The sequence below is a fragment of the Streptococcus cuniculi genome (assembly GCF_004570575.1).
Classification (GTDB): domain Bacteria; phylum Bacillota; class Bacilli; order Lactobacillales; family Streptococcaceae; genus Streptococcus; species Streptococcus cuniculi_A.
In genome coordinates this window covers 1-56,844 of the sequence record NZ_SPPD01000002.1, presented here as the reverse complement: position 1 = coordinate 56,844, position 56,844 = coordinate 1, and the positions used below count along the sequence as shown (strand labels likewise).

Sequence of the window (56,844 nt, the reverse complement as noted above, 5' to 3'; positions counted from 1 at the left end):
GCGCAGTTCTGTGCCATCAAAGGTCACATTTTTCCCAACGCTTGCCATGGCACGATAGCGTTTTCCAGCGATTGCTACATCAGCGACATAGACACCATCTGCTGGTAAGTGTACGGCATCAAGCGGGGCTAGATTGGCTGTCGGATAGCCGATGGTTCGTCCTCTGGCATCTCCATGTACGACAATTCCTCGGGTCTCAAAAGGGTAGCCCAATAATTGCTTAGCTTCATGAACTCGTCCATCTTGAATGGCCTTGCGAATCCGAGTGGACGATACTTTTTCGCCTTTCAATTGCACTTCACCAACCACTTCAACTTCTCCGTCAAAAAGGTCATTCAAATCCGCAACCGTGGCCCTGCTATTTCCAAAATGATAATCAAACCCAACGACGACGACACTAGCCTTTAAGGCTTTGACATACTGGTTGATAAACTCTTGAGGGGTCGTTGCTGCAAATTCACTCGTAAAATCCATCAAGTAGAGCTGATCTACTCCATACTTTTCAAAGAGTTGATACCGACGTTGGGCACTCGTCAAATGGCGGAGCAAATCTGGACTAAAGCGGGCAAAGGCAAGGCGCGGTGATTCAGGGAAGGTCAAGACCGTCACACTCATGCCACGTTGATTCGCAATCCTACGTGCTCTGTCTAACAACGCCTTGTGTCCCACATGAATCCCGTCAAAATACCCCAATACCAATACGGTTTCTCCTTGGGGCTGAATGTCTTTATAATCGTTTATCGTTATCCGTTTCATCATTATATTATTGTATCATAAAGCGCTCAAAAGACCTAGATAAAAACCTTCCGAGGCTTATAGAAATCTTCTCTTTTTTCTAAAATAGCAATCAGTCTGTCGTCTTTAAAACCTGCAAGCAAATCAACTGCTTCATCTAAGGTTACAAAACGTCCGTGTATCACATCTGCTAGCTGGTCTTCACTAAGCACCACTTTTTTCAAATCACCGATTCCATGCTCAATCGGCTGCAGAAAAGAAACATCTCCTGCTTCAACTAAATCCGCGATTTCTTCAATGGTCAGCGCATCTGCAATCACCAGGCCAGCAGAACTCGTCCGCACGAGCTGAGACATGTGGCTGGCAAAACCCAACTGGGCTCCCAAATCCACCGACAAGGTCCGCACGTAGGTTCCTTTGCCACAGCGCACACGGAAAGAAAAGCGGGCGCATTCGTTCGCAAAAATGAGAGGGCTGGTCCGTTCAAATTGGTAGATGTCCACCTGACGTTCTGGTCGCTCAACCGTCTCACCCGCCCGCGCATATTCGTAGAGCTTGCGCCCATTGACCTTGACTGCTGAATACATGGGAGGAATTTGCGTGATGGGGCCGACAAAACGCTGCATAGCTTGGTCGATTTCTTCCTCCGTTACACTCCTTGGAATCGGAGTACGCTTCACCACCTCACCAAACGCATCTTCTGTTGTCGTGGAGTATCCAAGCGTGATTTCACCCTCGTAGATTTTCCCTTTTTCTTGCATGTATTCAATGAGGCGGGTTGCCTTTCCAACTGCAATGGGCAAGACCCCTGTCACATCGGGGTCAAGGGTGCCACCGTGACCAATCTTCTTGGTCTGCAAGATTTTGCGGAGCTTAAACACCACATCATGCGAGGTCATCCCCGCTTCTTTTTTTACATTGATAATTCCTGAAAGCATAGAACTATTATAGCATAGAAATGGAATTGGACAAGTAGAAGATTCTTACTCTTTTAATAGATAATGGAGGACATGATCAGGGTCTTCCAGCATCATCTTGGTCAGCCTATAGTTTTCTGATTCCCTGTAATGAATCTCTTTGATTTCCTTATCGAAATGATACAACCGTGATTGAGGAAGGGCTGTCAAAATGGGGGAATGGGTTGCAATGATAAATTGAGAGCCTTGCTGGGCTAATCCATAGATCCGCCGCATCATGGCCAGCTGATTCTGCGGAGAAAGTGCCGCTTCCGGTTCATCTAATAGATAGAGACTATTGGGCTTAAAATGATGTAAGAGCAAGCCCATAAAAGCCTGACCATGAGATTTTTGATGAGGAATTCCCCCATAGTGGTCTAAGTGATAGCCAGCTTGAATTTCTTCCTCCCATACTTCTTCCAGATAGCTGGCTACATTGTAAAAACTTTCTGCTCGGAGGAAAAAACCTGATTTTGGTCGCCTAGCACTCTTAGAAAGAATGAGAGAGTCGCAAAGAGACGAGTGGGTATCTTTGATCGTAAAATGGGCTTGGAGACCTCCCCCTTCTGGATTGAAGCCCCAAGAAACAGCAATCGCCTCTAATAAGGTTGATTTGCCACTCCCATTTTCTCCCGTAAAAAAGGTAACGGGCAAAGATAAATCAAGCGTCCTTAGCTCACGGATGGCAGGAATATGGAAATAATACTCTTCTTCTGCCAAGCTCTTTACTTCAAGTTTGGTGATAAAATTCATTGCTTCCTCCTAGTTCTCAATGGATATGCCCCTATCACATCTGGATCAGGGTTATCGTTTTAAGACGTTAGACTATATCCTCGGCCAATTCAGCCAAGCATTCTTCTACAAACTGTGCCATTAAACTAGTAGGAACTAATGCAACGCCAGTCCGATAGGCGCTAAGAACACTCTCCAACATCTGATAGTATCGTTGAGACAAGTGTTCCTGTGCCAATTCCCCACCTTCTTTCTTGGATAAAATTATCTCTTCTCTCACATAAGCCAGTGTCCGACAGAGATTCAAAATAGTAGATACGGGGTCTTTTGTTATCCTTGTAGTACTATCTTCAATATCATCCCAGACACTGTCTAAGTAGTCTTTTCGAGTAGGCGCCTGAAAGACTTTGGGAATCTCCTCACCATATAAGACAATTCCCTTTTGAAAAATGACCATGATATACGCAGTCAAATCCATATCCACTCCCTGCATATTTGCACAATACAAGGAGATATCTTCTTCCGCCGCTGTTCGGTGTTGGATAGAATAATGCAACTGATAGAGCATGGGAAATCGCGGTGGGTTCAAGTCCTTTTCACAAACCACACTCATCTCAAGCCCCTTTTGGGGCCAAATCGCTCTATTTCAAGTAAATAACGAATGAGTTTTTCTTTTTCTACTTGCTACAAGGGGACTTAACAACCACTAAAAAATCAATGTCACTCTGTTCCCAAGAAAAGCAGCCATAGGCAAGAGAGCCATGCACATATATGCCGACTAGATTAGAACCTACTTGAACCACACATTCATGCTTTATGCGATTCAATACTTGGAAGATTTTGCTATCCATTTCTTATTTCTCCTCAAGTTGATACGTAAACCCGATTGATTTTTTCTCAAAGCCATAGTGTTCATAAAAAGCATGGGCTGTCTGTCGTTCTGCTCCCCTGCCGCTGTTTAGAGCCAAAGCCTGACAGCCTGTTTCCTTGCCAATCTGCTTGACCCTATTGAGCAAGGCTGTTGCTATTCCTTGGTTGCGATACTGACTATCGACAACCAGAGCTAAAATCCTCAAGTAGGCACCCTTTCTTTCAAAGAAGTACATCTTGGCATAGCCAATCAAGCCAAGTACCTGCCCATCTTCTTCATAAACCAGCAAGCTATAATCGGAGTGTTCCAACAGCTCTGTGAGCCACCTATTCACCTCCTCAACTGGACTAGGATAGCCTAATTCTTCCAGTAAATGCTGACAAGCTAGGACATCTCCTTCTTGATAGGGACGAATCATTGCTCCTCCTTCAACGCCTCAAACTTGGCCTTCATGGTTGGATTTTTCCGGGTTAACTTTTTAACGGAAACATCTTCTAATTTATTATTGGCAAGACGCAGTTGATTTTCGCTGGTTGTCAGAGCTGCCTTGACCGCTTCCATACGCTTAATGGACTTATCAATCTCATCAATCGCCTTTTGGAAATTGGTACTAGCAGACTGATAGTTCTTGGCAAAGGCATGTTTGAAGGTTTCCAAATCCTCCTCAAAATGAGTAATATCAATATTCTGCTCTTTCACCAAGGCCAGTTCCTGCTTGTATTGCAGGGCATTCATGGCGGCATTACGCAAAATCCCAATCAGTTGAATAAAAAACTGAGGACGGACCACGTACATTTTTTCATATTTATGACTGACATCCACAATCCCTGTGTTGTAGTAGTCATTATCTGCTTCAAGCATGGTGACCAGCACCGCATATTCACAGCCTTTTTCCCTGCGATCCTTGTCCAATTCCTTGAGGAAATCATCGTTCTTATGCTTTTTCACCGTGTCATCTGCTTCATTTTTCATCTCAAACATAATGGAGAGGATTTCAATACCATTTTCATCCATTTCACGGTAGATATAGTCCCCTTTTGAACCGCTCTTAGAAACCAGATTATCCTTTTCAAAATAGGCATTGGGAAAGGCTAGAGGTCGCACCTTGTTAAATTCTGCTTCTGCGTACAATTCAAGGCTTTCTCCAATCGCCTTGGTTGACTGTTGCGCCTTGAAATTCTTGTAAAATTCAACTTGTTCATTAGCAGCTTTTAATTGCAGTTCAAACTCCTGTCTGGTCGTTGCAAGGGCTAACTCCTGCTTTTGTTCCTGTAAGAGCAATTCTGTCTTGACCGTATCACGTTCTTTTTCCATGGAAGAAAGCGCCACTTGTAATTCATGGTCTTTTTCTAGGCGCACTTTCTCAATCTGGGCTTCAAGGGCAAGGATTTCCTGCTCTTTTTGAGATAGGGCAGAACGGATTTCTAGCGCTGTCTGCTTCTCTGACTGCTCCAGCCTAGCCGTTAATTCAACGATTTCTTTGTCTCGCTCTGCCAGCTGTTGCTGCAAATCATTTTTAGCCTTTTCTTCGACCAATTCAGTCTCACGCGCCAAGCGCTCATGCACTTCCTTCTCAAATTCTACCCCACGGACTTGGGACAATAACTGGCTGTACTCTGTTTCATTGACCTGAAAGGCCACCCCGCAGTGCGGGCATGTTAGTGTCTGCATAGCTTCTCCTTATTTCAAATTCTTTTTTCTAACTACTATCTCTAGTATAGCAAAAAACACTTAAAAATTCAGAGAATGAGAAATACGTCTCTAATAGCCCCACTTTTCAATCCCAATTATTTCCAATTTCCCCCTTTTTCCTCTATAATGGTAGGGCTATAGAATATGATAGAAAGGTGGAAATCATGTCCCTCCCTATTTTTTTGGAACTGGTGGAAATAAAAGCCAAGACCGCAAGCATCCTCCCCTTTTTGATTGGGATTTGTTTTAGCTACTATGTCTATGGAGCGATACACCCTCTTGCTGTCGGAGCCTACTTTATCGCCATGCTCCTCTTCAATATGTTTGTCGATGTCTGGGACAATTACAAGGACTATCAGCATGCCGTGGACCTAGACTATCAGACCAAAACCAATATCATCGGGCGGGAAAATCTCTCCCTCCCTACCATTAGGCGTCTGATGCTGGTTCTTTTTACCTTATCCCTTGCCCTTGGACTGATTCTTGCATGGTTTGTGGGCTGGCCCTTACTCCTTATGGGAGGATTTTGCTACGCTGTTGGCATCTTTTATTCATCAGGTCCCAAGCCCTTATCCAGTCTGCCTGTGGGAGAGGTCTGCTCAGGATTCACCATGGGATTTATGATTAGTCTCATCTGTGTCTACCTCAATATCGCCCCGCACTTTGACTGGAATCTCTTGACCCTTGCCCAGATTTTCCTCATCGCACTTCCCAATACCCTCTGGATTGCCAATCTTATGCTGGCTAATAATCTCTGCGACAAGGAAGAAGATGAACGCAATCATCGCTATACCCTGGTTCACTATATCGGAATCAAAGGCGGACTCTACCTGTTTGCTACGGCAAATGGTCTAGCACTGCTGGCTATTGCTTGGCAAGTCTGGATCGGAATCGCTCCGCTGACCTGTCTCCTCAGCCTGCTCCTACTCCCCTTTATCACCAAGCAGACGAGGCGCCTATGGCAAAAACAAGTCAAGTCCGAAACCTTTCCATGTGCTATCAAAATTTTGGCTCTGGGGTCAACCTTTCATGTGCTCACCTATGCCCTTGGCATTGTACTACGGTAGCCCGAATGGCAAGGCAAAATTTCCGCACCATCATCCCCAGGACAAACGCATGAAGAAAATCAATTGTTGAAAAAACAATGAAAATCGCAAATTATTATCCGTGTCACACAGTTCAACTCTTTTTCCTAAGACCAAACTGTAAAAAATCTCTTTTTGATAAAAAGAAACATTCGGAAAGTTATGTTTTCTAGAAAACACAACGAATATTTTCTGTTTTTCAGAACATACTCACTCTTTTCAGAAAAAATAGGGTTACTTTTTTCTTCATGCGTACGTCATGCCATCATCCCTTTAGCTACTACCATTTATTTGATAAACATGTTATGATATAAGGGATAAAGAAATTTTAGGAGAGGAACTGGATAGTCTATTCAGTTCCTGAAACGGAGGATATTATGACCATTGAAACGCTGGCTCGTCTGCAATTCGCGATGACCACTATCTTTCACTTCTTCTTTGTTCCATTTAGTATCGGAACCGCTTTAGTTGTAGCCATTATGGAGACCTGCTATGTGGTAACCAACAAGGAAGAGTATAAAAAATTAACCAAATTCTGGGGCAACATCATGCTCCTTAGTTTTGCTGTCGGTGTGGTAACAGGGATTATCCAAGAATTCCAATTCGGAATGAACTGGTCTGATTACTCCCGCTTTGTTGGAGACATCTTCGGAGCTCCTCTAGCAGTTGAAGCTCTCTTTGCTTTCTTTATGGAATCCACCTTCTTGGGACTTTGGATGTTTACTTGGGAAAACAAAAAAATCAGCAAGAAACTCCACGCTGCCTTTATCTGGCTGGTCGTATTTGGTTCTTTGATGTCTGCTATGTGGATTTTAATTGCCAACAGCTTCATGCAACATCCAGTTGGCTACGAGATCGTCAATGGGCGCGCCCAGATGACCGACTTTGGTGCCTTGATTACCAATCCGCAATTCATCTATGAATACAGCCACGTCATTACCGGTGCTATTACCATGGGTGGGATTTTGATTGCTGGCATGTCTGCCTTCCGTCTCTTGAAAAAAGAGAGTCTGACAGAAACCACCCAAGCCCTCTATAAAAAATCAATCCGTATCGGCCTCATCATCTCCCTAATCGGCTCCATTTCTGTTCTTGGGGCGGGAGACGCGCAAATGCAGGCACTCATCGAGGATCAACCTATGAAATTTGCAGCCATGGAGGGGGACTATGAAGACTCTGGAGACCCGGCTGCCTGGACTGTTGTGGCGTGGGCTGACGAAGCCAAACACAAGCAAGTGTTCGGTATCAAAATTCCTTATATGCTCAGTGTCTTGTCCTATCATAAGCTATCAGGTGCTGTCAAAGGAATGGACACCGCCAACGAAGAATTGATTGCCCAGTACGGGGATCAAAACTACTTCCCAATGGTGAACCTCCTCTTTTACGGCTTCCGTATCATGGCTGGTTTTGGGACCTTGATGCTCCTTGTTTCAGCCCTAGGACTCTTTTGGACTCGCAAGAAAAAACCAGTCCTCTACGATAAAAAATGGATGCTTTGGCTCCTTGCTCTCACGACCTTTGCCCCTTTCTTTGCCAATACCTTCGGTTGGATTATCGCAGAGCAAGGACGTTATCCTTGGACTGTTTATGGTCTCTTTACGATTGAGCAAAGTGTGTCGCCAAACGTATCTGTTGCGTCCTTGACGATTTCAAACATTGTCTACTTTGTCTTATTTACCGCTCTCGCCATTACCATGGTAAAACTCATTATCCGTGAATTACAGCACGGACCTGAGTACCAACATGGAGGACTGAGCTATGCTTCTGTTGACGCATTGAACAAGGAGGTATTCTAACATGAGTAACTTACAACTATTATGGTTCTTTCTCATCGGCCTACTCTTTTCTGGCTTCTTCTTCCTTGAAGGCTTTGACTTCGGAGTAGGAATGGCAGTTCAGTCGCTGGCAAAAAACGAGTTAGAAAAAGATCAGATTGTCGAAACCATTGGTCCTGTTTGGGACGGAAATGAAGTCTGGCTCTTGACCGCAGGAGGTGCCATGTTTGCCTCCTTCCCTTACTGGTACGCTTCTTTATTTAGTGGCTACTATCTTATCTTATTGCTCATCTTGGTCGGTTTGATTATCCGTGGTGTTTCCTTTGAATTCCGCCACAAAGTGCCTAGTCATGAAAAGCAACGCTGGAACTGGACCTTGGCAATCGGATCTTTCATCGTGCCATTCTTCTTCGGAATCATGTTCATCAGCTTGGTGCAGGGCATGCCAATCGATGAACATGGCAATATGTCTGCCCGATTTAGCGACTACTTCAACCTCTTTTCACTGGTTGGTGGGGTAGCCATGGTACTGCTAACCTATCTGCATGGGTTGAACTACATCAGTCTAAAAACAGACGGTATCGTCCGAAAACGTGCCCGTCACTATGCTCAAACCCTCTATCTGATTCTTTATCTGGGCTTGGTAGCTTTTGCAGTTCTACTTTTCTTCAAAACAGACTTCTTTGAACTCCACCTTGTGCCAACCTTGGCCTTGGTGGTCACGATTGTCGTCCTCACAGCTGTCGCTCATCTGTCTGTTATCAAGAAAGCGGAAATGACTGCCTTTCTTGCCAGCGGTCTCTCTTTGGTAGCAGTCGTTGCCCTTCTATTCCAAGGTCTCTTCCCACGCGTGATGATTAGCTCGATTAGCTCTCAATATGACCTGCTCATCGAATCCGCTTCCTCATCCCCTTACACACTTGGTGTCATGTCCATTGTAGCCTTGACCTTAGTACCATTTGTCCTAGCCTACACTGCGTGGACCTACTATATCTTTAGAAAGCGGATTACATTACCAGTCATCGGATCGGAGGAACATCATGCTGGATAAAGCTATCATGCGCTTGTCTGGTGTTCATAAACTACTAGGATTGCTTGCAGGATTAGACGTCCTACAAGCAATCTTTATTATCGGACAGGCCACAGGACTCAGTCAGGCCATTACCGGTGTCTGGGAGGGCAATCCCTTACAGAGTCAACTTCTACCTGCTGCTTGTTTTTTCATCTGCTATCTGGGACGCCATGCTATCAACTATCTCAAAGATCAGCGCCTCGATTGCTTTTCAAGCCAGCAGGCAAGTCTCCTGCGGAAGCAACTCCTGCGCAAACTCTTTGAACTTGGCCCCCATATCGTCCAAAAGGAAGGGTCTGGAAATGTGATTACTATGACTCTTGACGGTATCTCCTTGGTGGAAAATTACCTGCACCTTATCTTGAATAAAATGATGAATATGAGTATCATTCCGTGGATAATTCTCCTCTTTATCTTTTATTTGGACTGGGAATCAGGCTTGGTACTGCTCATCGTCTTTCCCATTATCATCGTCTTTATGATTATCTTGGGCTATGCTGCGCAGGCACGGGCAGACCGCCAATATGCGCAGTATCAACTACTCTCCAATCACTTTTTGGATACATTACGTGGTCTTGATACCTTGAAGTTCTTCGGTCGCAGTAAGTCCTACGCTCAAACGATTTACAAGACCAGCGAACAGTTTCGTAAGGCGACCATGAGTGCCTTACGGATTGGAATTTTATCGACCTTTGCGCTCGACTTCTTTACTACCCTATCGATTGCGGTTGTTGCGGTTCTCTTAGGACTTCGCCTCATCAATGGGCAGCTCTTACTCTTTCCTGCCCTGACCATTCTGATTTTGGCACCTGAGTATTTCCTACCTGTACGTGATTTCTCAAGCGACTATCATGCAACCTTGGACGGTAAAAATGCCCTCCAAAGCATCCAGCGCATCTTGAATACACCTAATATCCGTAAAGAGCAGGTCACCATTGCAACTTGGAATACAGACAGCCGTTTGGAACTAGAAAACATATCCATAGCCTATGAGGAGAAAACACTTTTTGACGGCACCTCACTCACTCTCTCTGGCTACCAAAAGATTGGTATCATCGGAATGAGTGGCTCAGGAAAATCAAGTCTTATCAATCTCTTGGGCGGATTTTTAGAGCCTAGAGAAGGGAAGATTCGGATTGACGATGTGCCAATGTCCAACCTCGATCAAGAGGATTGGCGCAAGCAACTGATCTATATTCCTCAAAATCCCTATGTCTTTGAAATGAGCCTACGGGAGAATATTACCTTTTATACACCAACTGCCAGCGATGAGGAGGTGAGAGAGGCTATCTCAGTGGTGGGACTAGGGGAGCTGGTCGCTAACTTACCAGAGGGGCTTGACACCCGCATTGGCAATGGAGCGCGTCTCCTTAGTGGAGGGCAAGCGCAGCGGATTGCCCTTGCGCGTGCCTTTCTCGATACAGAGCGTCGCATTCTCTTACTAGATGAACCAACTGCTCATCTGGATATTGAAACCGAGTTAGAACTCAAGGAAAAAATGCTCCCCTTAATGGACAACCGCTTGGTTCTTCTTGCCACCCACCGCCTCCACTGGCTCCACCAAATGGACTATATCTTGGTGCTTGATCAAGGGCGAATCGTGGAAATGGGGAGCTACGAAGAACTGTTAGCTCAAAAAGGCAAGCTCTATCACCTAAAAACTGCAATGGGAGGAAACCATGACTAAAATTCCTTTATTTCGTGTCATGAGAGAGGACAACTGGGTCAAACCATTTTTCAAACAATACAAGCTGGCTCTAGCAACTGCCCTCTTTCTTGGAGGTTTAACCTTCTTCAGTGCAGGTGCCTTGATGTTTATTTCAGGTTTTCTAATCAGCAAGTCAGCCTCTCTGCCGACCAACATTCTTTTAGTTTACATTCCTATCGTCCTCACACGGACCTTTGGAATTGCTCGCCCAGTCTTTCGCTATTTGGAACGATTAACCAGTCATAACTGGGTTCTCAAAATGACCTCCAAACTCCGCCTCAAACTCTATCAGACCTTGGAACAAGATGCTATTTTTATCAAGCGTGATTTTCGCTTGGGAGATGTAATCGGGCTCTTGGCAGAGGACATTAACCACCTGCAAAATCTGTATCTGCGAACCATTTTTCCAACCGTTATCGTTTGGACTCTCTATGTCTTTATCGTAGTCGCCCTCGGCTTCTTTTCACGGTGGTTTACCTTGTTTATCCTCCTTTACTTGCTCATTCTCCTCCTTGTCTTTCCCCTCGTATCTGTTCTAGTCAATGGAGCGCGACAGCAAAAAGAAAAGACCTTAAAAAATGGTCTCTATACAGAGTTGACAGACAATGTCTTGGGAATTTCCGATTGGATCTTCAGCCAGAGAGGGCAGGAATATGTCACCCTCCATGAAGCATCTCAAGACCACCTCTTGGCTGTCCAAGCCAAAATGAAGGCCTTTCAGAATAAACGTTCCCTTCTCTTTGAAGTAACTTATGGTTTCTTAATTCTGGTTACCTTTATCTGGGCTAGTGGGCGTTTTACTGGCAATCATGGCGGAGAAGCCAACTGGGTAGCAGCCTTTGTACTCTCGCTTCTGCCCATTGTTGATGCCTTTGCTGGACTCTCAACAGCTAGTCAAGAAACCAATAGCTATGCGGATTCGATTGAACGCCTCAATGCCCTCCCTGACTTACGTTCTGAAATGGTAGCTGAGACACAAGCTCAAGCTCCCTATCATATCGATATTGAAGCTCTCAGCTTTTCCTATCCCAATGAGCAAAAGCTTGTGCTAGACCAGCTAGACTTAACCATTCCTCAGGGGCAAAAACTGGCCATTCTCGGTCGAAGCGGTTCTGGAAAAAGTACCCTCGCGACCTTGTTGCGGGGAGATTTGACACCTAGCGCTGGACGGATTCTCTTAGGAGGTGTGCCAGTAACAGCACTTGGTGAAAGCATTCCAGCTTATATCGGCGTTATCCAACAAGCTCCCTATCTCTTTCGTACCAGCCTGCTCAACAATATCCGCCTCGGAAATGAAACAGCTAGCTTGGACCAAGTCTGGCAGGTTCTGGACCGTGTGGGCTTAAAAGAAATGGTGGAGGCACTACCACAAGGACTTGATACCATGGTAGACGAAGCTGGACTACGTTTTTCAGGAGGAGAACGCCATCGAATAGCCCTTGCCCGTATTCTCTTGAAAGACACTCCTATTGTCATTCTCGATGAGCCGACTGTTGGCTTGGATCCGATTACCGAAAAACAACTCTTAACTACCTTTATGGAAGAGTTAAGAGGGAAAACAGTGATTTGGATCACCCACCATTTAAAAGGAATTGAATACGCCGATCAGGTCATCTTCCTTGAAAATGGTACCCTTGCAATGGCAGGTAGCCCTGCTTTCCTAGCCGAAACCAGCCCCCGCTTCCGCCACCTCAAGGCGGTCGATGACGGGGAAATATAAGAAAAGGAGCAACTAGCTCCTTTTTATAATGTGTCTTCCTTTTTGTAACCAAACATCCATGTGAGAACAAAGGCGGTCACAAATGTCTTCTATCATCAAACCTCTCTCGGATATTGTGATAGATTCTTATAAGCCCCTTGCTTTGTATTTTACATACGTATTTTTCAATCTTGCTAGTACCGTCAGCCATAAATCTCTCGGCAGAGCAACACACAGACGGACAAATCCCTCACCATCTTTCACAAAGTAACTACCAGGGACCATGGTTAAGTTGGCTTCCTTAAAAAAGGCGGTCATTTCTGCTTCATTCTGAAAAAGTTGTCTGACATTAATCCAAGCTAAAAAGGACGATTCTGCTGGCATAATCACTGCTTCTGGAATCTCTTCCAAACACTCATGAAGTAAGCGCATATTTTCCTGAATATAGTCCGTCAGCTGATCCAACCAATCTTCGCACTGGGTATAGGCAGCAATGATAGCTGGTACTGCAAAAACATGTGGCGACGTAATTGAATTTGCTTCTAGCTGTTGATAAAAGCGCTGGCGAATAACGGGGTTCTGAATGACAACATAGGAAGTTTTCAATCCACCAAGATTAAAGGCCTTATTGGGAGACAGACAGAGAATACAATGCTCCATAATGTCAGGATGCGCATTCGCAATGGTCGTAAAAGATGTAGGGTCAAACAGAATATCTCGGTGAATCTCATCGCAGACCAGTAAAACATTGTATCTGATACAGAGTTCTGCCACTTGAGAGAGTTCTTCCTTTGTCCAAACACGTCCGGAAGGATTTTGAGGACTGCATAAGATATATAATTTTACATCTTCTGTCTGGAACTTGCATTCCATATCCTCCAAATCAAAATAATAGCGATTCTCCTTGTTCATCAAAGAACTCATCAGCAATTTTCGACCATTATGGATGATAGCTTCTGCAAAGGGAGCATAGGCTGGCGTATTGATCATGACAGCTTCACCTTCCCTACTAAAAGCCTGTACAAGATAATGAAGCGTTGAGACGGTCCCAAAAGTCAGTTTAATCCAATCCTTTTCAATCATATGTTGAAACCGTCTCTGATTCCAACCAATAACAGCCCTGTAAAATTCATCTGGCACAAAGGTATAACTATAGTCTACAACCATGGCTCGTTCGACCAAGGCCTGACAAATTGGCTCAGCAACAGCAACATCCATATCTGCTAAATCAAGCGGAATGACTCCTTCTCCCAAGCCAAACTTCATGGCAATTTGTTGGGGATTCCATTTCCTAGAATTTCCCAAACGACGATCTATTCGTTTATCAAAGTCATATACCATATCAACCAACTTCTATTAACTCTTTTTTAGAAAGTGTTAGCTGCTTCCCAACTCCTCCTTGAATCATGACTACATCTTCAATTCGAACACCACCGATATCAGGTATATAGATCCCAGGCTCACAGGTCATCACCATTCCTTTTCTGCTTGCACTCGTTGCTCAGCCTCTAACTCTTGTTTTTCCATTACCTTAAAGAATGGCCAATAAAGCGCGACGGTTAATACGAGTTGGATGACATTGGCCACAATTGAGCGCCAATCTCCATTTGTCAAAAATCCTTCCAAAAAGACACCCACATATGGAGGATCAAAAATTGGCTTGTCCACCAATCCCCAATGCATCAAAAACATTGGTAAGGTCCCAATAATAGCTCCTCCAAATACATGCGGTATAAACATGACAGGATTTAAAATAATCGGTGCCCCAAACAAGATTGGCTCGTTAATTCCGAATAAGGCTGGAAAGAGCGATACACGACCAATTTGACGATAACGCTGGCTTTTTGATAGCATACAAGCAATGACACAGCCGATGGAAATACCGCAACCTGTAAACCCAAAAAAGGCACTAGAGGCTCCTGCCGTATAGAAATGAGGCAATGGCTGACCTGCTTGGTAGGCTGCAATATTTTCAGCGATAAACACTACCATAATCGGGCGCGTAATAGGGCTGAATACAGATGAGTGAATACCAAAGAAGAAAATGGTACAAATACAGAAATTCAATGCTAAAACAGACCATGGATTGTCCATTGAACCAACTAAAGGTTGAAGGAAACGGGTTAAAATGGTCGGAGGAAGTTCACCAACGGTTGATAATAACGCAAAACGTGTCAGAATAAAGGTGCCACCAACAATCAGGGTAACTGGAATTAACTCAAAAGATCTAGACACAAAATCAGGAACGCCCTCTGGCATGCGAATAGTCAAATTTCTCTTCTTGCAGAACTGGTAGAGCTCAACAGTTACTATAGAAGCAATCATCGAAGTAAACAACCCCTTCGCTCCTAAATTTGATAGACTAACGCCACCATCTTCTGTAAACTGAATGGTTAAAAAGAGGAAAGCAAAGACAGCCTGAGTGACCGCTCCAGGAATATAGAGCTTGTAGTAATTTGCCAAATTAAAGGAAATGGCCATACTAGAATAGAGCCCGATTAACCCGATTGAAAGCGTAACAGGTAAATCAAACAATTCTGCATTTCCTAGTATAAATTGACTAACAGCGTTTTCTTCTCCTAGCATATTAGGTAAGGCAGGCAATATAGCAAAGAAACTTCCTAGAATAGTAAAGGGAGTCATAGCAACCATTCCTGCCTTAATCGCACTCAAATGCCGCTGGTTATCTACTTTGCGTGCTAGGGGGAGAAAAAAGCGATTCATAAACGCTTCAAATTTTTCAAACATAACGACGGATCCTTTCCCTCTTTTATGACTTCAATGTGTGTTTCCGATGTGTGACAAGTGCCAATTTTAAGACAGTTGCTCCATCCATTTGACCATAGACGTCTTTATCAATGACAGCATAAGGAAGGCCCTTTGGTTCTAGTATAGATTTGATATAATCAATTTTATGGGCAATTTGTGGTCCGACCAAGACAATATCCCAGCCATCAATTTCTTGTTCCAAGGCATCTGCAGGAATGGCCGTAAAGTCAAAGTCCTCATCGTTCAATACCTCACTCTTTTGCACAACTTTTCGCATATTTTGCATCAGCATATTGGTTGAAAAACCGCCTGCACAACATAATAAAATTTTCATCTTCGTACTCCTTTTTATTCGTAAATAGCAATCATTGCTTCAATCAAATCTCTGGCGAGCTGGCTAGTCATGTAATGATCTTGTGCGTGGACCATTAATAACGTCACCTTTGTATCCTCCTCTCCCATTAACGCCTTGCTAATTAGATTTGTTTGAAGATTATGTGCTTCTAAATCTAGTTGCCTAGATTCTTTAATCAACTCTTTTGCCCGTGCAATATCCTTATCTTTAAGGCATTTCAAGGCTTCAAATGCCTTGGCTTTACTATCGCCTGAGATGGCAATCATCTTTACAATATCCATTTCTTCCATTTTCATACTCCTACTTAAACGACTTAAATTGCTCACAAACTGCTGTTGAACAGTTCATCATCATACCCCGATATAAGTCAATCATCTGGCAAATATCTTTGCTGCTTACCAAGGAATACGGACAGTGCCCATGCCGAACAGGAACAATCGTCACTACTGTCGGTTTTCCTTCATGAACAAGATGGGCCTGGCCACCATCTGTGCCCCCAGATGAAAACATATCTAACTGCAAGGGAATCTGATACTGACTCGCAATTTCTTTCACAAATCGAATCATCTGTATATTTGGAGCCAAGGTGCGATCAAAATGTGTTAAAATAGGTCCCTTGCCCACCTGTCGCTGATTCAAATGATTTCTGGTTGTCGAATCACTGTAAGTCGCTACATCGATGACAAAAACACTATCTGGATTGACCAGTTGGGCACTCGTCTTAGCCCCCCTGATTCCAACTTCTTCACTACTAGTAAAGGCAAAATGAATCGTGATTGGTAGGTCCTTGTCTGCAATATCTTTCATCAATTCAGCCATAATATAGCAGGCCAAACGGTTATCCAAGGCTTTTCCCATATACATGGACTGAGGAGCTAGATGCTCAAATGCACTATCAAAACAGACCATATTGCCTACCTCAATACCTAAATCCGCTACTTCTTCATCAGAAGAGGCACCGATATCACATATCAATTCCTCTGTTACACCGTCACGGTAGCCCCCCGAAATAAAACCTACAATCTTTTGGCCATCAAATGTCGTAATCCGTACCTTTTGAAAATGCTGAGCTAAGGGTTTCACACCTCCTACCACCATCAAGGAAATAAGGCCGGTCTCGCTAATGGTTCGTACCATGAAACCTACTTCATCTAAGTGCCCACAAATCATAATACTCTTGCTCGGATCCTGACCTACTTTGGTGAAAATCAGACTTCCTAGACCATCATAGCATTTTAAAAAAGGCAACGAGTCCAACTCCTGACACAACACTTGCCGAACTTCTGTTTCGTTACTAGCAATACCATCTGCATTCGATAAAGCCTCCAACAATTCAATACTCATCTTATTTTCCCTCCAATATATGTTTTAACTGATAACGAAATTCTTGATAATTTTCCGTCTTGAGCAGGGCCTCAATACCCAATGGCTTCTCCATTAACTTACTAAGTACCTGCGAAATGATTTGATGTTTTTCAACTTCTCCTTCTTTCAGTGACACCATAAAGATAATTTTAGGATGAATGCCTTCTGTCTGCACACCACGTGGTAACAAACAAACCGAAATAATATTCTCCTTTCCCCTCATCTCCATAGGATGCGGTATCGCTATTCCGTGAGCATAGATGGTAGATAGATAATCTTCTCTCTCTAAGAGAGAGCGCATATAGCCTGTCTGTTGATTATCGACTTCTAGCTGACTCGCTAAATCAGCTAAAATCTCTCGATACTCCTCTTTTCCTCTTATTGTAAAAAAGGTTGGTGAGAGCCACTCAAGAAACAAATCTTCCATAGAACGAGACCTAGACCCTTGAAAGGAATCAATGTAGCTGGCCATCGACATATCATCTAAATTCTCCTGAATTTCATCTAAGTGAATCACTGGACATGGTAAGGCGCAATCTATATCTGTTATGGAAAAGACCAAATCCGGCTGAAACTGCTGAATTGCTTGTTTTTCAAGTAAAGAGAAAGTCTGAATCATCGCATTTGGAAAAATACGTCTCAGTTTCAAATGAACTAGTTGGGCAATGCCACCGCCCGAAGAGCAAATAACACCTATCCGATACTGCTGCTCCAAACGCTTTTGCCTACTTTTCTGATAAGGGACCAGCATGTGTGTTGCCAGATAGGCAATCTCATCAGATGTAATGGTAATCTGATAGATTTCTTCCAGCCACCTAGAAAATTTCAAAGCCGCATTATAGATAACAGGATAGTTCTTACTAATATGACTGGCGTACGGATTAACACTGACAATTCCCTTCCGCGATCGTTCAATCAACGCTGCAATATGCAAGCACACCACATTTAAAAACTCATCATCGCTTGAACATTCGGTCTGATGGACTGTATCAAAAGTTTGAAAATACTCGCCAATCCTCTTTTTCAAGGACAGGGATCTAGTGTCTTGCTGTTGTCTGGTCCGAATAGATAAACTATTTTCCAAAAATTGACGCTTATCTTTAGAAACCAAGTGCTTAATAGTCTCTAAATCCTTGTCTAAAACCGAGTCCAGCTCTTCTAAGCCGAGGGAGCCTGATACCATCTCCATGCACAATAACAGAGCCAATTCCTGCTCTGCAATATGAATCTCTGCAATATCTGGGATATACGCGCAGGATTGAAACCAATCTGATAACAGACTACTAAGCTGAGATTGTTGGCTGTCTGTGATATACTCTGTGATAAATCCTCGATAGCTGACATGCTGCAATAACCAAGCAATTTTTTCTGCTAAAGATGCCCTGACTCGAATGCCATAATGGGCTTTTCTCTCTAGAACAAGTCCTTGTTCCTTGAATAGCTGCTCTAGTTTTTTTAGATCCTTTTTAATCTGACTGCTACTACTACACAGTTCATTTGCCAAAAATTGAATCGTAATGTAATCTGGATAGACTAGCAGCAAAAAGCCGATTTTATCCAAACGCATCTCCTGACTGTCCACCACATCAAACTGCAGGCTTTCAAAATATGGTTGGAATAGTGCAGAATCCGTAATCGAAAGACGATAGCCTGATTTATACTTTTCAATGATAAATCCAGAATCAAGCTCATTTAATTGCTTAATATCATTTTGGATGGTTCGCCTAGAAACCTTGAGAGATTCGGCAAGGGTCTGCTCAGGAGTATAGTCATTGTCCAATAAAGTAGATAAAACTAAGTCACTTCTCATATCCCTCTCCTTTTAAAACGCTTACATCTTCTATCATTATTATATTCTTATTTTTCCAAATACAAAAGATGTAAATTTTCCTTTTGACCTGGAAAAAAGTAACTGATTCTTATAAAAACAGCGCAAGAAAAGAACTCGCTTTTATTGTTCCATGTCATATCGCTGAAAATATGATTGAAAATTGTATACCTATAGAACATCAAAATCCCAGCTTGCCAAGTAAGACAAGCCGGGATTTTAGGCTATCAATCTGATAAATTAACAGAACTATCTCTAATAGTTCATCCAAATATCAAGAAAAGAGATGGATTAAATCATCAAATGTGGCTCTATTTTTCTTCAAACATCATAAAACACAGACGGACTTTCAACAGGAAATCAAGGTTGACTACGCTGATGAACCTGAATCAGCCCCTCAAAAAGGACTTTATATCAACGAACACTAGCAACACTTAAAAGCTTAAAAATGTCAAGCGCTTTTAGCTCCCTAAGGTAGACAGATTTTCGCTCAACGTAAGATTGATGTGGAACCTGTCTTTGGGCAGATAAAGGCTTGTTTGGGTTACAAGAGACGGAACCTAATAGGCAAAGCGTCAGGTGACAATTGACATGGGATTCGTGCTCTTGGCCAATAATCTCCTAAAATATACTCATTTAGTTCATCTTTTATTACTTCGGGGACCGAGGAAACTTCGTTTCCTTATTTCCAACTTCCAATAGTCTCCCAGACTATTGGAGCGAGTACTAAAAGTAAACTAAACGACTAATACATTAAGAAAACGACTCAACATTAAAAAGCTAGAGTTCCGCCATTGGGAAGCGCTAGCTTTTTGTGGCTGAGAACTCTTTTGGCTCAGACTCCTTATCCTAACAACTTCTTTTGATCAAGCGCTCGGTTATCTCCAGCAAGATTACTTTTGATGGATGGGCAGGTAATTGCTGAATGGCGGCTACAGCTTTCTGGGTGAAGCGAGTGGCTAACTGCCTCGCCTCTTCTAGCCCACCTTCGTTTTTCATCAAGGCCACCACTGCTTGGACATCTGTTGCTGTCATTGCCTGCTTTTTATCAAGATAGGGACGAAAGGCTACAGGATTTTTTTGAAGGGCACAGATGAGTGGTAAATTATAAATCCCTTGCCCAATATCTTCTAAAACAGGCTTATTTAACGTCTCACTATCTTCAGTATAGTCCAACAGGTCATCAATCATTTGAAAAGCCATTCCGATATAAAAGCCTATATGACCTGCCAGTCGAATCGTTTCTGGGTCTGATCCGCCAAAATACGCACCCTCCCGACTAGCTAATTTAAACAAGGCAGCTGTTTTTCCTGCAACAGCCCGTAAATAAGCACGAACTGTCTGGTCTTGTCTGTAATAGGCTGACATCTGGTCCAACTCGCCCATCAAAATCTTCTTCATTGTCTTGGCATTTACATTCATATAAGGAGAGCCAGACATGGACTCTAGGAGCAATTCAAAAAAGATGGTAAACAGTAAATCTCCTGTGTAAACCGCAACATCTTTGCCAAAACGACTTTGAACAGTTACCTGCCCTCGCCGTAGCGGCGAGTCATCAATGACATCATCGTGGATCAAGGTTGCCAAATGCAAGACCTCTAACGAAGCAGCCGCTGTCACCAACTGTTCCTTGTCCAACCTCACCGCATCGCCAAAGGCTTCAAATAAAAAGAAAAAAGCTGGACGCAAATACTTTCCACCTGCACTATTTAAGGCCACAACTGCCTGCTCGATGCTCTTGTTGCGGATATGCATTTTCCGCTCAATTAAGGCCCTTACGCTGTCAAGCTGTTCTCCCAACACTGGATAGCGACTCCAATACGATGCCATTTCAAATCTCCTTGCTTCCTAACTGCTCTCTATTTTACATTATTTAGACTGTAATAGCTAGTGTTGCAGTTTGGATTTTAGTAATAAGCAATGAAAAAGCCAAAAAGTCTAGCGACCAAGATTCAGTTGCTAGAACGTTTCATTATACCTGTTTTTCAGTTTGGAAAGCAGCCAACTGACTGCTACTATAGTCTGTCGAAATATTATCTGAAAGAGGGGCATTATTCACGAAGCAAGGGCGCAAACTAGCCTTTATCGCTCAGCATTCTCAAACGTCAAACTAGAAGCTACCAACAAACTCATTAAAGACATCAAGCGTCAAGCTTTCGGATGCCGAAACTTCAAAAACAAAATTCCCATCGCTTTAAACGTACAAAAAGAGAGAACCAATTGGATTCTCTCTCGTATGGGATAACACATCACCCACTACTGTTGACAAAGTGCCAAAAAAGCCTTGTTTCCAAGGCTTTTCATAATCCTTTTTGTTCCAGAGTTTCTAGGTTTCCACCGTCCTTTGCTTCCTCAAAAGCCTCTAATTTTCGATAATATTCTCTGGTTGTTTCCTCACGGTATTCTTCCAACTCAATTTCTTTGCTATTGAGCATTCTCTCAAATTCTTCTAACGATGAGGTTAAGCTCTGCATAGCTGCTTGTCTTTCGGAAAATGGTGTTTGTTCTTGATGAAATTGCTCTAGCCAAGCAATCCACTTATCTGTTGTATTCCTAGCCTTATAACGCAGTTCCAGCAACTTATCTTCTTTTTGATCAACTTGACGACAAGTCTCCAGATATTCTTCTTCTAATGCCTCGATTTCATTCATCTTACACTCCTTTTATAGGACAATCTAATACTGGCTTTTCGATATTTTCCAAAAATTTTTTCGCAGCATCAGCAGCCTTTCCAGATAATCCATCTGCTAAATCGTCTGCCACCGCAACCGATGCAAACTGCTTCATCTTTTCGGAGAGTTCATCTAATGCCTGGCTCGATAGTGAATACTCTATCAGGATATTCCCTTTCTGAATTTTTATAGCCGAGCGAATGGCGGTACGTTCCTGTTCTTTTTCAAACTCTGCGTAGTATTCGTCCAAGTAAGTTAATGAATACATTACATCTCCTCCTTATTCAAACAATAATACACCTGATTGATCAGTCTCGATAATATGGTCTGCCACCTCATCTAAGCTGGCTGAAAAGCGGTGCAAGGCTTCTCTGTAAGTTTTCGCAGCAGCAAGTGTCTGGCTTTCAATGCCTTCGTCCCAGACTGTCTCCATGGTCAATTCCGCTAAAAATCCTGCTACTTCATACGATGGTAAAACAGAGACTTGGGCATATACCTGATTGGTAAAAGTAGTCACATGATCTTGCACTCTCTCTTTTGTAGCAAGTAATTGCCGCTGAACCTCTTTCTCGTATTCCTCGCTTTGTAGATGGGCGATTTGAGCAGTACTGCGGACAATCTCCTCACGCAAGGATATCGCTTTAGCTCCTGATGCCGTTTTCAAGTCTTTTCTAGCTTTTTTATTTTTCGAACGAACATCATCGATGGCACTCTTGCTGGCAAAAGAACCATACTTATCTTTATATTCTGCCATCAAACGTTTTACTTCCGCATCATCATCCCAATCCCACCACGTATCCTTTGCTTTCTTTTTCGCTACCTGCCGTACTTGGTCTTCTGTCATGCCTGAGCAGAATACTCCATTTTTGACGTAGTAATCTATATCTAGGGCGTTGCCTTTTATCTTAAAAAGATTTACATCATGGTCGGCCAACGGTCCAAGCGTCCCCTCCACTGTATAAACTTGTCCATAGGTTACCCTTCCCTTACCACCATCCATGTAAGTCACATCTTTTCCTGCATCACTGTAGACAATCGCATGTTTGTTTAAATAGCCCAGCTCTTCTTTTGTAAAATCTCCATTTTGAACAGCCCTAACAGAGGCCCATGGCTGAAAATTATAAATCCTAGGTACTTGATGGTTAGCTCCTATTTTAGCAGTCCCCGGTCCTGCTTGGCTGTGCCCCGATATGATTTGAACAGTTACATTAGGATTTTTAGACAAGGTTTGTTGGTAAAAGTCATCAATATCTTTCGTCTGAGCTGTTAGGCCTTTTTGAGCTCCAAAGGCATTGCTAGTAGAGGTCCACCTATCTGACACATTTGGGTTGGAGTCATCCCAAGGCATTTGTGTTCCCGCAATTGTGATAATGGCTTGGTTATACTGGGGGTTTGTCCCTTTAGAATCATCAACTGGAACCACTGCCAACCCCTGTGTCACATCATTTATGTGGTTAATGACTTTGTAATAGCGGATATTACTATTTTGTCCAACTCTAATAACTTGATTGTCAGAGATCCCGTCTTTTAATTGACTCTTGACTATATCTTGTATATTCTTATCAGTTACTGCCATTCGTCATCAACCTCCCCTCTAATGATGTTTAAATTATAGACAATTTCTGCATTAGGGCTACCACCGTCCTGCTTATAGATAGCTGTTAGTTGACCATCAGCTATCAGAGCGTCAATATTGTCATCAATCTCTCTTGATTTTTCAAGCCTTGCAGCTTCAGGCAAAACAGTTGAATTAGATACATCTATTTCTCCACCATCTTTAGAAGCTCCCAGATAAATTATATGTTTACCGCTATAGTTGAACTCAAGAGCATAGAATCCTGTAGGAACACCAAATCCTGAAAAATTAATGTTCTGGCTTCGAATATTTCCACCCAAAATAGCTCGATTGCCCGACTGATCATAAATGACCGGAACCGTTTCAATCGTATCGATACTCCAATCCACATAGATCGGGGAGAACTCTACTTTACTCACTCCGGCATAATGTTCCACGATATAGGTTGCGATTTGTTCCTCCAAGAGCGAGAAACCGTGACGATACAGATCGTCCTCTTTTTTTCTATCCATATAAATTTTTCCTCCTATTAAAAGCACGATGATTAAGAATAAGATTCCAATCATTTTTTTCCACCTTGACTTCTTGGGCATCGTTTTATCGGTTACTGCCATTTGTCATCAACCTCTCCTCGAATAATTTCTAAATTATAGACAATTTCTGCATTAGGGCTACCACCGTCTTGCTTATAGATAGCTGTTAGTTGACCATCAGCTATCAGAGCGTCAATATTATCATCAATGTCTCTTGATTTTTCAATCCTTGCAGCTTCAGGCAAAACAGTTGAATCAGATACATCAATCTCTTCACCATTTTTAGAATTTCCTAGATAAATAATATGATTTCCATCAATAGTAAAATCTATAGCAGTAAGGCCTACATGACTACCGTAAGTAGCAAACATAATATTCTGTTTAGGGACATTACCGCCTAGTACAGCTCGGTTTCCATCCGTATCATAAATTACTGGAACGATATCTAAACTTTCCGTACTCCTATCCACATAAATCGGTGAAAACTCAACTTTGCTCACTCCAGCATAATGTTCCACGATATAGGTTGCGATTTGCTCCTCCAAGAGCGAGAAACCGTGACGATACAGATCGTCCACTTTTTTTCTATCCATATAAATTTTTCCTCCTGTTAAAAGCACTATGATTAAGAATAAGATTCCAATCATTTTTTTCCACCTTGACTTCTTGGGTATAGTTTTATCGGTTACTGCCATTTGTGATTAATCTCCCCTCTAGTACTTTCTAAATTGATAGAATAAATCTTTTCTCTACCTCCCATACTCATACATATTATATCACATTTATCCTAGCTTTCCTATAGGGACTTATAATTATGGTAACCGCGTCATAACCGAGTGTATTGAAAAAGTTCCAAAGTTATTTTGACTCTAGCACCTCCTTTTTAGCGAGCGTCTCCTCGTTCGGTAGATTTTCTAGAAGATAAGCGATATATTTCTCAGTGTTAAGCCCATGTCGCTTGGCCGTTTCCAAAAGACTCAGAATGATATGTGTCGACTTGTTCACGAAGGAGAGCAAGTTCATTGGACATGACTTCAATCATTTTTGTTAAACTTTCAATGAACTTATCTTGTGAATTCATAGCTATCCTCCTGATATTTTCTTTATTATACCTAAAAGAAAGCCATGATTTCAATAGAACTCACGACTTTTTGAAACATTTATTTTTGGAGTAATGGAAAAACCCTTCATGAGCCAGTCTACTTGTTCTGATGTTAAGGCCTTGACTTCATTTTCATCACTTGGCCAAGTCAATTTCCCATTCTCAAAGCGTTTGTAAAGCAACCAAAAACCTTGACCATCCCAATAAAGTGCTTTGAAACGGTCTTTACGACCACCACAGAAGAGAAAGACTTGTTCAGAAAAGGGATCTAATTCAAATTGACATTTCACTAAATAGGCTAGTGAATCAATACCCTGTCTCATATCCGTTTTCCCACAAACCAAATAGACTTGCCCTAAATCATTGAGATGAATGGTTATAGACTAGTACCTCATTCAAGATTGTTTCCAATACCTCTTGGTTGATAGATTGGAAGAATGTGATTTCCACTTTTCCGAGACGAATTTTCATCAGAATATCGTTTCTGCTTTTCTTCTCAAAGCGTCGAGATTGGGGAACAGTCAATGGGACGATGGGGTGTGACATAAAAAATCCTCCAGTTTTGTTTTTTATAACAGTATACTGGAGGAGGGAGTGGTTGGATAGGTACCTTGTTATGGGGCGGTTACGTTACTTCATTTTTCAATAAAATATCAACCACAAAGCCCTCACTAGGAGTTATACACCTAATTGAGGGCTTTGTGCGAGTTTTCATCTTTTTGTGGGTGAGTGCTACGCACTAATACCGGTTTGTCCCAGAGTTTCTAGGCTCCCACCATCCTTTGCTGCCTCAGAAGCCTCTAAAACTATAACTGCGCATATCCTTTAGCTTTATTAATAACTGTTTCTTGGACTTTCGTGGACCACTTTCCTTTCATTGAATCATCTAACTGCTCACTGATAGACATTAATTCTCTTTGCGTTTCTTCTCCCAACTCTCTTACTTTTTGGTGAAAATCTATCTTTATGTTTTCCTGAGACTTCTTCTTAGCTGGAGCCCAAAAATTTCTAATCATTGACTTCTCTAATTTTCTCTGAAGTGCCCAAATTTCAACTGTGCCATCTGTCAAGAAATCCTCAATCATTTCCATCATGCCCATACACTCACTAACCTCCCGACTTTTTCTTTTCTCGATAAGCCTCTGCTATCTTTTCTTCTATCTTATATTTTGTACGCTGATAATCTTCTTCAAGCTTTTCATACTCATAGTCCAATCGTTTTCTCTCTATATAATAGACTTCATCTGAATAATTAAAGTATTGTTGAAACATATCTTTCAGTTTTTGAAACTCTTCTGTCATATCTCTATCGTGAGAATATAAATATCTTCTAACAATATCTTGTCTAGAATCAAGCAACTGCAATAACTGATTTTTCTTAGTGGAAAGTTGACAAATTTGATTTTCAATCCGTACTCGTTCACTCTGAAACGTCAAATATGACTCTTCTAATAGTGTTTCATTATCTCTAATCTTTTTTATCCATTCATATTCTGCCATAACTTAAAATCCTTTGCGAAATCTGCATCTTGTGATAATTTCTCTTGAATTCCATTTTGGATTGAGGCTTCCAGTGTCTCAAATATTGATTTTAAATTAGTAGATTTTCTACTATTTCATCACCATAATCACGTGTATTCTCAACAATTGATAGATGTGTCATACCTGCTTCTATATAAGCTGACTGTACCTCAGCTGGAGTCAGACTAAATCCCCACGGAACTTGTAATGTTTCAGACCAAAGTTTCTCTGAGTCTTGAACACTGATCTGTTTCAAGCTCTGAATACGATCATGTATTTGTTGAACAGTCTCGCCTAAGCCTTTCCCAATAATTGATGCTTGTTCACTATCTAAATACAATTTTTCATTCGCTGACAAACTGCTCGCTTTTGAACCAAACTTAGCCTTTTTCGCGTAATAATTCTGCATGTTCTTAGAGATTTTCTTAAATATAGAAGAAGAGGAAATAGAAAGAAGCTTAATATTACCATATTTATCTAATTGATACCCATATGTCATATGCTGATCGGACATACCCAAATCTTTGCTATCTACATAGTACACTTGGCCAACAGCATCAATACTCCCCTTTTTCATATCCCGTCCAACCATACTAATCCAATCTTTCGGATCAACAAAATTGTAAATTCTTCCTTTTATCAAATCAACTGTCTCTTTTTGATAATCATCTAGTATACCGTATACATTAGGAGCATTGTAAATATAAGCATATTGAATTCGATAAATATCCTCTTGTGATAAATCAGCTATGGAATACTGAGCCTTCATAGATCCAAGAGAATGCCCATATATATTAATTTTAGCATTAGGATAACTTGCCATTATTGTTTTCAAATGCTCTGCTGCAGCTTTTAACTGTGGGGTAGAACGATCGACATTTTTACTATAGTTTGGATGTTCCTGCGCTTGAACCCTAAGACCTATGAGAAGATCGTTTTTTACCCAATCGTCAAAAACATCTTTAGGCTGTTCTGTAATTTGATTAATCCCTGTAGAACCTCGAAATAATACTGTTACCTCTGATACTTCACTAGGTTTTAACTTAGGATCGTTTACAATAGCGTAAACTTGCTCGCCTGTTCCTTTGACATCATCATACACTTGTGTTACGGTCCCAATGCTTCGACCGTCAGGAGTAGTAACAATCCTATTAAGACTGGGATTTAAATACTCGGTCATTGCAATTTGCAGATGCTCTTCATCAATATATTTTTTATGCATTACCTTTCTCCTTCAAGTAATTGACGCACTTCACTCGAATACGTTACGCCATACAGCTCCAGTTCACCATCCTCTTTCTGCACCAATCCAAATTGGATATCACTTTTAGGATTATTATTCAAATATACTGTTACAGCCATCCCTCCCATAGGATTATAGTAAACACTTTGATCTACTATTTGGTAATCTCGTATTTTTCCTTGCTCTGTCAATGCAGACTTATCCAAATTTCTCATATAGTCCTCATATAATTGTCTAGCTTCTTTGCTGTGAGCAATAGCTATCATCTTCTGTTTTTCTTTATATTGATACATTTTAAATCCTCCTATACTCAGTCCGATAATGAAACAAACAAGTCCTAGTATTTTTAATATTTTTTTCATATTTCTACCTCCCATACTCATACATATTATATCACATTTATCCTAGCTTTCCTATAGGGACTTATAATTATCTCCTTAAAATGACTCATATAAAAGAACTTTGGGAGGTAGAGCGTTATTCCACCTCCCAAAGTTCTTTTTTGTAACTGACCGACTGTTTCGGCAAAATCTCTATGTAATATTATGTCAAAATAACTATTCTAATTTTGACTTCCTTGCTTACTTAAGCGAGCCATTCCCATCATCAGCACAATACCAAGCGCTAAGCCGACTAGGAATGTTAAAATCCATCTATAGTCAGTCGCTTTTGGTGCTGCTATTTTTTGAGTAGGGGTGATATTCTCACTAATAATTGGATTTGCAAAAAATGTATACAGATGATCCTTATTTACTCCCTGAGTTCGCGTATTCGCAAGGATTTTTGAAAAGTTCTCAGCATATCCTTTATTTGAAACAACATCAATATTCCCTGTAGTTGTTAAGCTATCTGCACTGGTCAAAATATCTTGCGCTTCAGTTTGAATAGTTGTCGCATTTTCTACCAGTGTGTCAAATTCTTTCGAATTGTCTTGAACAGTCTGCGAACTTTGAGTAGTTGTTTCAACTACTTGTGCAGTATTTCGAATCATAGTCTGAAGTTGATTATATAATGCTGAAGAATCATCTACGTACAAATCTTTTTCATTAGAAGAATTAACTCCGCTCCATGGTCGTACGGTTAATTGCGAATACTCTGCCTTCTTCCATTTTTTATATTCATCTTCTACTTGACTCATTGTCTGTTCATACCATAATTGCATCGATTGGACTGTCGAAGCAAAGTAGGATTCCGGCATATTTTCTGACAAGAGCTTCGAATCCTTTTCCAAGCCTGTAATGACAGTGTTTAAAGATTGAATAGTCGCTACAATCTTATCAATTGATCCTTCACCCGACTCCTTATAAGCCACTACATCATCATTGTGAAGTCGTTTGGCAATATTTTCTCTATCCATGTTGCCATATAGTGCAACTATTGAAGAAGAAGAATGCTCTTTGAAATCTTTTGCTGTAGTAGCCTGTGAAAGTGAAGTATAATCTGCTCCCGGTTCACCATATAAGAGTGTAACAGTATTAGCGATGACATCAATTTGGTTAAATAACTGTAGGAGATCACTGAAATGATCAACAGCAACATATTTGTAATAGTTAGTAGATTTATCACGTGGCACCAGCGTAAAGCTGACACTAGTCTTTGAAACTTCAACCTTTTTATTGGTATCCTTCCATGATAACTCAAAACTATCACTAGTACTATCTTTTTCTAAGGTACCTGTAATGTTTATAGTATAGGTTACATCATTTTCAGTTTGGTTATTAAGGCTCACACTTGACCGCTTAACTTCTCCTCCCTCAACGTCACCCAAAACTTCAACAACATACTTCTTTGGAATTGCTGATGAAACATAGGTTGTTTTTGCCGGTACATGAACATTTATGGTTTGACTAAACTTCTGTTCAGTCTCTTCATCTCCTGGTACCTCTTGTAACTCAACATTCACATTTCCTGTCGGAATTTCAAATGCAGCAGCATACCTTTCAATGAGATGAAGTTCAGAGACATATTGGTCTCGTCTCTCAGGAGTTAATGATTGATGTGCCACAAGTTCATCGAGTTTATAATCTGTCGAATTAACTGAAATCCCACCAATTAAACTCTTCAATTTCTCAGTATAAGCAGACTTGTCAATATTATCCGTATCTTCAAAAGACTTTTTGATGATACTCGCGAGACCAGCTCGAGCATTATCATCTGTTTCTAAATTTGAAAAGTCAAAATTTTCAACTGTCGGATCTATTGTCTGATTGAAAAACTTTTGATATACATCTTTTTCTAAAGATAATAAAGTTTCTCGCTTCTCTTTCAGAGTTTTTGAGTAGTTATCAATATTTCCTTTTGTCTTCTGCATCATTTTGTTATAGTCTGTAACTTTTGAATGAAGTTCTCCGAGTAGACCACCAGTATCTACTCCATTATCTCCAATTCTAGAATTTACGGCACCTAATTTACTATAGATTGTTTGCTGCAAGATGTCAAAATGCTGACGGTAAAATTCCTCATCTCTTGTTGCCTGCATTTCAATTGCTTCATTAGCATTTCTCACATTAATCTCACTAATTTGCTTCTGTAAATTAGCATACGCTTCAATCGCAGGTAGCTGGTCTGAAAGATTTTTCCCGGTTTCAGACAATAGCTTGGTCGTTGAATCCGTAAATGTATTTTGAGCAGTCACATTTAAGGAATTGATAGACTTGAGTCGATTCGTTCCATTGATAAAGGTATCGTAACGTGGGTAGGTAGATTTAAAAGGAGCATCAACATTATTGGTCAATCCAGTAACCAAACTTTCATGTTTTCCTAGAGCTCCATTTAACTGCCCCTCTGCCTCTGACAAATTGTTGGCGATGCTCGCATAATACATTTTAATAACACTTTTATTAAAATCATAAAGGAGGTCTACCACTTTCCCCTTTAAGGCAATTTCAGAAACATTGTCTGATTGTTGCTGAATTTTATAATCTATTTTTGCCTGCGTCGGTGAAAGTTCTTGTAATGTTAAAATATCTTTTGAAAAACTATTTGGTATATATACTACCGCATCAACTGACTGTTCTTCATAAGCTCTATCAGCCACTGAACGAGATACTACTTGCCAATCATAATTTGGATCATCTGATACTAGCGAAACAAAGCTTTTCCCAAAATTGTAACTCTGGCCATTAAAATCAGATGCAACATCTTCATTGACTAAAGCAATAGTCGGCTTCTCAACTTTTTTCTCCTCTTTCATACTCAAATTTGAATAGATCAAGGCCCCACTTAGTGTAATCAGTAAAAGTAAGGCTAGAATGAAAGCTGTCCCTTTCGAAAATATCTTCTTCATTTGGATCTCCTATTTATTCCTATAATTCTACATATGTTATATAATATAAAATTTATATATTTTTTTCAAGTATTATTCAGATTGTGTTATAACAATATGTAGTGCAGAATGGACGATAGGTCACTTATTTAATTTCCTTTTTAGGAATCGTTAAGCTTTTCTCCCATTGATGGTACACATCTAAAAATCGTGCCTCTTCTTCATCTCTATACCCTTCAAAAACAACTTTATCCACATTTTTATGTTGGAAGAATAAGGTTGATTCGGTCTGCAATCCTTGCGGATAAAGAACCCCCATGTAATCAGCAAACACTTGCTCATTCGTATCAGGATCGTCAAAGATAACCCCGCGCCCTACAATCACTAGCTTTTGCGTCCCTTCTTCAAGGTAGACAACACTTCCCAATGGTAATAATTCTTTTGCTTTATTCATTTTTATATAACTCCTTGTGCTTTTTCAAATATTTCTTGCCGTACCACTCTTCCAGACTCTTGCCTTCCCACTCGCGATATTCTTCGGGGTATTTCCATTTGTAGTAGGCTTGAAGGAAGTAGGGAAATTCTAAAAAGACCATCATAGCAATTAACGCTAAACTAAGAATCATCCAAGTTAGGAAAAGGCCTAAAAGGGTCATAGTGTCTGATAACTTTATAGAAAAAACAGATAATAGGATTCGGATAATAACCCCTAACCCTAAAATTCCCATCCCATAAACAGCTATCTTGCTGGCCATTTTATGACCAACATTAGGTGAAAAATCTGTTCCATACATGAGGTTCTTGAGCACTCTCACTCTGCCAGCAAACATTCTATATGCTAAGATGAACATCAAACCAAAGATAGCCAAAATCCCCCAAAAAGATAAGGCAGGCAAGGAGAGATCAATCGCTAATAAATTAAACTCTACAACGAGCCAAATAAGAAATGTACAAGCATGAAAATGATAACGATATGGCAACAGATAAGCCCTTCTAACGAACTTACCGACGAATACCACTAGTAACCAAATCAATAAGCAAATGAGATACACTTCAACTGTTAGTACAGGATGTCGAGACACAGGATGTGCCAATTCTTTCGGATGTGCATCATGTAAGGACATTGAACAAACATAGACCATGAAGTTTAATCCTATGGGAAATAGAATGGTAAGGATTAAACTTTGAATTCTTACTCCAAATGAAGGCTTCCCATTTTTAAAATAGTTCACTAGTTTATTGTGTACATCTTTTTTCTGAAACTGTAAAAACCCGTCATCTTCCAAATTCAAACTTTCTTCAAAACTGGCGTTAAATAGTGTTTTTTTCATAATTAATCCTTACCCAAACCCTAGTACCTTACCAACCCCACCAACTACATTAGAGACTGCATTTACTGCCCCTTTAATGCCTTTTCCAACATCATTTACTATTTCTTTAGTTCCCTTAACAGGGTTATCAAAGAAATCAGGTTTCCAAGCTTTCATACCTTGAATTATTCCTCCAATAACGGCTCCAGCTATTGCCCCTCCAGTAGTTCCAATTATTGGTATGACGCTTCCTACCGCTGCTCCTAGCGTAGCCCCTTCTAACGGCCCAACACTAGCTACTGCAGAAAGTGCTCCTTTACCAACTGCCTTCCCTACGTCACCTGATTTTCTAAACTCATCAAGCCCACTGGAGACTCCTGTAATCGTAAGGTCTGCAACGGTTAGGACTGTTCCTGCCTTCCCTGCTACTTTCACGGCCTTGCCCCAAAAACCTGCCAACTGACCTCCCTTATTGACATATGTAGCCAAGGATTTAACACCTGAAGCTTTTTCTAACCCCCATTTAATAGTTGATTTGACTGGACTAGCGAACTTTTGTAGATACCCAAAGCCTTTTGAAGTCTTTGTCCCAAATTTTCCCATGCTTTCATACTTAGCCAATCCTGCGAGAACTGCCGTCACAAACTTATCACCTTTAGCTCCAGTCTTTTCCACACTGCTTAAAATTTCCCAAAATCCATCTGACTTCAATACTGCCTTTATCACATTTTTAGGAAGCAGAGACATCAATTGACTCAGTCGTTTAGCTGAATCACTATCCATTATCGATTTAAATTGCTCATAAAGATTGCTACTTGATGGAAGGTCATACGAACCATCAGAATGAAGCGTTACTCCTTGAATTACTACGACAGCCTGAATAGACTGCTCTAAATTCGATAAACTTTCGGAAAATAAGCTATTTGTTTCCGAAGCGAAATTTTGCAACAGCTGTAGTTTTTTTTCTAATGCTGCTATGTCTTCGCCTAAACTTTCCGCATAATTTGTTAATTGACTTTGAAGTCCAAACAAGCGATTAATATAGGACATTAAAGGTCTATTGGCTTCACCTAGCAATAAAGAAGAAGCTTGATTCCCTAGTACTGCTGCAGTCGCTTGGGCGGATAATTGCATCGTACGTTTTATCGCAATTTGTTGATTTATATTCGCTTCATCAAGAATACCTTGATGAGCCACTTTACTATCTGCAGTTTTGTACAATTCTAGATCTGTCTGAATAAAGTGAACGGACTCTCGAATCTCTTGAATAGTTGGGCGTACAAGTTCTGAAAAGAGACCTTTTCCTGCTTGATAAGCTGCTCCTGATAACGTATGCCCATCTACTGCTGCAATCAGTCTCTCCGAACCAGAACCTAAATCGTCCAACAATTGATTGGCACACCTAATATTATTTTCCATGGTAGAGATGAGACTGGAAGATTCTCCACTAACATATTTCAATCCCATGATAGGTTATTCCTCTCTTTCTGTATAGCTGACCGTTCTTCTTCTAGGCTATTTATCACGCTTTGATGCGATTTTGTTAATTCAACTCTTTCATTTTCTAGTAGTTGAGATAGGTAATGCTGCTTCCCTTGATTCTCAACGGATTCCCAATGAGATTGATAACTCCCTTGAGCTATCAATTCTTCATTTAGAGCCTGTATTTCACTAAATCCTCGAGAAATCTCCATTTCTAACTCATCAAGAAACCTCGAAGCCTCTCGAAATGTTTGTCGCATCTCATCGATTGTTCTTTCTTTTTCGACGATTTTTTGGTCAAGTTCAAAACGTTTATTAGCAAGCCGATCCTTGACTTTCATCACATCCCTCCAAATCTTGTAGTTGCATCTCTGCTTTCAATGACTCGAGCAAGCTGAGGAAACTTATCCGCGTGCTTCTTTATAGATTCTGATAATCTCTGTAATGTTGGCAACAATTGATTGGCTACTTTAGCGCCTCTCTCCATTCCAGAAATGTTACTTTGACCAAGACTAACACTTTGTCCCGAGTCAGCTTGAATCTTTGCGACATGACTGGCTGCTTGTGTTGTAGCGCCTAAATCTGATGCTATCTTAACCATATAAGTATGCTCCTCTAATTTTTAAACTTATAAAATGGATCTTTTGCCAATCTTTCTTGCTCTGATACTACCTTTTTTTGAGGCTGATCAGGCTTTTGTAAACTACCCTGAGTTGGATTTGAAACATAGTTTTTCATCTTATCCAGCAACATATTTACAAAAGCCTCATCCTCAGCATTCTCAAATCCTTTAAATAAAATATCCTCTATCTCATCAGCGTTTATTGAAAGAATTTCTTGACTAGGAATATCTCCATATGGATGAGGGGCTACTCTATAGCGAGGGACTATTTCTTCTTCACTATTTTTAATGATGGCCCGTGCAACAATGAAATAGGTCGAGTGTTCTGGTTCAAATTCCATTGTATCAACAAGTGTAACAACTGTCCCCAATGGCAAAAAAGGTTCCTTCAGTTTAGTCATGATTCATCTCCTGTACTGGTATAACAACATCTACTACTATATCATCCTGCAAATAGTGTAAAATGTGGCGTGGATAAGTAGCTCGCCTTTGTTTTGTAGTTAGCTGATCTACAAAGCGCTGTTGCTGGAAGTCTCCTCCAAAAAGGATATCTGAAACTGTATCTTTCACAATTGCCGTAATACCACCATATCCTGTGCCGACTTTTGATAGTTGATCTATAAACACAAATTGATTGGTTGTGCCAGCATACGATAGAAACTCCGTCACTTCTTCTGGCCTCCACATCAATTTTTCAACTAGTTCCGCTAATCCATTTATAATGATTAAACGTCTCGTAATATTCTGCCCAACAACTGCCTCCAATGCAATTTTCAAATCTTCTTTTTGTTGCTGTATCTGATTACGATCAATGTAGACTGTCACTTTTCCAGCTAAATCTTTTAAATTCGACAAAGTATCAATCATAATAATCTCTATATCAGGTGTAGAAGTCAACTGTTCCATCATCCGAGGCAATAACACTTGATTTTGTTTAATAGACTCTGTAAAAACCCCCAGTGTGCGGCCATTAAAGAGTGGAAAGGAGACAATCTGGGCAGATTGTTTATTTAATCCAATATATAAAGTTTGCGCCTCTGGCTGACCAATCCATTGTTCAAAGTCTGTAATGCTTAAATGTTCAGGCACCATTGGAATGGCTTCTGGACGACAACCTGTCCATTCTCTCCTCCATTTCGAAACTTCTGATTCTAAAATAGTCAAAAGCTCCTCATCTTCCTCTTGTACAACCGGTAAATAGAACTGAATGGCTGTTGGTGTTTCAAGCATGACCTGTCCACGACCTGTAATCGGTTGTGGAGATACCTTTTCTCGTCCCATGAGAGCAGAAATTTCACTTTCATCATTGAGGAATAGCGTCATCTTAGTAGCAATATTGCTCATCATATTCATTCGAACACTACCTAATCGGTTTGCAGTAAAAATCAAGTAAATTCCTAGGCTAGCTCCCTCACGCAGCAATTGCACCATGATCTCATCGATTTTTTCTTTCCGTAAATCATTTGGCGTAACACCATCATAGCTATCTACAATAACTACAACAATCGGTAACACGACGCTTGTTTTTCGCTCATATTGAGATAAATTAGCTACACCGACATCTTTAAATTGTTTCTTACGATACGCTAATATTTCCGATAATCTCTCCAACATTTTTTGAAGTTTTTCATCTTCTTCCAATGTCACAATATCTGCAACCTGAGGTAAATCTTTCAAAGGTAACAAACCATTATTTCCAAAATCCAATAGGTAATAGTGAAGTTGCTCTGGAGTGTTCAAGCGAGCTAAATTCATTACAATTGTTTGAAGAACAGTTGTTTTTCCATAACCTGGACTACCAAAAATAACTGTATGACTCATTTCAAAGAGATTATAATTATAATTAATTTGAATCTGTTCAGAAGGTTTATCAACTATTCCGAGTGGTACAGATACCTGTCTCTCAGAAGTTTGAGCGACTGCCGGAGTAGCTAGATGTTCCTCAAGATTTGGTAACCATGGTCGTTCTGGTCGAACAAAAGTGGATCCATTAAATACTTGATTCACTTCCATAATTACTGCTTCCAATTGTGTTGGCAAATCGCTTGTATCCTTACCTTGAATAACATCTTCATCTGGATCATATAACAATTCATGTTGTCCTAAATCATTGATTCTAAATATCCGCTCATCTACTTGTTCCCCCATTACTTGTTCAGGATCATAAGTAACACCGGCATAGCCACTCTGGAACAAGTCATATACTTCATTCTGTCCAACTTTTAAGTATCCTCGACCAGGATTGGTGATATGCGCTGCATCGGGCGTCTTCAATAATTCGTTAGAATCCTGTGGACTAGCCATTTTTAATGCAATTTTTGATGTAGAATTTGCTTCGATTTGATCATTTACTACACCACTTGGTTTCTGTGTTGCCAATATTAAGTGAACTCCTAATGAACGACCTATACGGGCAACAGAGGTCAATTCATCTAAGAACTCAGGTACATTTGATTTCAGCTCAGCAAACTCATCTGATACCAGTATTAGATGCGGCAATGGTTTCGTTGGATAGATGACATCTTCTTTTGGTTGATGTCTATTTTTGTAGAGATTCATATAAGCATTGATATTATTAACGCCATATTTAGCAAACTCTCTTTGTCTTTTATCTAACTCTGCTTTTATACTAGCTAATGCTCGAGCAGTTCCTGCCCCGTCTAAGTTAGTAATAGCTCCCATAAAATGAGGAAGACTAGCCAAGGTATTCGCAATTCCTCCACCCTTCCAGTCAATAATCAGCATCCCCACGTCCTCGGGTGAAAAATTAATTGCTAAGCCAAGTAAGTAGGTCGTTAAGAATTCTGATTTCCCTGAACCAGTGGTTCCTCCTACTAAAGCATGAGGTCCGTGAGCCCGTTCATGTAAGTCCCAATAGACGTAATCTTGCTTTCCGCGCCAGCCGATTAGCGATCGAATTGATTTATTCGGCTCCGCTTTTTTCCAACGCTCCAAGATTTGTAATTCTTCAACACGTGTTACATCGTATTGCTCAAGTAAGCTTAAACTCTCTGGAATAGCATTCTTTTCCACCTCTAAATGGTTTAAATTCGCTAATTGCCGAACTGTAGACTCCATATCCTCCGATACAAGATAAGGTGCAAAAGAGCGCTCGACATAGACGTGATTATCCGTCACTAGACGTCCTTTTGTCAAATCAGATAATTCTACAAGAGAACTAATTGTTTCTGGCAAATAATGAGCATTCTCTTTAATCCATATCACCGTTACACCTAGTTCGCTCATATCTTCTGCTAACAATTCATTGATACTATGACCAGCTAAATAACTATCTTCAAAAATCGTAAAAATATAGTGTGGAGAAAAAATAGGGCGCTCCTTGCCAGACTCTGCTACGACTTGTTTACGTTTTACTAATAACTGATAAAAGGAATTTAGTACAATTTCTTTCAATTGATTATTATAAATCAAACCACGCATATTTAGTTCCCGCAACTGAAAATGCGGTAAAAATCTCCACTTGGACCATGTGCGAGAAAAGTCACTTCTCGGAAGCAAATGGATAAAATTAACATCTTGATAAGAATGAAAGAACGCAATTTGTAATAATAATGTTTCCATAAAGACAGAAGCAACTTCTGATCGAGCTACAAGGCCTAGTGACTGATTCAATAAAGAAATAGGAGTAGGAACATCTCTTTGTAGACTGTAATGTTTTACAAGAGATTGAACATGTTGTGCTTCCTCGCTAAAATCTTTTGGATTAACATCTGAATCGATTTTTAACGAAGAAGCCTGCTGGCTAGTTCCTAAGGAAACATCTAAAAAGTCCTTATTAGCTACTTGACGTTCATAAATACGCGAATCATACTCTTTAATAGCTTCCATCAATTTTTCAGGACTTGGATGATGGTAGTGTAAAATGCTATTTTCTTTGCTATAAACCTTTTCTATATCTGCAATTACACTTACTAGATAGCGCTTATAATCTAATTGTTTCGTTTCAGTTTCTTTTTTCTGTTCGTTTCGATCTGTGACATATTGAGAGATACTAAACGAAATAGTCATGATACTCATCATTCCCATGCTCAACATCATAAGAGGATTGTTGCCACTAAGAACGGTTGATACCCCTGTTGCTGTAAGCATTCCTAACGGAGGTAAAATAGCTCTTAAAACGGTTTGTTTCTTTGAGTGAGACGCCTTGTCTATCATTTGAAGACGGAACTTATCTGTCGGTACTTCTAAATTTAGACGGGGCTTCCGTCTATAGTCAGGGAATCCTTGTGGGTAGTCTCCTTGATAGGGTTCAACTAGAATAGCCTTCGTATGCAATGTAAGATTATTGGAAAATGTGGTAAGACTCCAATTGTTCCGCCTCTTCTCCAGCATAAAATCTGTTGTCACCAACACAGACCCTATTGAAAATTCTAATACTTTCTGATGAGTCACCAACTGATTCTCAAAATAGATAAAGTCGACTGCCTTGTTAATGATTAATTTTTGTTGGTGCAGCATCATATCGATATCACTTGACACGCAAAGACTTGCAGACACATCTCGTGAAATGGTGAAAGGTTGACTTTCATCAAGCCCAAACAGCGTTGTGCGAGCAAGTGATTTTGAAATAATCAAAAAATGACTACCTTCTACCTCTTGAACACCTGCTTCAAGTATCTCTCCGTTCACAAAGAGTTTTTCATTAATGACACTAAATGTAAAGTTTCTACTTTTCGCTAAGGGATTTTCTTCTGTCAACGTCACCTTCTCTAAAGAATCCCCTAATATATATATGACGAATTGTAAATTTTCTGGATTCAAGCGATGGTCCAATACTGCAAAAGGCGCTTTTTCCAAATCTTGCTGTGTAAAAATATCCATACAATTTCCTCTTAAACAGAATTTCCTTTCTGTATTTTTTACAATGTTTATTTCCCTAGAATTATATCTGCACAATTATGATATGATTAAATCGGGAAACGAATACTCGTTCCAAACTAGAGAACAACTGCTAAAACTGAAGTCATCTCGCGTGAACTATTTTTTACTACTAGATTTTTTGACTTCTGGTTCACTCGAATGCTTTACTTCTGATCCACTTGATTCTGGACTAATAACTTTTGACGAAAGTTCCTCGATCTGTTTAGAATACTCTGCAAGTAGACTCTGCTTTTTCGCTCCATCCATCTTATTATCTAGTTTTATGGATTGATATAAATTAGTATAAGCAAGTAAAATCAGTTGTTCATCACCTAAGTTCTGCGCTAAATCAAGAGCTTTTTCAAACTTACCACGTCCAGTATAAGCCCAATAATTTAATGTATTATCATCGGATTTGAGAGAGATATTATTTAAAATAGCCTGTTTTTGAGCCTCTGTTAAATCGGTCAATTCAATACTTGAAATAGCCAATACATACTTTGCAGATTTTGGAAGCTTTGTTGGTTCATATTTTTCTAAATCTTTCTGAACTTGTGAATATCGATTGGTCATGAAACTAGCTTGCGCATTGATAATAGCCTCTTGCTTCTGATAGTTTGTATAATACGAATAAAGAAAAATAGAAACTACGACTGTTGAAAATAATGCTACAATCCCGCTAATACGATAAAAATTATAGAGTTTCTTAGATACAACTGACTTCGTCTCTTTCATGCGCTTTTGTTCACTTAAACGTTCTGAACGTAAAAGCGCTAATAATTCTGTTACAGATTCAATTTGGGTAATTTTCTTAGAGAAGGAATCGTCTAGGGCCAGAGAAGCTAGGCGCAACTTTTTAAACTCTAATGTCGGATGAAACAAAGAGACGACAATCGATTTTATATCGTGAAATGTTTCTTCTTCATCATAGTCTTGAGGAAACACTAATCCTTTTAAGCCGAAATGGAGTAAAAATACTCTTTCTCCATCTGTATAGATGTTATCTGGATCAATGAAAGGTATTTTATATTCCATTGGTAGTACCAAGGCTTCAACTACTTTCTCTGCTAATTTTAATTTATCAAAGCGTGAACGAAGCCCCTCTTGATAGCTCCTCAAAGAGACTGTCGCCTCCGGAATATTATAGATAAGCTGAAGTCCATCCTTTTGCTCATGAACTGTAATATATTCCTTGATAATTTCTAATGAGTCTTGTCTATACTGTGTTTTATCCAGAAAGACGTAACACTTATCTTCTTCTGCTTTTATTTGAATTGTCATAGTATCATCCACAAACGTCATACTTACTCTCCTAATTGTATTTCAAATTTATCCCCAGTTGCAATTCCAAAATCAGATAATAGATCCGTTTCACCTAATTGCAAATTTTTCCCCTGAATTACCAACTTAAATCCGTCCGGCAATACCACGCCATTTTCTCTAAAGATTTCTTTCACGAGATCTTGTAAGCGGCCTAAAGTAATTCTCGTTGGGATTAGCAAATCAATCTCTCTTCCTTCTTTTACTAGCGTAACACCAATCATACCGCTCTCCTTTTTCTTTTACTCCACCAACTACCGACTGCTACTCCGCCAAGAGAGACAGAGACGCCTCCTAAAAATAATCCTAACACATACCAATTAATAGGAGTAGTAACTGTTTCATCAGATTCTATTACTGCCTTGGGTTGATAGTTTTGAAACATTTTTGTTACATAATTGGGCTTTGTGTTTTCTAGCGTCATTTCACGGTTAAAATCGATTTTTACTGTTTGATCCAGTATTCCTGCTTCTTTTTGTTTCAAGCTCTCAATACGCTTATTAAAATCGTCCAGAAATAATTGCCCACGAATCGCAAAATCACTAGTCGCTCCTGCATCAACCGTATCATTTGTAATAATGTCTGGATTTAACTGTAAATTGCCATTTTCATCAGCATAAACTTTATGAGTTATACTGAATAAATGAAGAGAAATAGCAAAAATGCAAATCACTTTTTTTATCATAAATTTATACCAAAAAAGCGCCTTTATGGCGCTCAAATCCAATTTGTTAATTAAAAGTCACCAAAACCAAAGCCTTGTGCATCCTGAGCGTCACGGTCAGCTGTTCTGTCTGCATATTGGTTCAACTGTTGATAGATATCTTGCAATAAGTTTTCAAACTTTTGAACGTGTTGATACAATTGTTGGTATTGTTCAAGATAGGCTTGGAAAGCTTGACCTTTCCACTCTTCTGCAATAACACTGTTCATGCTATTTACATTTTGAATAGCTTGCTCAATTTCTTCCTTAGAACGCACATAAACTTGTGCTTGTTGTTTCAGCTCTTCAGGTGTTACACTAATTTGTCCCATAGGGGCACCTCCTCATCAATTTATAGTGTTTTTGTTTACAAAAATATTTTACACTTTTTATGCTATGATGTCAATGATTTTTATCAACCTCTTTACTAGAAATACTCCTTTACTCTTCCAATTTTCTGTAGAATTCTCTTCTTTCTTCATCACGTGCATCTTCTAAATCCCATTGCATTTGATTGAGAGTTTGTGAATATTCTTCAGAGACTTGTTCAAATTTGCCCATCACATCACTTGGAACACCTTCTCCTGTACGTTGATAAAAGCTAACAACAGAGGCTACTAAGGCTTCCGTATCTCTGCGTGCTTTTCGTGTATAATCCTCTATTAGAGTTTCTGCTTCCTCTAAATAGCGAAGATTTCGGTAATGTTCCTCTTCATACTGGTCTTGTAGTTCCTGATTCATCAGAGACCTCCTTGGTTGTAATCTTACTTGACTGGATTTTTCAAACGAGGTTTAAATAGCTCTTTTTTTAGATACTCTTTTGCTGCATCTGCTGTTTTACCAGTCAATCCTTCTTGCAGTTCTCCAACAATCGTCTGACTTGCTAATTGCTCCAATTGAGTCTTTTGTGCTTGCAAGGTTAAGGCTAATGATATTTTTTCCTGACTTACTCCCAGCTCTGCCGCGGCTATCATCGCTTGTATAGCGATACGTTCTTGAGTTTTCATATATTCTACATGTCGCTGATACAGCATGCCGGCATTGATAAAAGGATTATTTTCAGCATAGTCTTCTATCATAATTTCTACTCCTTTACTTCAAATGTCATCGATTCATTATATTATGAAATCCCTGTGCACCCTGTGCATCAACCTCTTGAATATGGGACGAAATTTCTACTAACCTTTCTGAGAACTTCTCTACATTCTCTTGGTATTTCCTCAGAGCAGTTTAATCAGCTTCCTCTATTCCTTCATCCCAAAAATCTGATAGTTCTAAAGTTAATAAAAATCGTGACAGTTCCCAACTATCTAAATACTGGACGACTTGACACATAGCAAGACGACTATCACCCAGCCCCTTTAAAATATTTGCTTTTGTAGTTTCAATAGCGGTCTTTGTAGCCACTGTTAGCTCCTCTGCTCTTAATCCAAAATCTTGAGCAACGGTGTCTAGTAATTCCATTCTAAGACTAATTTTTTGATCACCACTTGCGGCACGAATTCTTTGTTGGTAGTCAGGTATAGCCGTTTTATTCCATGCCAACGCTTCCTTTTTAGCATCTGCGATGATTTGCCTATATTGCTGTTGAAAATCACGATAAATAGCATACCCCATCGTCCCCCGCTCCACATAATCTCCTCTTAGAAGATTCATAATGACAGTATCTGACAATCCCAAAACTTTCAATTGGGCCACTTTCTCATCTACGAGATGTGCAAGCTTTTTGCCTGCTGTGATAAATTCTGGATGGTAGGTTGCTGAGGCAACTCGAATTTGGCCCGCTGCGTTCATCTGAAATTCACCAAAATCATGGGAAGAAATCGGATCGTCCAAAGTAGTGGTAAAGTGAAGCGGAACAATAATATTCACTTTTCCAAACTGCTTATCTAATGGTCCTGTTCGGTTTAACATACTCACTATGTCAAAAGGATTGACATAGTAAGTGACTTTCTCCCCAATCTTTTGGATATCTTGATCAGATAAGCCCATCTTTTTAAGACTCTTGACTACATCCGGTCCATCAAACAGCTGAACCTCCCCAATCTTATCAAATGCCTTTGGGTCATCTTGGTACAATTTTGCAATCGACTGAGCAGAAATCATCGTTGCTAATGAATGACCAGTTACATGCAACTTAGCTTGAGGGGAATGGGCTGTAAAATCTTGTATTTTGGCTTTCAAAGCTTTAGTGGCTAACTTTGCTTGAGGAATATAGCTGTCATGACGGACAAACTCGGCATCGTTGTCTATCCAATCATTTACAGTTGCTAGCGATGCGGCGCATCACTTCCACGAATGGCCAGATAGGTGTTCTTGGTGTCCTGTGTCAAGGTAGGGGTGTCTGTCAGAAAATAGGCATTAAAGCCAGCCTTCTTATCTGTCAATAAACTTTTTTGATACTTACCTGTCACAACCTGTGTTTCATATCCACCGTTTACTTTAGGCACTTGAACTGTTGTCGTTTGTTCAACTACATAGGTAGAATCTGGTTGGAGGTAGACCACTCCGTCATTCGGTAGCTGCCGACCGCCTCTAACTGTTCCAATAATGTTATCATTTTCATCCGTTATTGGCGCATCTTGAGAATAATTAATTGATATCGATTGCCCTGAAAGGAGTCTATTTTGCTGTTTTTTAGATAGCTTTTTATAAACAAATAAATTAGGACGCCCGTTATAAGTACTTTGAGCTAGATTTGCATAGATATTATCAAAAGTCACCAAATTACTCAAGTAGCTCACCTCCTATCCTTAAGGGACTTCCAAACCACATGCTTTTAATGCGAATCTGCCCATCCTTTTCATATTTAATTCCTATAACAACGCCCCAATCTGAATCTTCAATGTTGTTAAAACCACCATAAACATCTATCGCGTCTCCTCCACCTTGAGGAGTTCCGTTTCCTATCTTTCCTGACTCCAGTCAATTTGAACCGATTCCACTTTCGGATTGGCTGATTTAACAAAATCTATAATTTCCTGCTCATGCTCTTTAAGATAAGCGATTTGCTTGTCTCTAGGAAATATAGGAGGGAGAATTGGTTCTACCAACTGATAAATCACCGCACCAAGTATCAATAGAAAACCTAGACCGAGGATGATATTGAATAATTTGTTCATGAGAGATTCCTTTCATTTTAAACCATATTCCTATCTCTATTATACAATAAAATCTCATTATTGAACCATTAATATGATCATTTCTCTCTGATTATATCGTCTAGCCTACTCATCATTTATTCAGATAAGTAAAAAAGCTACATTTTGTAGCCAGCCCCTTTGCTTCTCCTAAGAGAAAACCTTCTCATATTTAGGAAGTGTTGTATCAACAGTCTTTTTGAGAGCCTTACCAGCTTCACCCTTAATAGCAGTATCTAGCTGCCCGTAGATACTTTTCACTGCGATTTGAGTATGCAAAACAATACTCTTGCCGTCTGTCTTAAAACGCTCCTTAAGGTTTTTAGAATCTCTGCTAATAAAACCAGCTTGCACATGCGCATATTGCTTTTGTAAAGAGCGAATGATTTCATCAAGATCTAGTTCCCCATCGTCTTGTAAATAGTAGCTAGTTACCAATGTCATTATATTCCCTCCTCAAGTCATGTAATTCTGTCTCCAACTGATCACGTTCATGATAAAACAGGCGTTTCGTCTCCTCTATCTCCTCTTCCAAGGTATGAAGAATATCCTTATAAGCCCATTGTGACTCATCTTGTAGCTCTTGGACTTTCGCATAGAAACTCCCTGCCTCTTCTTGACTCGCATCGTGGTGGATCAGCAGTTGCTTCATCTTATTCTGTTCTTGCTCTAAGATAGCCGATAACCGGCGATGACGATCATCCAAGTCCCTCATTCTCTCTTCGAGTCGCCTTTTATTGCGATAGTAATCCTCTTCTTTTTCGGTGAGCTCACGCTCTTTCTGACGAATAAAGCCCAACAGTTCCTCTAAAGCCCCGTATACCATGTCTTAAATTCTCCTGCTAGTTGATTGTCTAGCGCTAGCTTTTCTTCGATAGCGCTATCAAGCTTTGTCTTCAAGGTGTCAAAAGTAGTCGACAAGTTCTGCATTGCCTCAACTTTCGTCTGTGTATACTCATGGAAATTGCTGACAATATGTTCATACGTAACACCATGAGAAGCAAAAATCTCTTGCACTTCCCCATAAGACAGGTGGGAATAAATCGAAAAATCGACCTTAGACCACAGAGCTCCTGCTTCACTATCTGCCTGCTTTTTCAGACTTGTCATTTCATCTAGCCCAAGCTTCGCTGCCTCTGCCATAGAAGAGCCTAAAATAGCACCTTGACCTGCATCAAGGAAGATAGTCTCGCTTGTGCTCAATCCTCCTCCTGTTTTTTGCCATTTGGATTTTAACGTATCAAAACTTGCCATTCTTACAGAAGTAGCGAGCACTGAAAGATAGGATTTAGAGGATAGGTATTGACTACCTACTACATTACCATCTTTATCAATAATTTGACCGTCTTTATTCACTGGAAAAGCTGCTAAATCATGATAACCAATGGGATTCAAGTAAAATTTCTTAGCATCCACATTTCTTGAAATGCCTAACTTATCTGATTTTAATAGGTCATTAAAATAAGCCCCGAAATTACCAACGATATCAAAGTTTATACGATAGTTATTATACATCGCATTATTCGCCTTAACCCATGCTATTGCACGCTCTGACATCCCTCTCATAGGATCTGGACCATTAAATGTTGTAGCAGGTACTTGATTTTCAGCCGCAATAATCAATGCCAAGTAAGCTCCTAACGAATGTCCTGTTGTCGTTAGAGCTGCGTGAGGATATTCTTTCTGAACTTGTTCATAAAACCTTTGCGCCGACTTCAATTGGCTTTCAGTATAAGTTGTGTCAATCGTCATTCTAACAATGGTCTGTGGAATTTGTACAGTCTTGGTATCTGTTCTCAAGCTTGCAGTATCTCCCAGCCCAATCATTTGAATATCTGTATCACGATCATGCTCATCTGAGGAATTAGTGCCTGCATAGGCAATCACAACTTGCGATGTATCTACTTTACCATTCACAACTGGCGCAACCGCCATCGCTTGCATGCCGTTATTATTTGTAGCATCTTTATCATTGTTGTTGTCTTGGACAGTTAGGACTTGATATTTCTGTTTTGTGTTGGGATCTGTTATAGTATCATCTACTAAAACAGGGTTTTCACCGTTTGACTTAGCCTTACTAGGTTCAATATTATAGACCTGCTTCGCTATTTGATTATAACTACTATCAGTAATAGACATATTATTCTCCTAGCTTAATTGAATGTTTCACTTCTATATCATTTAACGAAACACTTTCGATTTCAGTCACTCTATCTTTGATAGGCTCTAGTCGCTCTATGTTGACTTTTTCCTTCAACTTAAAAGTTGAAGGATTGTATCTTATACTATAAATTTCTTTTAAAGTAGACAACCCTGAAAAAGAAAGATTGATTTGACTATTCGCATTGACAATAACAGTAGTCCCCCATGTGCCTGTTTCTCTGGAGTAGCCCCAGCCCTTAAATTCAATTTCTTTGACATTTTCATAGTCATGTACCAAAAGTTTGGCAATACTAGTCTCTAGCTCTCGTTTTTGCTGGTTTTCTGTCATTTTTTGATTTAGTGTAAACATAGTTATCCCTCCAATTATCACCACTAATGCAAGTATAAGTGTCCAAAGTTTTCTTTTTTTCATCATAACATTATATCTTTCTCATTTTTACTAGAAACTCAAATATATATACTCTGATTTACTTTACCATCCACAATAGGTGCGACTGCCATCCCATCAAAACCAGTCCTAGGGTCGGAGTAGGTCTTGATGACTTTGAATTGTTGATTGTCTGGCATCCGAATTGTATTGCTTTCATTAGATAATAATTTAGCATCTGGTTTATCAACTATATATTGATATTCCCCACCTTCTGCATTTCCTCTGTTAACAAAATTTCGATTGACACTATAGACATTTCGTCCTTGATTTAAAATGCTTAGCTGCTCATCTGTGTACTGAAATGACATTACTCAACACTCTCCCTCCCATCTGAAAACAATACTTTTATCTTACTCTTTGTACTTCCTTCATGTGCAGTCAATATTTTCGACTCTTCCGTAGTCACAGTTCCTGACTTGTTTGTCTTCAAATACAAACTATGCCCTATTCCATACTGCACAACTTCTCTATCAGAAAACGTTAATGTGACGGAACAACTCCAACTTCCCGGTGGTTTTGCATAATGTGGCTTACTAATCTCTATCCTATCAATATCCCGATAACTATTCTTCAACGCCTTGACCAGACTAACCTCATATTCTCGATTGCGTTGTTCTTCTTTTTGCTTTTGGATTGCACCATTCAGACTAAATGCCATAAATAAACCTCCTAAGATAATTAGTAAAACGATTAGAACAGGTAATTTCTTTTTCATGCTATGCCTCCATAAAGTGATACTCAAAGAAAATCAAAAAGCAAACTAGGAAGCTAGCCGAAGGCTATACTGGCGTACGGCAAGGCGACGCCGACCAAGTTTGAATTTGATTTTCAAAGAGTATGAGCTATCATCTCTTGCCTACATACCTACTACAGATTTATCTACAACTATTATACAACATTTTTCATGGAAAAACACTCTAGAATGGTCGTAAACATCATTTTTTGAATCCGATTGCTGAGAAGACATCATCACATCCTTTTTAAAGTCTGAGGCACCACTTTCAACTTCTGAAATATAGCCGATACTAATCTTATCTTTCTCTAAAAAATATTGATTAGCTAACCATAAAGATAGCTTGCGCCAACACCTCCCCTATAAAAATCAAAACTTGATTTTCTTAGGAATGATATAAGGATAACAAAGGTAGTTTGGAAAAGATATCACAGGGGAAAATGAGGGAATGAGAAAAGAGAGCCTAAGCTCTCAGAGAAATAATATGCAGTCGAATGCTAAGAAGAATGTTATGATCCTCATCCATTGGCATCCATTTAATTTTCGTATATTACAAATGGATTTTTATAAATTTGGGTTTCATCCATCTGTATAACCGAAACTTTATCAAAACCCGATCTATCTAATGTTAAAAATGACTTTCCTACAATTCTTTGTGTATTTAAAGGATTTGTTGTCATAAATAGATTAACCTCATTATAGGTGTTAACTATTTTTTGTACCTCTTCTCGAACTGTACTAACTAATTGAGGATTGTTATATCTGTTACCACTATACTTTCGTTGCGATGAAATTTTTACTGTTGTATTTTCCAAATAGTCAGCTGCTAATTTTTCTAAAGGAATATCATATGTATCACATACTAATAAATTGACAATTTTATTCTTTTTGTTTTCAATTGGATACTCAACAATAATTTCTCCTTGAAATTCATCATATTGAACAACTGATGATTCAGAGATAAATTCTGAAAAAACTCCATTAATAATAAGTTCAAACTGCATTGGTATTGAGACACCTATAAGTTGTAACTTTTGATAGCCTAATATATTTGCTGCGATCCACAGTCTCTTATAACAATTATGAAGATATACAGAATGACCATCATTAAATGTTCGCTCCGCATTGTTTTTTCTAAAAATCATTAATAATGAAATAGAGATTAATAAATAAAGAACGATATAAGTAGCGGTAGAATTATCAGGAGTTATTTCAAAAATAGCTCTTGTAAAAAAATTGGTATTTGATATTTTTTCAACTTCAACTAGGGTCAAACTCTTCCCAATCAAATAGCAAATAAGAATTGGAAATAGAAAAATTAATACTAATGGTAAATAAAATTTTTGAGACCAAAAAAAGCATTTCTTAAATAATTTATTTTTTCGATTCATACGTATTCTATACATCCTTAAAATAGATTAGAGTGGATTGCCACTCATTTGATTCCCTAAAGTAGAATCTACCAGCCCGAAGACCAATTATCAAAAAGAATAATCTGTCATCATTATCTGAGATAATTTTTTCCCATGATTGAATGTCAACATTAGATGCAGTAGGTATATCTTCAGGATGGGTGTGCCATTCTCCAATTAAACTTATAAAACCTGAACTTTTACCAAAATAATCATCCGCAAATTTCTGGTGGTTTGGAGAAGTTTTTGAGAATTTATATCTACTTCTTACATCATTATCCTGTGGTCCTGAAAAATTTATAATAAGTATCGAATTATTTAAAAGTCTCTTACCAACAAAGATACCACCTGCTTCAGGTTCCGAACCCAGTTGCCTAAATTCTAGTAATAAATTAAAAATATCAGATGGTATTACAATTTGGGATTTATTATTCAGACTTACATATATCAACTTTATACTCTCCATTACACTCTGGACAAGAAGTATTTGTTCTTAAAGCAACATTTAATAAATCACTATTTTTTAAACAATTGTAGTATCGAACACTATATGTAAATCCTTCTTTTCCAAACTGTTTATCTGAACCAATTACTGATACTAATCTGTTTTCAGCAGAAAACTCCCCATCCAAGTACTGTAAATATACTTCTATAGCTTTATTTGCCAATGAACTAGGCGCAATAACATTATAAGGAATAAATGAAGAATAGCAGCTAGCTAGACGCTTTTCAAATATTTGATTTTTCTCTGCAAAAGAGGCTCTATTATTAACAAGATGTCCATCTTCATAATTCATACACATATAGCATCCATTATTTTGTGGAGAAACTAGCAGGTTATGGTACCCAACTCCATATGGATCTAACCAGCAATACAATACCGTTTTTCCAATCTTTCTGAAAAAATGATTAATTTCAAAATTTGTTTTAGTATCTCCGACACAAGAAAAAATAAAATCATATTCGTGAAATAAATTTGGATTCTTCCGAGCTATTTCTTGAAATCGAATACCCTCACATTCGATTTCTAAATCTGGATTTTCTTTTTTCAATCTATCTTCTAGAGCATCTACTTTTTGAATATTGTCTATTATACTATCCATGCCTAAGTAATGCCTAGAAATGTTATCTACCGTTAAAAAATCAGGATCTATTAAAAGAAGTTGCGCTATACCCATTTTAGATAAGTTGTTAGCAACAAAAGATCCTACAGATCCAAGTCCAACAATGACTACTTTTTTATTCAGGAAATCATATTCTTGGGATGTCCTACTCACTCTATACTCCTTGTCAAATCTTGTAATGTATACTGGAGTAATTTTGCAACTCCCATTTTTTGATTTCTGCGCCTTAGAATCAATATTTTTTCTATTTTTATTTTTTTGTTGCACCTTATTATCAATTTTAAATGGAAATTTGGAAGTACTAAACTCAAAGCTCGCACCAAACAAAACATAATCATTATCAGATATAGGAAGTGATAAAATTAATATGAATGACTTTCGTTTCGTTTTACACCACTTTTGGAAGCGACGTCTAACACCCGAAGATAGATTTCCTGTAATCATTTTCTTAAATGTTGCTTCTGTTAGTTCCTTCAGGGGATTAGGAGGAATCACAGAAGTCGAATCTTTAAGTGGAAGTATATAAACATCACTGCTTTTTTTAGAATGTGGCGCAACACTCTCTTTGAGTTGTGAACCATAATTAAAAAGATAGCACTTCTGATTCGATAGAACTAATTCATGTTTCTCAAATGTACTGACCTTGGATAAACAACTTCGAATGTCTATATATTTTGTTTTTGACTTCAAACAACTGATATGCCAATATGATAGAAACTCTTTCCTGAGCTCTTCGGTCATTTTTGGTGTATCCCAACTATCCAGTAATTCCTTTACTTTTTCACAGCAATCTTTCAATAATCCACGTGGATTGTTAAAGTCCCAAATTAAATTATCTTCTGAAATGTAACACAATTTCCCTTCGGAACCGACATGGCTATACCATTTATTAAAATCCATATAATTTGAAAGATAGATTTCAGGAAGTGAATGGGGAAAGTCATTAGAAACGATAATTTTTAAGGTAAATTTTTTATATTGATAAAAGTAGCATTCCTTATCTTCGAACTCCAAACTTTCTGAAGGTATTTCGTCAAAGTATATCTGGAATATTTCTTTTTTTTCTAACATACACGCCTCTAAGCACTTGGATAATCACTGATTATAGCCCGAGTTCCAAAATTTTCTGCTGTCTCTTTTTGTTCAGTAATAGGAAAATCATCACCAAACTGTTTACTCAATATTTTTGTAGACTCACTTAAATCAGTAGAATCTATTGCTTCATCTAGTGAGTCTCTTAATTTTTCTAATTTATTCTTAAATGCTTCCATTTGTATATTTGATACCCTTTCATATACATCCGTACACGGCTTAACCGGTAAGAAAACCTTTAATCTCGGATAAAATAAGTTTCTATCAACATCATATGTATCCGAAAATGAATTAATCATAGTATTTACTAAATTTCTTAAAGCTGAAATATCATCATAAATAGTATTTCCAGATAGATAGTCTTCTTTTTTGCACACAGTAAAATTATTAACAGCAAAGACTGAAATACCAATACCAGTTGGTTTATTATCCTGATTCTTAAATTTTAGATCTTTCCATCTTTTTAAATAGCGAATTACTCTTCGAAATTGTTTTCGGTCTTCTGAGTTCTCCATAGCATTATTAATTTTTTCCGTTAATTCTACAGGGTCTGCTTCCTCCCACCTAGTGTTTTCATCTGTACTATTAAGCTTTCCTCTTGCTAAAAAATAATTATCATCATCAATACAATACAAAGCAATATCAATATGAACATTATCTTTAGGAAATGATACCGTCACACATGGATTTTTTACTTTTACATTATTTTCTCCAAATTTAGTAACTAATGCATTAAAAATAATTTTCTTTATTTCTTTAGGGGTATTTGAATATCTATCAACATCAATTCTCAAACCTCTATCTAAATCATAATCTCCATCATCTAATGGTAAAATCCCAGTATGAGTTGAGTAACTCCCCTGGTTAAAAAAGCTTTTTTCAAATTCTGAAACGTCATTATTAATTATTTCTTCAACCTCTTTACGTTTTTCGATTAAAACCTTTTTATCATCGGCATCTAGCTTAATAGTATCGTGAAATTTAATAAACTGTGACTGCAAAGTAGCCATAAACTTTCTCCTTAAATTATTTTGTTATATCTAACTTTCATTATAACACTTTCTATTACCATTTTTTGAACTTCCAATTGACTAACTAATCAAAAAATGATTTTAGAAGATAACATTATTATCGTTCTTCCAACACAACTCCCTCAACCGTTCTTGCCCCACCTTCAACATCTCTTCCTCTACCTTACTCCATTTTCCGAAAAGGCATTCTTGTAGAACTTCTGCTGCTGAACCTTCATCCGTTTCAGAATCATATACACAATTCCTATCTCTTTGGTAAATTTGAATCTGGTCAAAGAACTTATCATTTTCCAACTCTCGTACATTATCGACCAAATGATTCACAATGACATCATGGTGTTCTTTAGGGGTTGCTCTGGCTTGATTTGGATCAATGGCATAAAGTTCCTCATAACGAATTAAAGTGCTAAGATAAGACAGTTCTGGCTTTGTTGCAATCAATGCCAGTGATACTTGATAGCCTTTTGATTTCAATAGCTGAGCTGTTTTTCGTGGGACTGCTGTTGTTCTTAACATTCCCTCAATTAACAAATGATATCCTTGTTTGCTCAACTCATCTACAAGACATTCAACCATTTTTCCCGCAAAGGATTTAGTATAATCCACACTATCTTTGCCATATTTTTCTTGTAAGGCTAGGTAATTCGGATGTAAAGAGCGATAGCTGTCACCATCAATAATGATGATATTTCCCTGAAATTCTTTTTGTTTAATGCGGTGTATCGTTGTCTTACCTGCTCCGCTCTGGCCACCAAGTAAGAGAGCTTGTGGACTTGATGGAATCGTCTTACCACGAGTTAAAGAACAAATAGTTCGTTTCAGGGCTAAGTCAAAGTCAGCTTGACTGAATTCTTCTAACGTCATTAAGCCACCACCTGATGATTCGCAAGGCCTAACATCCGCTCAATGCCATCTAAATAACCATTATAGCGTTCTAATTTGTCAAAGGTATCGACAAGGTAAATCTTGGTATTGATAAGGTCAGATAAATCATCACTCATTAAAACCCAAGGATTAAGCTCGTCATCAAACGCAATTCCTTGACTATCTTGATAACGATACAGTTTAGATAGAATGGCTGCGCCACGTTCTTTCATCACTTCTATTTTTAAGGTCAACTGATAATCTTCCACGGGCGTAAGCATTTTATCTTCTCCAACCAGATCTACATAAGACACATTGAACTTTTGACATATAGTATCTATCAACTCAGTTGTAATCGGACTCGTTCCATTTTCATATCTACTGAGGCTGTTTCGTGAGATACCGACAATATTCGCAAACTCTGTCTGTGTTAAATCGTGTGTTTTCCGTAGTGAGCTAATATTATTTCCAATCATAGTAGGTCCTCCATATTAAAAGTATACCATAAAATTATATTTTCTGCACCAAAAATGGTGCATTATAGTCTTACATATTCAAAATATTGTGACATAGAAAAAAACTAGATTCACTAAAAATATGAACCTAGCTTCTACATACTTCTCCACTACATTCGAGACGTCCTCAAGCAAGTCTCTCTAAGTATCAAAAATTACCTCTAAACAAGTTTTAATAACTCAAACTACCTTTCTGAAAATCCATAATGTACCAAATCAACTTGATAGCGACAACTTTCTTCCAGTAATTTTTGTAACTTATTATTCCAAAACAACTTAGATTCTTTAGACATAGACATCACAGTATGCCTCATTGCTATGAAATAAACAAATAATTTTTTATCACCATTTTCTGAAGAAGCCTCCAGCAACTCTTCATCCGCATGATGAATAGCAGGTAGTGTATTATGCAAACGATCATATAATCGACCATTATGTGAGCAGATATTGCGCAAATATCGTAAAGCATTACACCATGACAATAGCACTTTAGCCGGAATTTTCATATCTTCACTCAATGGTAAACTCACATGCGTTGCTACTTTATTTCTATAATTTGGTTGTAAGGCAATCAAAAATGAAGCAATATTTCCAAAAGTCATTAGACGAAATACTATCCAAGGAAGAGCAACTCCATTATATACAAAAAAAGGCCACCTAGTTATGTCAAGAGAACCCTTGATACCTTTGATGACTTCTAATCTATAACAGGTATACCAGAATATTAAGCAAATGTCAAAAAAATTTATGTCGGCTTCTTCATCTGCTTAAATGCCCCGTTGTCAAGTCCAAGTTAGCCAGCGTATAAAACTTCTCTAGGAGTTTTGTAATCTAATACTTTCTTAGGATAGTTATTGATCCAATTTTCAATGAATGTGACCTGTTTTTGGGTCGCATTTTTACTTCCCTTTGGTAACCAACGTCGAATCAAACGATTATGGTTCTCATTGGTCCCTCTCTCCCAAGAAGCATAAGGGTGGGCATAGTAAATGTGCTCAGGGTCAAAAACCTCAGATAAGCGACTAAATTCCGTCCCGTTGTCAGCTGTGATAGAGTGAATCTGATACTCTTGCAGGATTGTTCTCAGGGCATGATTGACGGAAGAGGCGGACTTGTCAGGAATAAGGCGAATGATTTGATACCGACTTTTTCTGTCGGTTAGGGTCAGTAGGCACTCGTTTTTAGCTCGTGTTTGAATAACTGTGTCAATCTCAACATCACCGATATTCTCCCGCTTATTGATACTCTCTGGTCGTTCCTCAATCGACTTTCCAGCAGGTTTAAAGTTAGGACTAGCTTGTTTCTTGTTGGCTTTCGCTTTTCTAGGATAGAGCAGGGCTTCTTTCCCAACTCCTAGATGTCCATGATGAATCCAGTAATAGATAGTGGACACAGGAACAGTTACCTTTCCAGCCTTGACCATCATCTCAGGCGAGTATTTCTGAGTCAGGTAGTGACAGATTTTCTCCTTGGTCTGTTTGTCTAGTTGAACAGCTTTCACAGAGCGTTTTCGATTTTCTTCATAGGTCATCTGAGCTCTGTCGGCTGAATAGACCTTTTTGAACCTACTTTGACGCACTTGTTGGAGAATTAGCCCCCGCTTGACCTCATTATGGATGGTTTGAGGAGCTTTATCTAGTCGCCTAGCCACTTCACGATTGGAACAGCCTTCATGTAACCAACGTTCAATATTTCTACGGTCTGATAGTGTTAAATGTTTTCCTTTTGGTGTATAATAGTCTTGCATCTCAGAGTCCTTCTAATTGTTGTTGTGGTGATTACAATTATATCTCTCTGAGGTGTTTTTTCATACCTTCAACCGGTTAACTTCATTTTAGAACTTTCGGTACTTGACTTGACAACGAGGCACATTAAAAAATTTTTAGAAAATACTTGACAATAAAGACAGCATGTATTACAATTATTGTAGGTTTGGGAATAGTATTCGCCACTCCGACCCTCGCGGATGATATCTGGCGAGTTTTTTTATTGTTAATATTTTAGAAAATTCATTGTTTTATAGTGAATTCTTTCCATCACTATATCGTAAAATTTAACAATCTCTCCATCTTCAAATTTAATATTCAAAAATTCTCCTTCATCCACAGATAAATCTGAGTGGATTTTTTTATATTCTTCGAGACGAGTTTCACCTGCAATCATGGAACATAAAAAATCAACAATTTCTAATCCACAATGACTTGGTGTATGCTTACTCCCCACTTCCTCTTTCCTGATAAATCTAATTTCATCCAATACTTCAACTGCTACATCTTGTCGAACATTATCACTTCCAATAGCGACTGTATGATTATAGGCTTTTTTTAAATCTGTACGGGCGTCAAACTCTTTTCCATCCGCATCAAATCTAAGTTTAGTATAAATTTTTTTAGGCATTTCCTCATCAAGGTACCTACCATCTGGAACATTAGTATGCCCTATAACATCCTTTTTCAATAATGTAAGTAGCAGTGAATCTAGATGTCGCTTCATTGCTACGTAAGGAACGGCGTTTAAGATACCAGGTGCTATATTTCGAGAGGTTTTTGACTTAAACTGATTATTCTTAATGTTATTTCTTTTAGTAAGATACCATCCTTTCTCCCAGTAATAGTCTGTATGTACAATAAAAAATGTATTATCATCTAAAATCTTTTGCAAATCAGTAAAAAACTCTTTTAACTTTTGGACAGAAAATACTTCATCTTCTAAAAAATAAGAATACATTGGATTAGACTCATTTTGTCCTTCGGATAATAACAACTTTTTAAAATCTACAAAATGCAGAGCTTTTGATGATTCAAATTTATACTTATTGCGAAACTTCTTCCATTCTGACTCTAATTTTTCCTGATAACTATTCTGCGGAAATGTCAAGCTGGTAATAGAATATTCTTGAAAAATATCTTTTCCTTCCCCATCCATTACTTGAGTTAAATAATTTTGTTTACATTCGTCAATATAGGTGTAAAATAATTCTCCTGTAGACATACAGACTCTCCTTGTAAGTTAAACTTCCCCTATTATAGCATATATTATCCAATAAAAAAAACAATGAAATCTAAAATAGAATAGTATTTAACTTATTAATCTTAATCCCAAGTAATAATTAATATGCAACAAATATATAATCACTTCGGCTTCCTCATCTGCTTAAATTGCTCAATCCGTTTTTCTAGTTGCTCTATATGCAGCTTATTCTTAGCTTCCGTAATCGTATCATCGAGTGTTTGTTCCTGGTGAACTTCCTCCCGACTTTATCACTTGTTTTTTCCCCCCACCTTGCTCCCCCTTGGTAGAGTAAGGTTTTTTAATAAATTTCAACGTCTTATCTTGTTGTATATGGTTATGTATGGTATAATGAACTATGGCTTTTATTAAAACAACAACAAACAAAGAAGGTAGGACGCATGTTTACCTTGTAGAAGGCTATCGTAAAGATGGTAAGGTCAAACAGCGTATCCTTAA

Annotated in this window: 65 protein-coding genes and 3 pseudogenes (1 of these 68 only partly in view); 8 read left to right on the top strand and 60 right to left on the bottom strand. The window is 39.0% G+C overall.

Annotation, left to right across the window (positions count from 1 at the left end):
• The 7 genes from E4T82_RS01915 to E4T82_RS01885 form a co-directional block, all read right to left on the bottom strand.
• Nucleotides 1-756, bottom strand: the 5' portion of a protein-coding gene (locus E4T82_RS01915) for a bifunctional riboflavin kinase/FAD synthetase (RefSeq protein WP_135181371.1). 168 nt of this gene lie to the left of the window's left edge; only the first 756 of its 924 coding nucleotides appear in the window; it begins with the start codon at nt 754-756; its stop codon lies off the left edge, out of view.
• A 35-nt stretch (nt 757-791) separates the two neighbouring features.
• Nucleotides 792-1,673, bottom strand: a complete 882-nt coding sequence (truB, locus tag E4T82_RS01910; RefSeq protein ID WP_135181218.1) for a tRNA pseudouridine(55) synthase TruB — start codon at nt 1,671-1,673, stop codon at nt 792-794.
• Between the two features lie 45 nt (nt 1,674-1,718).
• Nucleotides 1,719-2,444: an AAA family ATPase gene (locus tag E4T82_RS01905; RefSeq protein WP_135181217.1), complete on the bottom strand. Its 726-nt coding sequence runs from the start codon at nt 2,442-2,444 to the stop codon at nt 1,719-1,721.
• Nucleotides 2,445-2,511: 67 nt separating this feature from the next.
• Nucleotides 2,512-3,036: an aminoglycoside adenylyltransferase domain-containing protein gene (locus E4T82_RS01900; RefSeq protein ID WP_135181216.1), complete on the bottom strand. Its 525-nt coding sequence runs from the start codon at nt 3,034-3,036 to the stop codon at nt 2,512-2,514.
• A gap of 64 nt (nt 3,037-3,100) precedes the next feature.
• Nucleotides 3,101-3,274 carry a nucleotidyltransferase domain-containing protein gene (locus tag E4T82_RS13125; RefSeq protein ID WP_135181215.1) on the bottom strand — a complete coding sequence of 58 codons (174 nt, stop codon included), beginning with the start codon at nt 3,272-3,274 and terminating at the stop codon, nt 3,101-3,103.
• Between the two features lie 3 nt (nt 3,275-3,277).
• Nucleotides 3,278-3,712: a GNAT family N-acetyltransferase gene (locus E4T82_RS01890; protein WP_135181214.1), complete on the bottom strand. Its 435-nt coding sequence runs from the start codon at nt 3,710-3,712 to the stop codon at nt 3,278-3,280.
• On the bottom strand, nt 3,709-4,965 hold the full coding sequence (locus E4T82_RS01885; protein ID WP_135181213.1) for a DUF2130 domain-containing protein: 1,257 nt from the start codon (nt 4,963-4,965) through the stop codon (nt 3,709-3,711). Before E4T82_RS01885 ends, E4T82_RS01890 begins: the two co-directional genes overlap by 4 nt.
• A gap of 185 nt (nt 4,966-5,150) precedes the next feature.
• Between E4T82_RS01885 and E4T82_RS01880 the strand changes: the two genes are divergently transcribed.
• The 5 genes from E4T82_RS01880 to cydC all read left to right on the top strand — a co-directional run bounded on the left by E4T82_RS01880 (nt 5,151) and on the right by cydC (nt 12,346).
• On the top strand, nt 5,151-6,053 hold the full coding sequence (locus tag E4T82_RS01880; protein ID WP_135181212.1) for a prenyltransferase: 903 nt from the start codon (nt 5,151-5,153) through the stop codon (nt 6,051-6,053).
• Between the two features lie 395 nt (nt 6,054-6,448).
• Complete coding sequence (locus E4T82_RS01875) at nt 6,449-7,867, top strand: cytochrome ubiquinol oxidase subunit I (protein WP_135181211.1); 1,419 nt, start codon at nt 6,449-6,451, stop codon at nt 7,865-7,867.
• A gap of 1 nt (nt 7,868) precedes the next feature.
• Nucleotides 7,869-8,897 carry a cytochrome d ubiquinol oxidase subunit II gene (cydB, locus tag E4T82_RS01870; RefSeq protein ID WP_135181210.1) on the top strand — a complete coding sequence of 343 codons (1,029 nt, stop codon included), beginning with the start codon at nt 7,869-7,871 and terminating at the stop codon, nt 8,895-8,897.
• The gene (gene cydD, locus E4T82_RS01865) at nt 8,887-10,605 is read left to right on the top strand and encodes a thiol reductant ABC exporter subunit CydD (protein WP_135181209.1); all 1,719 of its coding nucleotides are present in this window, start codon (nt 8,887-8,889) and stop codon (nt 10,603-10,605) included. Before cydB ends, cydD begins: the two co-directional genes overlap by 11 nt.
• The gene (gene cydC, locus E4T82_RS01860) at nt 10,598-12,346 is read left to right on the top strand and encodes a thiol reductant ABC exporter subunit CydC (protein WP_135181208.1); all 1,749 of its coding nucleotides are present in this window, start codon (nt 10,598-10,600) and stop codon (nt 12,344-12,346) included. The genes cydD and cydC overlap by 8 nt, the downstream gene beginning before the upstream one ends.
• A 126-nt stretch (nt 12,347-12,472) precedes the next feature.
• On the opposite strand, the gene E4T82_RS01855 is transcribed toward cydC, so the two are convergent.
• The 7 genes from E4T82_RS01855 to E4T82_RS01825 are packed head-to-tail and all read right to left on the bottom strand — an operon-like array spanning nt 12,473 to nt 18,624.
• Nucleotides 12,473-13,666: a MalY/PatB family protein gene (locus E4T82_RS01855; RefSeq protein ID WP_135181207.1), complete on the bottom strand. Its 1,194-nt coding sequence runs from the start codon at nt 13,664-13,666 to the stop codon at nt 12,473-12,475.
• A gap of 1 nt (nt 13,667) precedes the next feature.
• Nucleotides 13,668-13,802 carry a M24 family metallopeptidase gene (locus tag E4T82_RS01850; protein WP_135181206.1) on the bottom strand — a complete coding sequence of 45 codons (135 nt, stop codon included), beginning with the start codon at nt 13,800-13,802 and terminating at the stop codon, nt 13,668-13,670.
• A complete protein-coding gene (locus E4T82_RS01845; protein WP_135181205.1) occupies nt 13,796-15,073 on the bottom strand; it encodes a PTS sugar transporter subunit IIC in 1,278 nt (425 codons plus the stop codon). The genes E4T82_RS01850 and E4T82_RS01845 overlap by 7 nt, the downstream gene beginning before the upstream one ends.
• Before the next feature lie 22 nt (nt 15,074-15,095).
• Entirely contained in the window at nt 15,096-15,428 is a 333-nt protein-coding gene (locus tag E4T82_RS01840; protein WP_135181204.1) for a PTS sugar transporter subunit IIB, read from the bottom strand.
• Nucleotides 15,429-15,442: 14 nt separating this feature from the next.
• Nucleotides 15,443-15,745: a PTS lactose/cellobiose transporter subunit IIA gene (locus tag E4T82_RS01835; RefSeq protein WP_075104281.1), complete on the bottom strand. Its 303-nt coding sequence runs from the start codon at nt 15,743-15,745 to the stop codon at nt 15,443-15,445.
• A 4-nt stretch (nt 15,746-15,749) separates the two neighbouring features.
• On the bottom strand, nt 15,750-16,793 hold the full coding sequence (gene ypdE / locus E4T82_RS01830; RefSeq protein ID WP_135181203.1) for an aminopeptidase: 1,044 nt from the start codon (nt 16,791-16,793) through the stop codon (nt 15,750-15,752).
• 1 nt (nt 16,794) lies between these two features.
• Nucleotides 16,795-18,624: a BglG family transcription antiterminator gene (locus tag E4T82_RS01825; RefSeq protein WP_135181202.1), complete on the bottom strand. Its 1,830-nt coding sequence runs from the start codon at nt 18,622-18,624 to the stop codon at nt 16,795-16,797.
• Nucleotides 18,625-18,965: 341 nt separating this feature from the next.
• On the opposite strand from E4T82_RS01825, the pseudogene E4T82_RS13120 reads away from it, so the two are divergent.
• Nucleotides 18,966-19,344, top strand: a pseudogene (locus E4T82_RS13120) (transposase); the annotation flags it as partial.
• Nucleotides 19,345-19,491: 147 nt separating this feature from the next.
• Here E4T82_RS13120 and E4T82_RS01815 read toward each other — a convergent pair.
• A complete protein-coding gene (locus E4T82_RS01815) occupies nt 19,492-20,472 on the bottom strand; it encodes a polyprenyl synthetase family protein (RefSeq protein WP_135181201.1) in 981 nt (326 codons plus the stop codon).
• A gap of 90 nt (nt 20,473-20,562) precedes the next feature.
• Between E4T82_RS01815 and E4T82_RS12420 the strand changes: the two genes are divergently transcribed.
• Nucleotides 20,563-20,721 (top strand): hypothetical protein, encoded by a 159-nt coding sequence (locus E4T82_RS12420; protein WP_167753538.1) that lies wholly within the window; start codon nt 20,563-20,565, stop codon nt 20,719-20,721.
• On the top strand, nt 20,693-20,887 hold the full coding sequence (locus E4T82_RS01810; protein ID WP_432422579.1) for a transposase: 195 nt from the start codon (nt 20,693-20,695) through the stop codon (nt 20,885-20,887). Before E4T82_RS12420 ends, E4T82_RS01810 begins: the two co-directional genes overlap by 29 nt.
• 55 nt (nt 20,888-20,942) lie before the next feature.
• Here E4T82_RS01810 and E4T82_RS01805 read toward each other — a convergent pair whose 3' ends face one another.
• From E4T82_RS01805 to E4T82_RS01595, 45 genes and pseudogenes are all read right to left on the bottom strand, one after another.
• Nucleotides 20,943-21,293: a hypothetical protein gene (locus E4T82_RS01805; RefSeq protein ID WP_135181200.1), complete on the bottom strand. Its 351-nt coding sequence runs from the start codon at nt 21,291-21,293 to the stop codon at nt 20,943-20,945.
• 1 nt (nt 21,294) lies between these two features.
• Nucleotides 21,295-21,582, bottom strand: coding sequence for a hypothetical protein (locus tag E4T82_RS01800; protein WP_135181199.1), 288 nt, complete (start codon nt 21,580-21,582; stop codon nt 21,295-21,297).
• Nucleotides 21,583-21,594: 12 nt separating this feature from the next.
• A complete protein-coding gene (locus E4T82_RS01795) occupies nt 21,595-22,890 on the bottom strand; it encodes a hypothetical protein (protein WP_135181198.1) in 1,296 nt (431 codons plus the stop codon).
• Nucleotides 22,881-23,504 (bottom strand): hypothetical protein, encoded by a 624-nt coding sequence (locus tag E4T82_RS01790; protein ID WP_228065025.1) that lies wholly within the window; start codon nt 23,502-23,504, stop codon nt 22,881-22,883. Before E4T82_RS01790 ends, E4T82_RS01795 begins: the two co-directional genes overlap by 10 nt.
• On the bottom strand, nt 23,495-24,118 hold the full coding sequence (locus E4T82_RS01785; RefSeq protein WP_135181197.1) for a hypothetical protein: 624 nt from the start codon (nt 24,116-24,118) through the stop codon (nt 23,495-23,497). Before E4T82_RS01785 ends, E4T82_RS01790 begins: the two co-directional genes overlap by 10 nt.
• A gap of 163 nt (nt 24,119-24,281) precedes the next feature.
• A pseudogene (locus E4T82_RS01780) lies at nt 24,282-24,422 on the bottom strand (transposase domain-containing protein); the annotation flags it as partial.
• Complete coding sequence (locus E4T82_RS12415) at nt 24,367-24,504, bottom strand: hypothetical protein (RefSeq protein ID WP_167753537.1); 138 nt, start codon at nt 24,502-24,504, stop codon at nt 24,367-24,369. The pseudogene E4T82_RS01780 and the gene E4T82_RS12415, both read right to left, overlap by 56 nt.
• Before the next feature lie 50 nt (nt 24,505-24,554).
• On the bottom strand, nt 24,555-24,848 hold the full coding sequence (tnpB, locus tag E4T82_RS01775; RefSeq protein WP_245167466.1) for an IS66 family insertion sequence element accessory protein TnpB: 294 nt from the start codon (nt 24,846-24,848) through the stop codon (nt 24,555-24,557).
• A 37-nt stretch (nt 24,849-24,885) separates the two neighbouring features.
• Nucleotides 24,886-25,071 carry a hypothetical protein gene (locus tag E4T82_RS01770; RefSeq protein WP_135181195.1) on the bottom strand — a complete coding sequence of 62 codons (186 nt, stop codon included), beginning with the start codon at nt 25,069-25,071 and terminating at the stop codon, nt 24,886-24,888.
• Between the two features lie 260 nt (nt 25,072-25,331).
• Nucleotides 25,332-25,625 carry a hypothetical protein gene (locus E4T82_RS01765; protein ID WP_135181194.1) on the bottom strand — a complete coding sequence of 98 codons (294 nt, stop codon included), beginning with the start codon at nt 25,623-25,625 and terminating at the stop codon, nt 25,332-25,334.
• Between the two features lie 7 nt (nt 25,626-25,632).
• Nucleotides 25,633-26,025 carry a hypothetical protein gene (locus E4T82_RS01760; protein ID WP_135181193.1) on the bottom strand — a complete coding sequence of 131 codons (393 nt, stop codon included), beginning with the start codon at nt 26,023-26,025 and terminating at the stop codon, nt 25,633-25,635.
• Between the two features lie 91 nt (nt 26,026-26,116).
• A complete protein-coding gene (locus E4T82_RS01755; protein WP_135181192.1) occupies nt 26,117-27,268 on the bottom strand; it encodes an Mbeg1-like protein in 1,152 nt (383 codons plus the stop codon).
• Nucleotides 27,268-27,651, bottom strand: a complete 384-nt coding sequence (locus E4T82_RS01750) for a DUF1310 family protein (RefSeq protein WP_135181191.1) — start codon at nt 27,649-27,651, stop codon at nt 27,268-27,270. The genes E4T82_RS01755 and E4T82_RS01750 overlap by 1 nt, the downstream gene beginning before the upstream one ends.
• Before the next feature lie 200 nt (nt 27,652-27,851).
• Nucleotides 27,852-30,575 (bottom strand): type VII secretion protein EsaA, encoded by a 2,724-nt coding sequence (gene esaA, locus E4T82_RS01745; RefSeq protein ID WP_135181190.1) that lies wholly within the window; start codon nt 30,573-30,575, stop codon nt 27,852-27,854.
• A gap of 124 nt (nt 30,576-30,699) precedes the next feature.
• Complete coding sequence (locus tag E4T82_RS01740) at nt 30,700-31,008, bottom strand: DUF4176 domain-containing protein (RefSeq protein WP_135181189.1); 309 nt, start codon at nt 31,006-31,008, stop codon at nt 30,700-30,702.
• Nucleotides 31,001-31,885: a hypothetical protein gene (locus tag E4T82_RS01735; protein ID WP_228065023.1), complete on the bottom strand. Its 885-nt coding sequence runs from the start codon at nt 31,883-31,885 to the stop codon at nt 31,001-31,003. Before E4T82_RS01735 ends, E4T82_RS01740 begins: the two co-directional genes overlap by 8 nt.
• Nucleotides 31,886-31,894: 9 nt before the next feature.
• Nucleotides 31,895-33,331 (bottom strand): hypothetical protein, encoded by a 1,437-nt coding sequence (locus tag E4T82_RS01730; RefSeq protein WP_135181187.1) that lies wholly within the window; start codon nt 33,329-33,331, stop codon nt 31,895-31,897.
• Complete coding sequence (locus E4T82_RS01725; RefSeq protein WP_135181186.1) at nt 33,322-33,687, bottom strand: hypothetical protein; 366 nt, start codon at nt 33,685-33,687, stop codon at nt 33,322-33,324. Before E4T82_RS01725 ends, E4T82_RS01730 begins: the two co-directional genes overlap by 10 nt.
• Nucleotides 33,687-33,947 carry a hypothetical protein gene (locus E4T82_RS01720; RefSeq protein WP_135181185.1) on the bottom strand — a complete coding sequence of 87 codons (261 nt, stop codon included), beginning with the start codon at nt 33,945-33,947 and terminating at the stop codon, nt 33,687-33,689. The genes E4T82_RS01725 and E4T82_RS01720 overlap by 1 nt, the downstream gene beginning before the upstream one ends.
• A 14-nt stretch (nt 33,948-33,961) precedes the next feature.
• Nucleotides 33,962-34,369, bottom strand: a complete 408-nt coding sequence (locus tag E4T82_RS01715) for a DUF4176 domain-containing protein (protein ID WP_135181184.1) — start codon at nt 34,367-34,369, stop codon at nt 33,962-33,964.
• Complete coding sequence (gene essC, locus E4T82_RS01710) at nt 34,362-38,810, bottom strand: type VII secretion protein EssC (protein WP_228065022.1); 4,449 nt, start codon at nt 38,808-38,810, stop codon at nt 34,362-34,364. The genes E4T82_RS01715 and essC overlap by 8 nt, the downstream gene beginning before the upstream one ends.
• A 156-nt stretch (nt 38,811-38,966) precedes the next feature.
• The gene (essB, locus tag E4T82_RS01705) at nt 38,967-40,151 is read right to left on the bottom strand and encodes a type VII secretion protein EssB (RefSeq protein WP_135181183.1); all 1,185 of its coding nucleotides are present in this window, start codon (nt 40,149-40,151) and stop codon (nt 38,967-38,969) included.
• Nucleotides 40,152-40,153: 2 nt separating this feature from the next.
• The gene (locus E4T82_RS01700; protein WP_135181182.1) at nt 40,154-40,393 is read right to left on the bottom strand and encodes an EsaB/YukD family protein; all 240 of its coding nucleotides are present in this window, start codon (nt 40,391-40,393) and stop codon (nt 40,154-40,156) included.
• Nucleotides 40,390-40,854, bottom strand: a complete 465-nt coding sequence (gene essA, locus E4T82_RS01695; RefSeq protein WP_135181181.1) for a type VII secretion protein EssA — start codon at nt 40,852-40,854, stop codon at nt 40,390-40,392. The genes E4T82_RS01700 and essA overlap by 4 nt, the downstream gene beginning before the upstream one ends.
• Before the next feature lie 50 nt (nt 40,855-40,904).
• A complete protein-coding gene (locus tag E4T82_RS01690; RefSeq protein ID WP_135181180.1) occupies nt 40,905-41,204 on the bottom strand; it encodes a WXG100 family type VII secretion target in 300 nt (99 codons plus the stop codon).
• 109 nt (nt 41,205-41,313) lie between these two features.
• The gene (locus E4T82_RS01685; RefSeq protein ID WP_135181179.1) at nt 41,314-41,613 is read right to left on the bottom strand and encodes a hypothetical protein; all 300 of its coding nucleotides are present in this window, start codon (nt 41,611-41,613) and stop codon (nt 41,314-41,316) included.
• Nucleotides 41,614-41,636: 23 nt separating this feature from the next.
• Nucleotides 41,637-41,951: a hypothetical protein gene (locus E4T82_RS01680; protein ID WP_135181178.1), complete on the bottom strand. Its 315-nt coding sequence runs from the start codon at nt 41,949-41,951 to the stop codon at nt 41,637-41,639.
• Between the two features lie 151 nt (nt 41,952-42,102).
• Nucleotides 42,103-43,056, bottom strand: a complete 954-nt coding sequence (locus E4T82_RS12645; protein ID WP_194185861.1) for a hypothetical protein — start codon at nt 43,054-43,056, stop codon at nt 42,103-42,105.
• A gap of 86 nt (nt 43,057-43,142) precedes the next feature.
• Nucleotides 43,143-43,607 (bottom strand): hypothetical protein, encoded by a 465-nt coding sequence (locus tag E4T82_RS12640; RefSeq protein WP_194185860.1) that lies wholly within the window; start codon nt 43,605-43,607, stop codon nt 43,143-43,145.
• A pseudogene (locus E4T82_RS01670) lies at nt 43,600-43,994 on the bottom strand (hypothetical protein). The gene E4T82_RS12640 and the pseudogene E4T82_RS01670 overlap by 8 nt, the downstream one beginning before the upstream one ends.
• A gap of 168 nt (nt 43,995-44,162) precedes the next feature.
• Nucleotides 44,163-44,456 carry a hypothetical protein gene (locus tag E4T82_RS01665; RefSeq protein ID WP_135181177.1) on the bottom strand — a complete coding sequence of 98 codons (294 nt, stop codon included), beginning with the start codon at nt 44,454-44,456 and terminating at the stop codon, nt 44,163-44,165.
• Nucleotides 44,440-44,838, bottom strand: a complete 399-nt coding sequence (locus E4T82_RS01660) for a hypothetical protein (RefSeq protein WP_135181176.1) — start codon at nt 44,836-44,838, stop codon at nt 44,440-44,442. Before E4T82_RS01660 ends, E4T82_RS01665 begins: the two co-directional genes overlap by 17 nt.
• On the bottom strand, nt 44,820-46,151 hold the full coding sequence (locus E4T82_RS01655) for a hypothetical protein (protein WP_135181175.1): 1,332 nt from the start codon (nt 46,149-46,151) through the stop codon (nt 44,820-44,822). The genes E4T82_RS01660 and E4T82_RS01655 overlap by 19 nt, the downstream gene beginning before the upstream one ends.
• Nucleotide 46,152: 1 nt before the next feature.
• Nucleotides 46,153-46,590 carry a hypothetical protein gene (locus E4T82_RS01650; protein ID WP_245167465.1) on the bottom strand — a complete coding sequence of 146 codons (438 nt, stop codon included), beginning with the start codon at nt 46,588-46,590 and terminating at the stop codon, nt 46,153-46,155.
• A gap of 32 nt (nt 46,591-46,622) precedes the next feature.
• Nucleotides 46,623-46,913: a hypothetical protein gene (locus tag E4T82_RS01645; RefSeq protein WP_135181174.1), complete on the bottom strand. Its 291-nt coding sequence runs from the start codon at nt 46,911-46,913 to the stop codon at nt 46,623-46,625.
• Nucleotides 46,913-47,320, bottom strand: a complete 408-nt coding sequence (locus tag E4T82_RS01640; protein ID WP_228065021.1) for a hypothetical protein — start codon at nt 47,318-47,320, stop codon at nt 46,913-46,915. The genes E4T82_RS01645 and E4T82_RS01640 overlap by 1 nt, the downstream gene beginning before the upstream one ends.
• 554 nt (nt 47,321-47,874) lie before the next feature.
• Nucleotides 47,875-48,729, bottom strand: coding sequence for an acyltransferase (locus E4T82_RS01635; RefSeq protein ID WP_135181172.1), 855 nt, complete (start codon nt 48,727-48,729; stop codon nt 47,875-47,877).
• Nucleotides 48,730-48,736: 7 nt separating this feature from the next.
• Nucleotides 48,737-49,201, bottom strand: a complete 465-nt coding sequence (locus E4T82_RS01630) for a Mov34/MPN/PAD-1 family protein (RefSeq protein WP_167753536.1) — start codon at nt 49,199-49,201, stop codon at nt 48,737-48,739.
• The gene (locus E4T82_RS01625) at nt 49,179-50,945 is read right to left on the bottom strand and encodes a ThiF family adenylyltransferase (RefSeq protein WP_135181170.1); all 1,767 of its coding nucleotides are present in this window, start codon (nt 50,943-50,945) and stop codon (nt 49,179-49,181) included. The genes E4T82_RS01630 and E4T82_RS01625 overlap by 23 nt, the downstream gene beginning before the upstream one ends.
• A gap of 8 nt (nt 50,946-50,953) precedes the next feature.
• Nucleotides 50,954-51,976: a nucleotidyltransferase domain-containing protein gene (locus E4T82_RS01620; RefSeq protein ID WP_135181169.1), complete on the bottom strand. Its 1,023-nt coding sequence runs from the start codon at nt 51,974-51,976 to the stop codon at nt 50,954-50,956.
• Nucleotides 51,977-52,078: 102 nt separating this feature from the next.
• On the bottom strand, nt 52,079-52,861 hold the full coding sequence (gene pezT, locus E4T82_RS01615; protein WP_135181168.1) for a type II toxin-antitoxin system toxin PezT: 783 nt from the start codon (nt 52,859-52,861) through the stop codon (nt 52,079-52,081).
• A complete protein-coding gene (gene pezA, locus E4T82_RS01610) occupies nt 52,861-53,337 on the bottom strand; it encodes a type II toxin-antitoxin system antitoxin PezA (protein ID WP_135181167.1) in 477 nt (158 codons plus the stop codon). Before pezA ends, pezT begins: the two co-directional genes overlap by 1 nt.
• A gap of 224 nt (nt 53,338-53,561) precedes the next feature.
• Entirely contained in the window at nt 53,562-53,993 is a 432-nt protein-coding gene (locus E4T82_RS01605; protein ID WP_280842404.1) for an Abi family protein, read from the bottom strand.
• Between the two features lie 176 nt (nt 53,994-54,169).
• Nucleotides 54,170-55,123, bottom strand: a complete 954-nt coding sequence (locus E4T82_RS01600) for an IS30 family transposase (protein ID WP_135181165.1) — start codon at nt 55,121-55,123, stop codon at nt 54,170-54,172.
• Nucleotides 55,124-55,368: 245 nt separating this feature from the next.
• Entirely contained in the window at nt 55,369-56,367 is a 999-nt protein-coding gene (locus E4T82_RS01595) for a glycine/betaine ABC transporter substrate-binding protein (RefSeq protein ID WP_135181164.1), read from the bottom strand.
• Nucleotides 56,368-56,844: the final 477 nt, after the last annotated feature.

Bases quoted from the DNA above. Each gene is read 5' to 3' on its own strand.
- truB (WP_135181218.1), bottom strand. From the start codon at position 1,673: ATGCTTTCAGGAATTATCAATGTAAAAAAAGAAGCGGGGATGACCTCG.
- E4T82_RS01905 (WP_135181217.1), bottom strand. From the start codon at position 2,444: ATGAATTTTATCACCAAACTTGAAGTAAAGAGCTTGGCAGAAGAAGAG.
- E4T82_RS01900 (WP_135181216.1), bottom strand. From the start codon at position 3,036: ATGAGTGTGGTTTGTGAAAAGGACTTGAACCCACCGCGATTTCCCATG.
- E4T82_RS13125 (WP_135181215.1), bottom strand. From the start codon at position 3,274: ATGGATAGCAAAATCTTCCAAGTATTGAATCGCATAAAGCATGAATGT.
- E4T82_RS01890 (WP_135181214.1), bottom strand. From the start codon at position 3,712: ATGATTCGTCCCTATCAAGAAGGAGATGTCCTAGCTTGTCAGCATTTA.
- E4T82_RS01885 (WP_135181213.1), bottom strand. From the start codon at position 4,965: ATGCAGACACTAACATGCCCGCACTGCGGGGTGGCCTTTCAGGTCAAT.
- E4T82_RS01880 (WP_135181212.1), top strand. From the start codon at position 5,151: ATGTCCCTCCCTATTTTTTTGGAACTGGTGGAAATAAAAGCCAAGACC.
- E4T82_RS01875 (WP_135181211.1), top strand. From the start codon at position 6,449: ATGACCATTGAAACGCTGGCTCGTCTGCAATTCGCGATGACCACTATC.
- cydB (WP_135181210.1), top strand. From the start codon at position 7,869: ATGAGTAACTTACAACTATTATGGTTCTTTCTCATCGGCCTACTCTTT.
- cydD (WP_135181209.1), top strand. From the start codon at position 8,887: ATGCTGGATAAAGCTATCATGCGCTTGTCTGGTGTTCATAAACTACTA.
- cydC (WP_135181208.1), top strand. From the start codon at position 10,598: ATGACTAAAATTCCTTTATTTCGTGTCATGAGAGAGGACAACTGGGTC.
- E4T82_RS01855 (WP_135181207.1), bottom strand. From the start codon at position 13,666: ATGGTATATGACTTTGATAAACGAATAGATCGTCGTTTGGGAAATTCT.
- E4T82_RS01850 (WP_135181206.1), bottom strand. From the start codon at position 13,802: ATGGTGATGACCTGTGAGCCTGGGATCTATATACCTGATATCGGTGGT.
- E4T82_RS01845 (WP_135181205.1), bottom strand. From the start codon at position 15,073: ATGTTTGAAAAATTTGAAGCGTTTATGAATCGCTTTTTTCTCCCCCTA.
- E4T82_RS01840 (WP_135181204.1), bottom strand. From the start codon at position 15,428: ATGAAAATTTTATTATGTTGTGCAGGCGGTTTTTCAACCAATATGCTG.
- E4T82_RS01835 (WP_075104281.1), bottom strand. From the start codon at position 15,745: ATGAAAATGGAAGAAATGGATATTGTAAAGATGATTGCCATCTCAGGC.
- ypdE (WP_135181203.1), bottom strand. From the start codon at position 16,793: ATGAGTATTGAATTGTTGGAGGCTTTATCGAATGCAGATGGTATTGCT.
- E4T82_RS01825 (WP_135181202.1), bottom strand. From the start codon at position 18,624: ATGAGAAGTGACTTAGTTTTATCTACTTTATTGGACAATGACTATACT.
- E4T82_RS01815 (WP_135181201.1), bottom strand. From the start codon at position 20,472: ATGGCATCGTATTGGAGTCGCTATCCAGTGTTGGGAGAACAGCTTGAC.
- E4T82_RS12420 (WP_167753538.1), top strand. From the start codon at position 20,563: ATGAAAAAGCCAAAAAGTCTAGCGACCAAGATTCAGTTGCTAGAACGT.
- E4T82_RS01805 (WP_135181200.1), bottom strand. From the start codon at position 21,293: ATGAATGAAATCGAGGCATTAGAAGAAGAATATCTGGAGACTTGTCGT.
- E4T82_RS01800 (WP_135181199.1), bottom strand. From the start codon at position 21,582: ATGTATTCATTAACTTACTTGGACGAATACTACGCAGAGTTTGAAAAA.
- E4T82_RS01795 (WP_135181198.1), bottom strand. From the start codon at position 22,890: ATGGCAGTAACTGATAAGAATATACAAGATATAGTCAAGAGTCAATTA.
- E4T82_RS01790 (WP_228065025.1), bottom strand. From the start codon at position 23,504: ATGGCAGTAACCGATAAAACGATGCCCAAGAAGTCAAGGTGGAAAAAA.
- E4T82_RS01785 (WP_135181197.1), bottom strand. From the start codon at position 24,118: ATGGCAGTAACCGATAAAACTATACCCAAGAAGTCAAGGTGGAAAAAA.
- E4T82_RS12415 (WP_167753537.1), bottom strand. From the start codon at position 24,504: ATGAATTCACAAGATAAGTTCATTGAAAGTTTAACAAAAATGATTGAA.
- tnpB (WP_245167466.1), bottom strand. From the start codon at position 24,848: ATGAGACAGGGTATTGATTCACTAGCCTATTTAGTGAAATGTCAATTT.
- E4T82_RS01770 (WP_135181195.1), bottom strand. From the start codon at position 25,071: ATGTCACACCCCATCGTCCCATTGACTGTTCCCCAATCTCGACGCTTT.
- E4T82_RS01765 (WP_135181194.1), bottom strand. From the start codon at position 25,625: ATGGGCATGATGGAAATGATTGAGGATTTCTTGACAGATGGCACAGTT.
- E4T82_RS01760 (WP_135181193.1), bottom strand. From the start codon at position 26,025: ATGGCAGAATATGAATGGATAAAAAAGATTAGAGATAATGAAACACTA.
- E4T82_RS01755 (WP_135181192.1), bottom strand. From the start codon at position 27,268: ATGCATAAAAAATATATTGATGAAGAGCATCTGCAAATTGCAATGACC.
- E4T82_RS01750 (WP_135181191.1), bottom strand. From the start codon at position 27,651: ATGAAAAAAATATTAAAAATACTAGGACTTGTTTGTTTCATTATCGGA.
- esaA (WP_135181190.1), bottom strand. From the start codon at position 30,575: ATGAAGAAGATATTTTCGAAAGGGACAGCTTTCATTCTAGCCTTACTT.
- E4T82_RS01740 (WP_135181189.1), bottom strand. From the start codon at position 31,008: ATGAATAAAGCAAAAGAATTATTACCATTGGGAAGTGTTGTCTACCTT.
- E4T82_RS01735 (WP_228065023.1), bottom strand. From the start codon at position 31,885: ATGAAAAAAACACTATTTAACGCCAGTTTTGAAGAAAGTTTGAATTTG.
- E4T82_RS01730 (WP_135181187.1), bottom strand. From the start codon at position 33,331: ATGGGATTGAAATATGTTAGTGGAGAATCTTCCAGTCTCATCTCTACC.
- E4T82_RS01725 (WP_135181186.1), bottom strand. From the start codon at position 33,687: ATGAAAGTCAAGGATCGGCTTGCTAATAAACGTTTTGAACTTGACCAA.
- E4T82_RS01720 (WP_135181185.1), bottom strand. From the start codon at position 33,947: ATGGTTAAGATAGCATCAGATTTAGGCGCTACAACACAAGCAGCCAGT.
- E4T82_RS01715 (WP_135181184.1), bottom strand. From the start codon at position 34,369: ATGACTAAACTGAAGGAACCTTTTTTGCCATTGGGGACAGTTGTTACA.
- essC (WP_228065022.1), bottom strand. From the start codon at position 38,810: ATGGATATTTTTACACAGCAAGATTTGGAAAAAGCGCCTTTTGCAGTA.
- essB (WP_135181183.1), bottom strand. From the start codon at position 40,151: ATGACGTTTGTGGATGATACTATGACAATTCAAATAAAAGCAGAAGAA.
- E4T82_RS01700 (WP_135181182.1), bottom strand. From the start codon at position 40,393: ATGATTGGTGTTACGCTAGTAAAAGAAGGAAGAGAGATTGATTTGCTA.
- essA (WP_135181181.1), bottom strand. From the start codon at position 40,854: ATGATAAAAAAAGTGATTTGCATTTTTGCTATTTCTCTTCATTTATTC.
- E4T82_RS01690 (WP_135181180.1), bottom strand. From the start codon at position 41,204: ATGGGACAAATTAGTGTAACACCTGAAGAGCTGAAACAACAAGCACAA.
- E4T82_RS01685 (WP_135181179.1), bottom strand. From the start codon at position 41,613: ATGAATCAGGAACTACAAGACCAGTATGAAGAGGAACATTACCGAAAT.
- E4T82_RS01680 (WP_135181178.1), bottom strand. From the start codon at position 41,951: ATGATAGAAGACTATGCTGAAAATAATCCTTTTATCAATGCCGGCATG.
- E4T82_RS01665 (WP_135181177.1), bottom strand. From the start codon at position 44,456: ATGACATTGGTAACTAGCTACTATTTACAAGACGATGGGGAACTAGAT.
- E4T82_RS01660 (WP_135181176.1), bottom strand. From the start codon at position 44,838: ATGGTATACGGGGCTTTAGAGGAACTGTTGGGCTTTATTCGTCAGAAA.
- E4T82_RS01655 (WP_135181175.1), bottom strand. From the start codon at position 46,151: ATGTCTATTACTGATAGTAGTTATAATCAAATAGCGAAGCAGGTCTAT.
- E4T82_RS01650 (WP_245167465.1), bottom strand. From the start codon at position 46,590: ATGATGAAAAAAAGAAAACTTTGGACACTTATACTTGCATTAGTGGTG.
- E4T82_RS01645 (WP_135181174.1), bottom strand. From the start codon at position 46,913: ATGTCATTTCAGTACACAGATGAGCAGCTAAGCATTTTAAATCAAGGA.
- E4T82_RS01640 (WP_228065021.1), bottom strand. From the start codon at position 47,320: ATGAAAAAGAAATTACCTGTTCTAATCGTTTTACTAATTATCTTAGGA.
- E4T82_RS01635 (WP_135181172.1), bottom strand. From the start codon at position 48,729: ATGAATCGAAAAAATAAATTATTTAAGAAATGCTTTTTTTGGTCTCAA.
- E4T82_RS01625 (WP_135181170.1), bottom strand. From the start codon at position 50,945: ATGTTAGAAAAAAAAGAAATATTCCAGATATACTTTGACGAAATACCT.
- E4T82_RS01620 (WP_135181169.1), bottom strand. From the start codon at position 51,976: ATGGCTACTTTGCAGTCACAGTTTATTAAATTTCACGATACTATTAAG.
- pezT (WP_135181168.1), bottom strand. From the start codon at position 52,861: ATGACGTTAGAAGAATTCAGTCAAGCTGACTTTGACTTAGCCCTGAAA.
- pezA (WP_135181167.1), bottom strand. From the start codon at position 53,337: ATGATTGGAAATAATATTAGCTCACTACGGAAAACACACGATTTAACA.
- E4T82_RS01600 (WP_135181165.1), bottom strand. From the start codon at position 55,123: ATGCAAGACTATTATACACCAAAAGGAAAACATTTAACACTATCAGAC.
- E4T82_RS01595 (WP_135181164.1), bottom strand. From the start codon at position 56,367: ATGTCTACAGGAGAATTATTTTACACCTATATTGACGAATGTAAACAA.